Origin of the sequence: Streptomyces sp. NBC_01217 (assembly GCF_035994185.1) — a bacterium.
Taxonomy (GTDB): domain Bacteria; phylum Actinomycetota; class Actinomycetes; order Streptomycetales; family Streptomycetaceae; genus Streptomyces.
Genome location: NZ_CP108538.1, coordinates 1,780,824 through 1,838,494, shown reverse-complemented (window position 1 = coordinate 1,838,494; position 57,671 = coordinate 1,780,824). Strand labels below are relative to the sequence as shown.

The window sequence follows — 57,671 nt, the reverse complement described above, 5'->3', positions numbered from 1 at the left end:
TCGCCCAGGCGTATGTGCACGCCGGAATGGTCGCACTGGACGGCGAGAAGATGTCCAAGTCCAAGGGCAACCTGGTCTTCGTCTCGAAGCTGCGCCATGAAGGCGTGGACCCGGCGGCGATCCGCCTCGCCCTGCTGTCGCACCACTACCGGTCGGACTGGGAGTGGACCGACCAGGTGCTCGCCGATGCCGTGGAGCGGCTCGGGCGTTGGCGGTCCGCCGTCTCCCGGCCCGACGGACTGCCCGCCGAGGCCCTGATCGAGGAGGTCCGCGAGGCCCTCGCCGACGACCTGGACGCACCGGCAGCCCTGGCCGCCGTGGACCGCTGGGCCGAGCGTCAGAACGCCCGGGGCGGTACGGACGAGGGCGCACCCGGCCTCGTCTCGCGCACCGTCGACGCGCTGCTGGGCGTCGCGCTGTAACAACCTGTTCATTTCTGTCTGTTGACCGGCCTTGGACTTCTCCACGAAGTTCAGGGCCGGTCCTTTTTGTCCATGGTCAAATGCTCGTAGCTGCGCTAAAAGCGCTCTATGCAATCATCAACGCGCATCAGAGTGGCGGCAGTTGCAGCTCTGCTGGGACTGGTCGCCGTCTTCTCGGGGCCCGGCAGCGCACAGGCCGAGCCGACCGAGCCCGACTCCACCACGGTCGGCGACCTCACAGGATTCTCCGCCGACGGACCCGTCTACCACTTGAGGGCCCGCGCCGCCGAGGCCCGGGTCAGCTTCGTCTCCGCCGAGACCTTCCGTATCGAACTCGCCCCGGACGGTGCGTTTTCGGACCCCACCGGCGACGACATAGTCCTGCCGCAGGGCAGCGCCCCGCGCACCCGATGGAAGGAGCGGAGCGACCGCTACGAACTCTCCACCGGCAGTATCACGCTGCGCGCCTACAAGTCTCCGCTGCGCTTCGAGCTCCACCGGGCGGACGGCACCCGGGTCTGGTCCGAGGCCAAGGGGCTGAGCTGGAACGGCGAAAGGACCACCCAGACGCTGAGCCGCGGCGCGGACGAGCAGTTCTACGGCGCCGGAATGCAGAACGGCCGCGGCAACACCTCGCACCGCGACAAGACCGTCGAGGTTGGCGTCGACTACAACTGGGACGACGGCGGCCACCCCAACTCCGTGCCGTTCTACCTCTCCTCGGCCGGATACGGCGTCTACCGCAACACCTATGCGCCGAACACCTACGCCTTCACCGACCCGGTGACCACCAGCGCGGAAGAAGAGCGCTTCGACGCCTACTACTTCGCGGGCGACAGCGCCAAGGACGTCATCGGGCAGTACACGAAGCTCACCGGCAAGCCCTTCCTGCCGCCCGTGTACGGGATGGAGATCGGCGACGCCGACTGCTACCTCCACAACGCCAACCGCGGCGAGCGCCACACCCTGGACGCGCTGAAGATCGCCGACGGCTACGTCGAGCACGACATGCCGAACGGCTGGATGCTCGTCAACGACGGTTACGGCTGCGGCTACGAGGACCTCGCGGAGACCTCCAAGGGCCTCCAGGACCGCGGTATGCAGCTCGGCCTGTGGACCGAGGACGGCATCGACAAGATCGCCGACCAGGTCAAGGCCGGCCAGCGGGTCGCCAAGCTGGATGTGGCCTGGGTCGGCTCGGGCTACAAGTTCGCCCTGGACGGCTGCAAGGACGCGTACAAGGGCATCGAGGACAACAGCGACGCCCGCGGCTTCACCTACGCCCCCGAGAGCTGGTCGGGTGCGCAGCGCTGCGGCGTCCAGTGGTCCGGCGACCAGTACGGCACCTGGGAGTACATCCGCTGGCAGATCCCGACCTACGCCGGGGCCACGATGTCCGGTCTCGCCTACACCACCGGCGACGTCGACGGCATCTTCGGCGGCAGCGCCAAGACGTACACCCGTGACCTCCAGTGGAAGATGTTCCTGGGCACCACGATGACCATGGACGGCTGGGCGGCCAGCGACAAGCAGCCCTACCGTTACGGAGAGCCGTACACCTCCATCAACCGCGACTACCTCAAGCTCAAGGAGTCACTGCTGCCCTACCAGTACTCCTACGCGCACGAGGCCACGAAGACCGGCGTCGGCATGGTCCGGCCGCTGGTCCTCGAATACCCGGACGACCCGAAGGCGGCGACGGACGCGGCGAAGTACGAATTCATGTCCGGCGAGGACTTCCTCGTCGCACCCGTCTACGAGGACAGCACCGAGCGCAACGGCATCTACCTGCCCAAGGGCACCTGGACCGACTACTGGAGCGGCCGCACCTACGAGGGGCCGACCACCGTCGACCACTACAGCGCCCCGCTCGACACCCTGCCGTTGTTCGTCAAGGGCGGTGCCAGTGTGCCGATGTGGCCGGGCATCCGCTCGTACAAGGACCGCACCGCCGACTCCCCGCTCGCCTGGGACATCTATCCGCAGGGCCGGTCCTCCTTCACACTGTACGAGGACGACGGCGTCACCCGGCAGCACCGTGACGGCGAGTACGCCACCCAGACCGCCGACGTCGACGCGCCGGTCCGGGGCGCGGGCGACGTCACCGTGCGGATCGGTGCGAGCAAGGGGAAGTTCACGGGCAAGCAGCGCGTGCGCCCGTACGAGTTCAGCGTGCACACCGGCTCCGCGCCGAGCGCGGTCGAGCTCGACGGCAAGCTGCCCCGGCTGGGTTCCGCGGCCGCGTACCGCGCCGCCGAGCAGGGCTGGTGGTACGACCGGGACGACCGCGGCGGCGTCGTGAAGATCAAGACCGCGCCCCTGTCCACCGACAGGAAGTTCTCCGTGAAGCTGGAGAACACGAGCGCGGTCGGTGGACGGAACGCCGCCGCGACGGCCGCCGTCTCCGCGCCGGCCGGGCAGGAGATCGGCGCGGGTGTCGAAGGCACCGTCGCCGTCGATGTCACCGCGGGCAGCGCCGATGTGACGGACGCGTCGCTCACCCTGGACGTTCCCGAGGGCTGGCAGGTCGCAGCGGCCCCGGCCGTGGAGCGGATTGCGGCGGGCACCACCCGGCGGGTCGAGCTCTCGGTCACCCCGGCGAAGGACGCCGCGGCGGGGGAGGCGCGGATCACCGCACTCGCCCGCTACCGGGCGGCCGGTGAGGACCGCAGCACCGTCCAGCGGTTCGCCGCCGGTGTGATGCCGGCGCCGCCCACCGGCGAGGCCTGGGTGAGCGATCTGGTGTGGCTGAAGTCGGTCAACGGATACGGGCCGGCCGAACGGGACCGCAGCAACGGCGAGTCGGGCGCGGCCGACGGACACCCGCTGACCCTCGCGGGAAAGACGTACGACAAGGGGATCGGCAGCCATGCCGACTCCGACATCGAGGTCTATCTCGGCGGGCGCTGCGCCGCCTTCACCGCGGACGTCGGGATCGACGACGAGATCAACGGCTACGGCGAAGTGGCGTTCTCCGTCGAGGCGGACGGCAAGGTGCTGTGGACCTCGCCGAAGGTGACGGGGGCGTCGGCGACCGTGCCGGTCGATGTGAGGCTCGACGGTGCGCGCCATGTGCATCTGAAGGTCACGGACACCAATGGATCCAAGACCGGTGACCACGGGGACTGGGCCGCGGCGCGGTTCACCTGTTCCTGAACGGTCCGGACGGACAGGAGCGCCGGGCGGGTATGTCCCCGCCCGGCGCTCCTGTGCTGTTCAGTCCTCCGATGAATCCTGCTGGCCGTCGTCGTTGCCGTCGCCTGCGTCGCCCTCGTTCTCCGTGTCGGCCGGTGGCCGGCGATCGGGGCCCGTCTCGCCCCCGGTGTCCGGCCGGACCGGCTTCGGCGGGCGGGTGCGGCCGCTGGAGGTGTCGCGCAGATACGTGGCGTCCCCGCTCTCCGTCGCATGCCCGCCGGGCGCCTGGCCCGGACCGACGTCCCTGCGGCGCAGATAGCGCTCGAACTCCCGGGCGATGGCCTCGCCGCTCGCCTCGGGAAGCTCCGCGGTGTCCCTGGCCTCCTCAAGCGTCTGCACGTACTCCGCCACTTCGCTGTCCTCGGCGGCCAGTTGGTCGACACCGAGCTGCCAGGCGCGCGCGTCCTCGGGCAGTTCGCCCAGCGGGATGCGCAGACCGATGAGATCCTCCAGGCGGTTCAGCAGCGCGAGCGTGGCCTTCGGGTTGGGCGGCTGCGACACATAGTGCGGCACCGCCGCCCACAGGCTCACCGCGGGCACGCCCGCGTGCGTGCAGGCCTCCTGGAGGATGCCGACGATGCCCGTCGGACCCTCGTACCTGGTCTCCTCCAGATCCATGGTCCGCGCCAGATCCGGGTCGGAGGTGACTCCGCTGACCGGCACCGGGCGGGTGTGCGGGGTGTCGCCGAGCAGCGCGCCCAGGATCACCACCATCTCCACGCCCAGCTCATGGGCGAAACCCAGGATCTCGTTGCAGAACGAGCGCCAGCGCATGGATGGCTCGATTCCGCGGACCAGGACGAGATCGCGGGGTTTGTCCCCGCCGACGCGGACCACGGAGAGCCGGGTGGTCGGCCAGGTGATCTTGCGTACCCCGCCGTCCAGCCAGACCGTCGGCCGGTTGACCTGGAAGTCGTAGTAGTCCTCGGCGTCCAGCGCCGCGAACACTTCGCCCTTCCACTCCCGGTCCAGGTGCGCGACCGCCGTGGAGGCGGCGTCGCCTGCGTCGTTCCATCCCTCGAACGCGGCCACCATGACCGGGTCGATCAGCTCGGGAACCCCCTCGAGCTCGATCACCCAGGCCTCCTTCCGAAGTTCCCTTGCGTACACACCAACCTTACGGCTTCCGGCCACTCGCGCCGCAGTCCCCGAACACAGCCGGGTGAACCCGGCCCGCGAGGGTGCATCAGCGGTCGAATCAGGGCATCAGTCTCCGGATACATCCGAGCTGTGTCCGGTCAATTTCGCACCGACCCTGGACGTTGAGGCCTTCGTGACGCTATACATCGGATGACCAGAGCAGAGGTCCGATGTTATTCCCCTGGGGGCGCACATGAGTCAGACGGTCACGGATTTCGAGGTCCACGACATCCGTTTTCCGACCTCGGAACAACTGGACGGCTCGGACGCCATGAACCCCGACCCCGACTACTCGGCCGCCTACGTCGTCCTGCGTACCGCCCCCGCCGACGGCGCCGAGACGGAGGGGCACGGCTTCTGTTTCACCATCGGACGGGGCAACGAGGTGATGGCCGCCGCCATCGAAGCGCTGCGCCCGTACGTGGTGGGGCGACCGGCACCCCGCACCGCGGCCGACCTCGCCGCGCTGCACCGTGCGCTGACCCATGACTCCCAACTGCGCTGGCTCGGCCCGGAGAAGGGCGTGATGCACATGGCGGCCGGGGCGGTCGTCAACGCCGCCTGGGACCTGGCGGCGAAGCAGGCCGGGCGGCCCGTCTGGCAGTTCCTCGCCGAGATGACGCCCGAGGAACTCGTCTCCCTCGTCGACTTCCGCTACCTCACCGACGCCCTCACCCCCGAGGAGGCACTCGCGATCCTGCGGGCCGCCGAACCGGGCCGGGCCGAGCGCGCCGAACGGCTGCGCGCCGAGGGCTACCCGGCGTACACCACCTCGCCCGGCTGGCTGGGATACACCGACGACAAGCTGGTCAGGCTGGCGAAGGAGGCCGTCGCCGACGGCTTCACCCAGATCAAGCTGAAGGTCGGCGGCAGCATCGGCGACGACGTCCGCAGGCTCGCCCTGGCCCGCGAGGCCGTCGGTCCGGACGTCCGGATCGCCGTCGACGCCAACCAGCGCTGGGACGTCGCCGACGCGGTGGCGTGGATGACCGCGCTCGCGCCGTACGACCCGCACTGGATCGAGGAGCCGACCAGCCCCGACGACATCCTCGGCCACGCCGCCGTGCGCGCCGGGCAGCCGGTCAAGGTTGCCACCGGTGAACACGTCGCCAACCGGGTCGTGTTCAAGCAGCTGCTGCAGGCCGGAGCCGTCGACTTCGTCCAGATCGACGCGGCACGCGTCGCGGGCGTAAACGAGAACCTGGCGGTCCTGCTGCTCGCCGCCAAGTTCGGCGTACCGGTCTGTCCGCACGCGGGCGGAGTCGGACTCTGCGAGCTGGTGCAACACCTTTCGATGTTCGACTATGTGGCGGTCTCCGGCAGCTGGGAGAACCGCGTGATCGAGTACGTCGACCATCTCCACGAACACTTCGCCGACCCCACCGTGATCGAGTCCGGCCGCTACGCCGCCCCGACCTCCCCGGGCTTCTCCGCCCGGATGCTCCCCGAGTCGATCGCCGCACACCGCTATCCGGAGGGCCCCGTATGGCAGGCCCGCCGCACCACCGAGGAGGCTTCCCGATGACCGGCACAAGCGACTTCGAGGGGATGAACGCCCTGGTGACGGGCGGCGCCTCCGGCATCGGGGCCGCCGTCGCGGCCATACTGCTGACACGCGGCGCGCGCGTCGCCGTGCTCGACCGCGAGACCGCGGGCGCCCCCGACGGCACGCTCGCCCTCAAGGCCGATGTCACCGACGACGACGCGGTACGCGAGGCCGTCGACCGGGCCGCCGCCGAACTGGGCGGCCTGCACACGATCGTGTCCAACGCGGGCATCGGCTCCATCGGCACCGTCGAGGACAACGCCGACGACGAGTGGACCCGGGTCCTGGACATCAACGTCCTCGGCATGGTCCGCACCGCCCGGCACGCCCTGCCCCATCTGCGGCGGGCGGCCGCCGACCGCCCCGGCGCCGTCTCGATCACCCAGACCTGCTCCATCGCCGCGACCGCCGGACTGCCGCAGCGCGCCCTGTACAGCGCGAGCAAGGGCGCGGTCCTCGCGCTGACCCTCGCGATGGCCGCCGACCACGTCCGCGAGGGCATCCGGGTCAACTGCGTCAACCCGGGCACCGCGGACACCCCGTGGATCGGCCGGCTCCTGAGCCGGGCCGACGACCCGGCGGCCGAGCGGGCCGCACTGGACGCCCGCCAGCCGCTGGGACGACTGGTCTCGGCCGACGAGGTGGCCGCCGCGATCGTGTATCTGGCCAGTCCCGCCGCCGCCTCGGTCACCGGCACGGCACTGGCCGTGGACGGCGGAATGCAGGGCCTGCGCCTGCGCCCCGCCCAGAACTGATCAGGGTGCGCGGCCCTCGGACATGATCCGGGCCGCACCAACGGGCCGCACCCCCGCGCACCACGCACCGCCGCTTCGCCCACAGAGCTCCGAGCCGGTACTCCACAAAGGACGGGACACCAATGAGAGTGCGTACGACGAGTGCGGCAGCCTGCGCCGTACTGCTGGCCGTGACTGCCCTCGCGGGCTGCAACCGCGAGTCCACCGCCGACGGCGCGAGCGGCGGAAAGGTCGGGATCGACCTGCCGCGCAGCGACAGCGACTTCTGGAACTCCTACCAGAACTACGTGGAGAAGGGGGTCGAGGCGGGCGAGGTCGATGCGCTGCCGCTGACCAACTCGCAGAACGACATCGGCAAACTGGTCGCCAACGTCCAGACCTTCACCGACCAGGGCGCCAAGGCCGTCGTGATGGCACCCCAGGACACCGGGGCGATAGCCGAGTCGCTCAACACGCTGAACGAGAAGAAGATCCCGGTCGTCAGCGTCGACACCCGCCCCGACAAGGGCAACGTCTACATGGTGGTGCGCGCCGACAACAAGGCGTACGGCACCAACGCCTGCAAGTACCTCGGAGAGCAGCTGAAGGGCAAGGGCAAGGTCGTCGAATTCCAGGGCGACCTCGCCTCGATCAACGGCCGCGACCGGTCGGAGGCCTTCAAGTCCTGCATGGACAAGGAGTTCCCCGGCATCAAGGTCTTCGAGCTTGCCACCGACTGGAAGGGCGACGTCGCCTCCGCCAAGCTCCAGGCCACGCTGGCCGCCAACCCCGACATCAACGGGATCTACATGCAGGCCGGCGGTGTCTTCCTGCAGCCCACCCTCGCACTCCTGGAGCAGAAGAAGCTGCTCAAGCCCGCCGGCACGCCGGGTCACATCACGATCATCTCCAACGACGGCATCCCGGAGGAGTTCGACGCCATCAAGGCCGGGAAGATCGACGCGACGATCTCCCAGCCCGCCGACCTGTACGCCAAGTACGCGCTGTACTACGCCAAGGCGGCCTTGGACGGTAAGGCCTTCAAGGAAGGCCCCACCGACCATGACTCGAACATCATCAAGATCCCGAACGGTTTCGAGGATCAACTCCCCGCGCCCCTTGTGACAAAGGACAACGTGGATGACCCGAAACTGTGGGCCAATCAGCTAGAGAAGAAGAGCTAGCCGTGACTCCTCCCTCCCGTTGTCGAGAGGGCTTCCCTCTCGGCTCCGAGGAGCCGAGACGCGGCCAAGCCCTGACCGCTGCCCGGGGGCAGGACATCGACATTACTACAGCGCTTCGCTGAGAAGGGGTCTGATGGACCAGGCACCACCACCCGCCGTACAGGCGGAAGGCGTCGTCAAACGTTTCGGGCCCACCGTGGCGCTCGACGGGGTCCGGCTCACCGTGCGGCCCGGCGAGTCCCATGCCCTCGTCGGCCGCAACGGCGCGGGCAAGTCGACGCTGGTCGGCGTCCTGACCGGACTCCACAAGGCGGACGCGGGCACGGTCACGTTCGGCGGCCGGCCCGCGCCCGCCTTCGGGGACACCACGGCCTGGCAGTCGAAGGTCGCCTGTGTCTACCAGAAGTCCATGGTCGTCCCCGATCTGACCGTCGCCGAGAACCTCTTCCTCAACCGGTTCGACGAGAACGCCCGCTGGATCAGCTGGGGGAGGCTGCGCAGACGCGCCGAGCGGCTCCTCGCCGAGTACGGCGTCCAGGTCGACCCCGGCACCAGGGCGCGCGATCTCGCCGTCGAGCAGCGGCAGTTCGTCGAGATCGCGCGGGCGCTGTCCTTCGGCGCCCGGCTGATCATCCTGGACGAGCCGACCGCCCAGCTCGATGCCCGCGGCATCGGACGGCTCTTCGACAAACTCAGGGAGCTGCAGAGCCAGGGAGTGGCGTTCCTCTTCATCTCCCACCATCTGCAGGAGGTGTACGAGCTGTGCACGGCGGTCACCGTCTACCGCGACGCCCGCCATGTGCTCACCGCCCCGGTCGCCGACATCGCAAAGGCGGAACTGGTGGCGGCGATGACCGGAGAGCGGGCCGCGGGCGCCACCGCCTGGCACGCGGGCGGTGCCGGGACGGCGGTACGGGACGAGTCGGCGGCCCCCGTACTGCGTACCGAAGGGCTCACCCTGCAGGGCCAGTTCGAACCGCTGGACCTGGAGGTCCGCCCCGGTGAGGTGCTCGGCCTCGCCGGCTCCGCGGCCAGCGGCAACACGGCCCTGGGCGAGACCCTGGCCGGAATGAGAAAGGCGGGCGCCGGCACGGTCTGGGTACACGGCAGCACCGTGCGCGGCGGCAGCGTGCCGCACGCGCTGGACGCCGGGATCGGCTACATCCCCGAGGACCGGCACGACCAGGGCCTCGTCCTGGATCGCAGCGTCGCCGAGAACGCCACCCTCACGGTCACCGACCAGCTCGGCCCGTGGGGGACCGTACTGCCCTCCCGTACAAGGGAGTTCGCACGGTCGATGATCGCCTCGCTGGACATCAAGACACAGGGGCCCGAGCAGCCCGTCTCCGGGCTCTCCGGCGGCAATCAGCAGAAGGTGGTCGTCGCCCGCGCGCTGGCCCGCAAACCCAGTGTGCTGGTGGCGGTCCGGCCCACCGCGGGTGTGGACGTCAAGTCCAAGGACTCGCTGCTCGGGGTCGTGCGACGGGTCGCCGACGAGGGGAACGCCGCAGTGATCATCTCGGACGAACTGGACGATCTGCGGGTCTGCGACCGGGTGCTCGCCCTGTTCCACGGGCGCGTGGTCGCCACGTTCGCAAGCGGGTGGACCGACGGGGAACTCGTCGCCGCCATGGAAGGTGTGGGGGAAAGGGAATGACCGGCACGGTACGGCCTCCGGCGGCCGACGGCATCGACAGCGGGCTGAAGAGCGCACTGACGGGCGGGAGCCCGCTGGACCGGCTGAAGCTGATCCGATGGAGCGACTTCTCCCTGGTACCGGTGATCCTGGTGCTGATGGTGATCGGGTTCATCGTCTCGCCGGTGTTCCTGACCTCCGAGAACCTGATCAGCGTCGTCCAGCAGTCCTCCGAGCTGAGCCTGCTCGTCCTGGGCCAGGCACTGATCCTGATCTGCGGACGGATGGACCTGTCGCTGGAGTCGACGATCGGCATCGCGCCGGTCGTCGCGATGTGGCTGGTCCTGCCGACCGAGGGCGGCCGCTTCGCGGGCCTCGGCCTGCTGCCCACCTGGTCCGCGATCCCGCTCTGTCTGCTGGTGGGTCTCGTGATCGGCGCGGTCAACGGCTTCCTGATGCTGAAGCTGAGGGTCAACGGCTTCATCGCCACGCTCGGTATGCTCACCATGCTGCGCGGCCTCCACATCGGCATCACCGAGGGCAAGTCCATCACCGACGTCCCGGAGTCCTTCCGTTACCTCGGCAAGAGCGAGTGGCTCGGCGCACCGGCCGCGGTCTGGATCTGCCTGGCCCTGTTCGCCGTCGGCGGCGCGGCGCTGGCCTGGCTGCGCCACGGACGCTCGCTGTACGCCATCGGCGGCAACCCGGAGGCGGCGCGGGCCGCGGGCATCCGGGTGGACCGGGTCACCTGGATCGTGCTCGCCATCGGCGGTCTGCTGGCGGCCTTCGCGGGCATCCTCTACACCGGCCATTACGGATCGGTCGCGGCGACACAGGGCAACGGCTGGATCTTCCAGGTGTTCGCCGCCGCGGTCATCGGCGGGATCAGCCTCAAGGGCGGGCGCGGCACCCTGTTCGGTGCGCTGACCGGCGTACTGACGCTCCAGCTGGTGGTCAATGTGATGACCCTCGGCGGTGTCCCGGCGCTCTGGAACCAGTTCCTCAACGGCGCGATCATCATCGTCGCCCTGGTCATCTCCCGTTTCGCGAGCGGCGAGAAGCAGGACTGAGCGAGAAGCAGGACTGAGCAAGGGGCGGGTGGGGAAACGATCCCGCTTGCCCCTTCCCCGTAACCGCGCTAAAGCGTCGACCGCAGCCACTGCTCCACGCTCGCCACATGCACCGTCGCCCAGGCCCGCGCTGCCTCCGTGTCCCGGTCCCGCAGCGCCGACACGATCGCCCGGTGCTCATGGAGCGTGCGGCTGACCGCGTCCTCCTGCGTCAGACCGCGCCAGACCCGCGCCCGGGTCGTCGGCCCCGAAAGACCGTCGAGCAGCGAGCAGAGCACCGAATTCCCGGACGACTGCACGATCCCCCGGTGGAACTCCAGATCGCAGGCGACCAGCTCCTCCACTGAGGGATTCGCCCCCAGCGCGTCCAACTGCGAGCTCAGTACGTCCAGTTGGTCCTCGCTGATCCGGGTGGCCGCCATCGCCGTCGCGGCCGGTTCCAGAATGCGGCGCACCGCGAGGAATTCGAGCACCGTGTCGTCGCGGTGGAAGTCCACGACGAAGCTCAGCGCCTCCAGCAGCAGCTGTGGATCGAGGCTGGTCACATAGGTGCCGTCGCCCTGCCGCACATCGAGGATGCGGATCAGGGACAGGGCGCGCACCGCCTCCCGCAGGGAGTTGCGGGAGAGCCCCAGCTCCGCCGCGAGTTCGCTCTCCTTGGGGAGCCGGTCGCCGGGCCGTAGCGCACCCGAGACGATCATTCCCTTGATCTTCTCGATCGCCTCGTCGGTGACAGCCATGACGGTCCTCCTGGATCCGGACTGGAATCAGACATCCGATGTCTCTCCTCATTATGCGGGTCGGGAGAGGCGGATGAACCAGGTCTGCCGCAGGTCGTCCCGGGTGCGCGGCCCTCGCACGGCGCTCCGGTCAGTCCCAGAGCGCGGACGGTGCCTCACGCCGTACGACCGGAGCGATGTCCTGCGAGAACCGCTGCAGCGTCTCGGTCTGCTCGGCCCGGCTCAGCCCGAAACCGTCCACGCTGATCGACTGGAGGTCGTGCCCGTACACCTCGTGCCAGCCGAGGATCTTGTCGATGATCTGCTGCGGGCTGCCGATCAGCTGGGGCCCGTCCGTGATGGCCTCCTCGATCGTCCGGAACGGCGTGTTGTAGCCCGCCCGGCCCTCCAGGTGCGGCCGGAAGGACTGCCTCACCTTCGCCTCGTACAGCTCCTTGTAGCGCTCTACGGCCTGCTGCGAACTGTCGGCGATCAGCAGCCCGCCCGAACCCGCGGCCACATGCGCGCCGGCCGGATCGTGGCCGTACGCCTCGAAGCGCTCGCGGTAGTGGTCGATCAGCCGGGCGTACGCCGCACGGGGCTGGATGGCGTTGGCGGTGAACAGCGGATCGCCGTGGAGCGCCGCCAGTTCGGGGGAGTTGAGGCTGGTCGCCGAGCCGTGCCAGATGCGCGGGGCCCCGGCGTACGGGCGCGGCAGCGTCGTCGTGTTCTTCAGCGCGGGCCGGAACTCGCCCTCCCAGTCGACACACCGGTCAGTAGCCGGATCGTGGAGGTACGGGCCGCCAGCGCGCCGAGCACCACGCTCGGACTGGACGAGAGGAAGGGACCGGCGTGCCGCTCGCCGATCGCGTACGCGTCGAAGCCGAGCCGCTCCGCGACGACTCCGGTCTCGATCACCTCCTCGAACCGCTCGGCGGGGGAGGGGAGATGGCCGGTCAGCGGGTGCGGGGCGTGGCCGATGAGGGAGAGCACGGAAAACTTCATGACGTCAACTGGCCCCGCGTCATATTGCACGCGTATGGCGGCCGTATGGCGCGTCCACCGGGCCGCGGTCCCCGCGACATGAGGGCGGGGCGGATCCCCCCGTGGGAGCCGCCCCGCCCGGTCCGTCCGGCCTCGTCAGCCCCGGTCGCCGAGCATGGACTCGACGCCGGCCCGGATCTCGTCCGTCGCCAGACCGCGGATCGTCAGTGTCGTCCGGCGGCGCAGCACGTCGTCCGCCGTCTCGGCCCACTCGTGATCACGTGCGTAGACGACCTGCGCCCAGATCTCCGGCGCGTCCGGGTGGATGCGCTCGGCCAGCGCCGGGTTCTCGTTCGCCAGCCGCGCGATGTCGAAGGAGAGCGAGCCGTAGTGGGTGGCGAGGTGCCGAGCGGTGTCGGCGGCCATCCGCGGTCCGGGCGTGCCGCCGTCGACCAGCAGCCGGTGAGCCACCGCGTTCGGGTTGGCGATGCCGGGCAGCGGGAGCTTCTTCGGCAGACGGGCCATCGGCTCCATGTCCTCGGCCAGCGGGTGCCCGGGGAGCGCGGCAAGCTTGTTCATCACCGTACGGCCGATGTGGCGGAACGTCGTCCACTTGCCGCCCGCGACCGACAGCATCCCGCCGCGGCCCTCCGTCACGACTGTCTCGCGCTTGGCCTTGGACGTGTCACCGGGGCCGCCGGGAAGCACCCGCAGGCCCGCGAAGGAGTACGTGATCAGATCGCGTGACAGCTGCTGGTCCCTGATCGAGAACGCCGCCTCGTCCAGGATCTGCGCGGTGTCCTTCTCGTTGACCGCGACGTCCGCCGGATCGCCCTCGTACTCCTCGTCCGTCGTACCGAGCAGCAGCATGTCCTCCCAGGGCAGGGCGAACGTGATGCGGTACTTGTCGATCGGGGTGGCGAGCGCGGCCTTCCAGGGGCGGGTGCGCTTCAGTACGAGGTGCGCGCCCTTGGACAGACGTATCGAGGGCGCCGCGTTCGGGTCCTCCATTTTGCGCAGGTGATCGACCCACGGTCCGGTGGCGTTCAGCACGAGCCGGGCGTTGACACCGAACTCCGTGCCGTCCGTACGGTCCTCCAGGTCGGCGCCGGTCACCCGGCCCTTGGTGAACCGCAGTCCGGTCACCGCGGCGTGGTTGAGGACGACCGCGCCCGCGTCGACGGCCGCACGGACCGTCATCAGCGCCATGCGGGCATCGTTCATCTGGTCGTCGCCGTAGACCGCGACGGCCTTGAGATTGTCGGTACGCAGCTCCGGCACGTCGCGCTGAGCCTTCGCCGGGCTGATCACATGGCCGACGCCGTCACCGAACGCGGAGAGCGCGGAGTACGCGAACACGCCCGCGCCGAGCTTGGCCGCGCCGTGCGGCCCGCCCTTGTAGACCGGCAGGTAGAAGGTGAGCGGATTCGCCAGGTGCGGGGCGACCTGACGGGACACCGCGCGCCGCTCGAAGTGGTTCTCCGCGACCAGCTTCACGGCGCCGGTCTGCAGATAGCGCAGACCGCCGTGGAGCAGCTTGGAGGAGGCGGAGGAGGTGGCGCCGGCGAAGTCGCCGGCGTCCACCAGGGCCACCCGCAGCCCGGACTGCGCGGCGTGCCAGGCGGTGGAGATGCCCAGGATGCCGCCACCGATCACCAGGAGGTCGTACGTCGCCTTGGAGAGCTGCTCCCGAGTCTCGGCGCGGCTCGGAAGGGAGCCGGAGGCCGGGTGCGTCCCGAGTGACGGGACGCTCTGCAGGGTGGTCATTGTGATTACTCCTCGACTGTGCTGTCTTCGATCCAGCCCATGGTCCGTTCCACGGCCTTGAGCCAGCTCTTGTACTCGCGGTCGCGGGTGTCCGCGGCCATGCGGGGTGTCCACTCGGCGGCCCGGCGCCAGTTGGCACGCAGCGCGTCGGTGTCCGGCCAGAAGCCGACGGCGAGACCGGCGGCGTAGGCGGCGCCGAGGCAGGTGGTCTCGGCGACCATGGGCCGCACCACGGGTGCGTCCAGGAAGTCGGCGAGCGTCTGCATCAGCAAGTTGTTGGAGGTCATGCCGCCGTCGACCTTGAGGGCGGTCAGCTCGACGCCGGAGTCCTTGGTCATGGCGTCGGTGATCTCGCGGGTCTGCCAGGCGGTGGCCTCCAGGACGGCACGGGCGATGTGTGCCTTGGTGACGTACCTGGTCAGACCGGCGATGACGCCGCGGGCGTCGGAGCGCCAGTACGGGGCGAAGAGGCCGGAGAAGGCGGGCACGAAGTACGCGCCGCCGTTGTCCTCGACCGACGAGGCCAGGGTCTCGATCTCGGCCGCGGACTTGATCAGGCCCATCTGGTCGCGCATCCACTGCACCAGCGAACCCGTGACGGCGATGGAGCCCTCCAGGGCGTACACCGGCTTCTGCTCGCCGATCCGGTAACCGACCGTCGTCAGCAGTCCGTTGTACGAGTTGACGGGCGTCTCACCGGTGTTCATCAGCATGAAGGTGCCCGTGCCGTACGTGGACTTGGCCTCGCCCTTGGCGAAGCAGGTCTGGCCGAAGAGGGCCGCCTGCTGGTCACCGAGCGCGGAGGCGACCGGGACGCCGTCCAGGACGCCGCCCTTGGCGGTGCCGTACACCTCGGCGGAGGAGCGGATCTCGGGCAGCACGGCCGCCGGGATCTCCATGGAGGTGAGGATCTTGTCGTCCCACGCCAGGGTGTGCAGGTTCATCAGAAGGGTGCGCGAGGCGTTGGTGACGTCGGTGACGTGGACACCGCCCTCGGTGCCGCCGGTCAGGTTCCAGATGACCCAGGAGTCCATGGTGCCGAAGAGGATCTCGCCGCGCTCGGCGCGCTCACGCAGCCCCTCCACGTTGTCGAGCAGCCAGCGGACCTTGGGGCCGGCGAAGTACGAGGCGAGTGGCAGGCCGGTCTCGCGGCGGAAGCGGTCCTGACCGACGTTGCGGCCGAGCTCCTTGCAGAGCGCGTCGGTGCGGGTGTCCTGCCAGACAAGGGCGTTGTGGACGGGCTCGCCGGTGTTCCTGTCCCAGAGCAGTGTGGTCTCGCGCTGGTTGGTGATGCCGATGGCCTTCACATCGGCGGCCGTGATGCCCGCCTTGGCGATGGCCCCGGCGACGACCTCCTGGACGTTCTCCCAGATCTCGGTCGCGTTGTGCTCGACCCAGCCCGGCTTCGGGAAGATCTGTTCGTGCTCCTTCTGGTCTACGGAGACGATCCGGCCGTCCTTGTCGAAGACGATGCAGCGGCTGGAGGTGGTGCCCTGGTCGATGGCCGCGATGAACGGGCCGGTGGTGTGTGCGTCGGTCACGGTGTGCTCCCGGAAGTCTGTGTGGTCTTGAGGGTTACGGCTCTGCGGCGCCACGGCTCAGGCGAAGGCGACGTTGTAGAGCCCGCCCGCGATCGCGCCGCCGATGAGCGGTCCGACGACCGGGATCCACGCGTAGCCCCAGTCGGAACCGCCCTTGTTCGGCAGCGGCAGCAGCGCGTGCACGATACGCGGACCGAGGTCGCGAACCGGGTTGATTGCGTAACCCGTCGGCCCGCCGAGGGAGAGACCGATGCCGACGACGAGCAGAGCGGTGACGAGGGCGCCGAGCGTGCCGAGGCCGTTGCCGTCGTTGTTGAGGCCCTGGGTGAGGATCGCCAGGACGAGCACGACGGTGGCGATGATCTCGGTGACGAGGTTCTGCACCGCGTGCCGGATCTCGGGGCCGGTGGAGAAGATGCCCAGCACCGGGCCCGCCTTCGGGGCGGCGGCCTGGTCGACCATGGCCTCTTCACCCGGCTGGGCGCCCAGGATCTCCGGATCCGTGAGGTGCGCCCGGAACTGTCCGTAGTACGTCAGCCAGACCAGCACCGCGCCGATCATCGCGCCGAACAGCTGGGAGACGAGGTACAGCGGTACGTCGCTCCACTTGGTGCCGCCCTCGATCGCGAGACCGATCGTGACCGCCGGATTGAGATGCGCGCCGGAAACTCCACCGGCCAGATACGCGCCGGCCAGCACGGCGAAACCCCACCCGAAGGTGATGGCGAGCCAGCCGGCGTTCTGGGCCTTGGAGCGCTTGAGAGTGACGGCGGCACAGACACCACCGCCGAGCAGGATGAGTACGGCGGTACCTATGGTCTCGCCGATGAAGATGTCGGAGCTGGACACCCGCGACTCCTTTGTCCTTCGTCCAGGGAAGCCGAACCCCGGGTCCCTCCGGTGGTCCGCGCCCTCACGTGAGGGCGTTTTCCGGCCTTGGCGCTGTCACACCCTAACGCGTATTTCCGTTAGCTGTTCGGCAATGCCGACCGGTGAACGGCAATGTTTCCCCTGGGTGAATCAGGCGTCAAGAGTTGTGTGGCGCAAAACTCGATCGTTACCGACGGCCTGTCGGAGCGGGCCGTCGGCAGCAACCGGGCGCCGCGCAGGTCAGAAGGGCCGGGCGCCCAGATCCCTGGAGACCGCCCGGGCGCAGTCCCGCACCGCGGCGATCAGCTCGGGGCGCAGCTCCCCGTCCGCGCAGACCCGCTCGACCGCGCCTGTCACGGCCACCGCGCCGACCGGTACCCGCCGCCTGTCGTGGACCGGAGCGGCCACCGCGGCCACACCCTCCCAGGTCTCCTCCACGTCGGCCGCCCAGCCGCGGGCCCGGATCAGGTCGAGCATCGCCTCGAACTCCTCCCGGTCGGTGACGGTGTGGGGCGTGAAGGACTGCCGCTCGGCCTCCAGGGCCTCGGAGTGCGCCACCGGGTCGTACGCCGAGAGCACCTTGCCCAGGGCCGTGGAGTGCAGTGGCTGCATGGCCCCCACCTCCAGGACCTGCCGGCTGTCGTCGGGCCGGAAGACGTGGTGGACGATGAGGACACCCTGCTGGTGCAGGACCCCCAGATGGGCGCTCTCGCCGCTGGAGCGGGCCAGGTCGTCCGTCCAGACCAGCGCGCGGGCCCGCAGCTCGTGGACGTCCAGATAGCTGTTGCCCAGGCGCAGCAGCTCGGCCCCCAGCTGATAGCGGCCGGACGCCGCGTCCTGCTCGACGAAGCCCTCGTGCTGGAGTGTGCGCAGGATGCCGTGTGCGGTGCCCTTGGCCAGGCCCAGCGAAGAGGCGATGTCGGACAGCCCCAGCCGCCGCTCGCCGCCTGCCAGCAGGCGCAGCATCGCCGCCGCCCGCTCCAGCGACTGGATGTTCTTGGCCATCGCGCCGTACTCCTCCACCTCGGTTCGACAATGCTGAACACTATCGGTCGATGCCGACCTGCGCTCGATCGCGCAGGAAAACCGCGGTACCACTGCGATCCGGACATCCCCCCGCACAGCATGCCGTCCGTTCCGTGGGACGAAGTGACGGCCCCGGGCCCCGCCCGGCTAGGCTGGCGTGGTGCGCCTTCCGCCGAAGACGCAAAGCCGACAGCCGTCGCATCCCAGGGAGTACATCCATGGCCTCGTCGCCGACCCCTTCCGCCGACAGCCGGAACCGAGCCGAAGCCCTCCGCGAGGCCCTCGCCACCCGCGTGGTGGTGGCCGACGGTGCCATGGGCACCATGCTCCAGGCGCAGGATCCCACCCTTGAGGACTTCCAGGACCTCGAAGGCTGCAACGAGATCCTGAACGTCACCCGCCCCGACATCGTGCGCTCGGTGCACCAGGAGTACTTCGCGGTCGGCGTGGACTGCGTCGAGACGAACTCCTTCGGCGCCAACGCCTCGGCCCTGGGCGAGTACGACATCGCCGAGCGCATCCACGAACTCTCCGAGTCCGGCGCGCGCATCGCCCGCGAGGTCGCCGACGAGTTCACCGCCTCCACCGGGCAGCAGCGCTGGGTGCTCGGCTCCATGGGCCCCGGCACCAAGCTGCCGACGCTGGGCCACGCGCCGTACACCGCGCTCCGCGACGGTTTCCAGCAGAACGCCGAGGGCCTGATCGCCGGCGGCGCGGACGCGCTCATCATCGAGACGACACAGGACCTCCTGCAGACCAAGGCCGCGGTACTCGGTGCGCGCAAGGCGCTCGAGGCGCTGGGCAGCGACCTTCCGCTGCTGTGCTCGCTGGCGTTCGAGACGACCGGCACGATGCTGCTCGGCTCGGAGATCGGTGCCGCCCTGACCGCACTCGAACCGCTCGGCGTCGACATGATCGGCCTGAACTGCTCGACCGGCCCGGCGGAGATGAGCGAGCATCTGCGCTACCTCACGCGCCACTCGCGTATCCCGTTGCTCTGCATGCCCAACGCCGGACTGCCGGTCCTCACCAAGGACGGCGCGCACTTCCCGCTCGGCCCCGAAGGACTGGCCGACGCGCAGGAGACGTTCGTCCGGGAGTACGGCCTCTCGCTGGTCGGCGGCTGCTGCGGTACGACTCCGGAGCACCTGCGGCAGGTCGTCGAGCGCGTGCGCGGCGCGTCCCTCGTCCCTCGCGACCCGCGGCCCGAGCCCGGCGCCGCCTCGCTGTACCAGACGGTCCCGTTCCGTCAGGACACCTCGTACCTCGCCATCGGTGAGCGTACGAACGCCAACGGATCCAAGAAGTTCCGCGAGGCCATGCTGGAGGCCCGCTGGGACGACTGCGTGGAGATGGCGCGCGACCAGATCCGGGAGGGCGCGCACATGCTCGACCTCTGCGTCGACTACGTCGGCCGCGACGGTGTCGCGGACATGGAGGAACTGGCCGGACGCTTCGCCACCGCCTCCACGCTCCCGATCGTGCTCGACTCCACCGAGCTGCCGGTCCTGCGGGCCGGCCTGGAGAAGCTCGGCGGCCGGGCCGTTCTCAACTCCGTCAACTACGAGGACGGCGACGGGCCGGAGTCGCGCTTCGCCAAGGTCACCGCACTGGCTGTCGAACACGGCGCCGCGCTAATCGCCCTGACCATCGACGAGGAGGGCCAGGCCCGCACAGTCGAGCACAAGGTCGCCGTCGCCGAGCGGCTGATCGAGGACCTGACCGGAAACTGGGGCGTCCACGAGTCGGACATCCTCATCGACACGCTGACCTTCACCATCTGCACCGGTCAGGAGGAGTCCCGCAAGGACGGCATCGCCACCATCGGCGCCATCCGCGAGCTCAAGCGGCGCCATCCCGAGGTCCAGACCACGCTCGGCCTGTCGAACATCTCCTTCGGTCTCAATCCGGCCGCCCGAGTCGTCCTGAACTCCGTCTTCCTCGACGAGTGCGTCAAGGCCGGTCTCGACTCCGCCATCGTGCACGCGTCGAAGATCCTGCCGATCGCGCGCCTGGAGGAGGAGCAGGTGAAGGTCGCACTCGACCTCATCTACGACCGCCGCGCCGAAGGCTATGACCCGTTGCAGCGGCTCATGGAGCTCTTCGAGGGTGTCAACATGAAGTCGATGAAGGCCGGCAAGGCCGAGGAACTCCTCGCGCTGCCGCTCGACGAGCGCCTCCAGCGCCGCATCATCGACGGCGAGAAGAACGGCCTGGAGACCGACCTCGACGAGGCACTGCAGACCCGTCCGGCTCTCGACATCGTCAACGACACCCTGCTCGAGGGCATGAAGGTCGTCGGCGAACTGTTCGGTTCCGGCCAGATGCAGCTGCCGTTCGTGCTCCAGTCCGCCGAGGTCATGAAGTCCGCCGTGGCCTACCTGGAACCGCACATGGAGAAGTCCGACGCGGAGGGCAAGGGCACGATCGTCCTGGCCACCGTCCGCGGCGACGTCCACGACATCGGTAAGAACCTCGTCGACATCATCCTGTCCAACAACGGCTTCAACGTCGTCAACATCGGCATCAAGCAGCCGGTCTCCGCGATCCTGGAGGCCGCGCAGGAGCACCGCGCCGATGTCATCGGCATGTCCGGCCTCCTGGTGAAGTCCACCGTGATCATGAAGGAGAACCTGGAGGAGCTGAACCAGCGCAAGCTGGCCGCCGAGTATCCGGTGATCCTCGGCGGCGCGGCTCTCACCAGGGCCTATGTCGAGCAGGACCTCCACGAGATCTACGAGGGCGAGGTCCGCTACGCCCGCGACGCGTTCGAGGGCCTGCGCCTGATGGACGCCCTGATCGCGGTGAAGCGCGGGGTCCCCGGCGCCACTCTCCCGGAGCTCAAGCAGCGCCGGGTGCCCAAGCGGGAGACCGCCGTGCTGGAGGTCGACGAGCCGGAGGAGGGCGTCCGCTCAGACGTCGCCACCGACAACCCGGTCCCCGAGCCCCCGTTCTGGGGCACCCGCGTCGTCAAGGGCATCCAGCTCAAGGAGTACGCCTCCTGGCTCGACGAGGGTGCGCTCTTCAAGGGGCAGTGGGGCCTGAAGCAGGCCCGCGCCGGTGACGGACCGACGTACGAGGAGCTCGTGGAGACCGAGGGCCGGCCGCACCTGCGCGGCTGGCTCGACAAGCTGCACACCGAGAACCTGCTGGAAGCCGCCGTCGTCTACGGCTACTTCCCCTGCGTCTCCAAGGGCGACGACCTGATCCTGCTCCACGAGGACGGCTCGGAGCGCACCCGCTTCACCTTCCCGCGCCAGCGCCGCGGCCGCCGCCTCTGCCTCGCGGACTTCTTCCGCCCCGAGGAGTCCGGCGAGACGGACGTGATCGGCCTCCAGGTCGTCACCGTCGGCTCGAAGATCGGCGGGGAAACCGCCAAGCTCTTCGAAGCCAACTCCTACCGCGATTACCTGGAGCTGCACGGCCTGTCCGTCCAGCTGGCCGAGGCCCTCGCCGAGTACTGGCACGCCCGGGTCCGCTCCGAGCTCGGCTTCGGCGGCGAGGACCCCGCCGATGTCGAGGACATGTTCGCGCTGAAGTACCGCGGCGCGCGCTTCTCCCTCGGTTACGGCGCCTGCCCCGACCTGGAGGACCGGGCGAAGATCTCCGAGCTGCTCCAGCCCGAGCGGATCGGCGTGCATCTCTCGGAGGAGTTCCAGTTGCACCCGGAGCAGTCCACCGACGCGATCGTCATTCACCACCCCGAGGCGAAGTACTTCAACGCGCGGTAAGACGCCGTTCAACGCACGACAGCGGGACAAGTCGTACACTGGTCGGTCCAGTGCAGGCCGGTCGCCCTCCCCACGGGAAATGGCGGCCGGCCTTCTCGTCCCTTACGGAAGGTGTGCCGGATGACCAGCACGGTTCCCGCGTCCCTGACCCGCACGGCCGAAGGCGCCGCGCTGCAGGCCGTCCTGCTCGACATGGACGGCACCCTCGTCGACACCGAGGGCTTCTGGTGGGACGCCGAAGTGGAGGTATTCGCCGAACTCGGGCATCAGCTCGACGAGGCCTGGCGGGATGTGGTGGTCGGCGGGCCGATGACCCGCAGTGCCGGATACCTCGTGGATGTCACCGGCGCGGACATCACCCTCGACGAGCTCACCGTGCTGCTGAACGACCGCTTCGAGAGGCGCATCGGCCGCGGAGTGCCGCTGATGCCGGGCGCGGCACGGCTGCTGGCCGAACTGGCCAGGCACGAGATCCCCACCGCCCTGGTCTCCGCCTCGCACCGGCGGATCATCGACCGGGTGCTGGACTCGGTGGGTCACCACCACTTCTCCCTCACCGTCGCGGGCGACGAGGTCTCCCGTACGAAGCCGCACCCGGAGCCCTATCTCACGGCCGCGTCCGGCTTCAGGGCGGAGCCCGGGCGCTGTGCGGTCATCGAGGACACCGCGACCGGTGTCGCGGCGGCGGAGGCCGCGGGCTGCCGGGTGGTCGCCGTGCCGTCCGTCGCACCGATCTCCCCCGCATACGGCCGGGCGGTCGTACGTTCGCTCGAAGAAGTCGATCTCGCATTTCTCCGCGGCCTGGTCACGGGAATGCAGTGATCCGCATACCGAGAGTGTTTCTGTGAATGAATCGAAAAACTCTCGGCATCGGATGGTGCATTTTCTGTCGCACGTACGTGTGTGCGGAGTGGGTGTACGACAAAGGGCGGAAAATGATTTGGGCGTGAGCTTTATCACCTGAATGGCTTCCGGAGGCTTTTCAAGATCCACCGCGATGTCCGTTTTGAGGAGTCGAAGTGTCCGGATTGGTGACGCCCTGCACTAAACCTTCCCGGCCGGGGAAATCGGCTCGCCGTTAATTCCCGTCACCATCCGATTACGCACCGGGGTATCTCCGGTCCGGCATTGCCGATGGCGCCTACTAATGTCGCTTTCTCAAATGCGCGGATGAGGGAGAGCGTCCAAGATGAACCGCAAGACTCTGGTGCTGCCGGCCGTGGTCGGTCTGCTCGCACCCGTACTCGCCGCCTGCGGCGCGTCGGGCGACGGGGGCGATGGCAAGGGGGCCATCGTTGTCGGCACCACGGACCAGTTCGTCGCCTCCAAGGACAACCCCGCGCCGCTGGACCCCGCCATCGGCTACGAAGCGGGCGTCTGGAACGTGCTGCGGCAGACGGTGCAGACCCTGACGCATGTGCCGCGCGGCGGCGGCGAGCCGGTCCCCGAGGCCGCCGAGAGCTGTGCGTTCACGGACACGCAGAACGAGAGTTACCGCTGCAAGCTACGCAGCGGCCTGAAGTTCGCCGACGGCAAGGCCGTCACCGCCGACGACGTGAAGTACTCCATCGACCGGGTCGTCCGCATCGAAGCCGCCAACGGGCCCGTCGCCCTGCTCGACGGCATCGACACGATCGAGACGCAGGGCGACCGCGAGGTCATCTTCCATCTCCGCACGCCGGACGCCACGTTCCCGTACAAGCTCGCCACCCCGGCCGCCGGGATCGTGCAGCGGAGCAAGTACGCGGCGAATTCCCCGCGGGCCGGATTCCAGGTGGACGGCTCGGGTCCGTACACCATGAAGCCGGTAGTCGAGCACAACCAGGTCGTCAAGGTCCTTTTCACCAGGAACCCCCTCTACAAGGGGGACCTGAAGGTGCTCAACGAGAAGGTCGAGCTGGATCTCTTCCCGGACGCGAAGGCGATGGGGAAGGCCCTCGACGACCGGAAGATCGACATGATGACCCGCACCATGACTCCCGAGCAGTCGCAGCAGCTGCTCGAAAACCCCAAGAACGGCATCAAGCTCACCGAGATGCCGGGCCTGTCCATCAGCTATCTCGGCTTCGACACCAGCGACCCGGCCGTGAGCAAGGCCGTCCGCCAGGCCATGGCCCAGGTCATCGACCGCGGTGAGATCGCGAGCAAGGTGTACGGCACCACCGCCGAGCCGCTGTACTCGCTGATCCCGTCCAGCATCACCGCGCACACCAACTCGTTCTACAACAAGTACGGCGAGCCCAGCATCAAGAAGGCCGAGGCGACCCTGCGCGCGGCGGGCATCGACACCCCGGTGAAGCTGACCCTGCACTACACGACCGACCACTACGGCGAAGCCACCGCCACCGAGTTCGAGAACCTGAAGAAGCAGCTCAACGACACCGGGCTGTTCGACATCACCGTCAAGGGCACCCCCTGGGCGAAGTACCGCCCCGCACAGGTACGCGGCGACTACGCCGTCTACGGAATGGGCTGGTTCCCCGACTTCCCGGACCCCGACAACTACACCGCGCCGTTCCTCGACAAGAACAACTTCCTCAACTCGCCCTACGAGTCGGCCGTGGCCCAGAAGACGCTCATCCCGCAGTCCCGCCGCGAGACCGACCGCAGCGCCGCGGCCAAGACCTTCCAGCAACTCCAGGACATCGTCGCCAACGACGTCCCCGTACTGCCGATCTGGCAGGGCAAGCAGTACGTCGCATCCCGCGAGGAACTCACCGGCGTCGAATGGGCGGTCAACTCCTCCGCCGACCTCCAGCTCTGGGAGCTGGGCAAGCGAACCGTCTGAGCACGGGCGGCGCCCCGCCCGCACCGGGCCGGGGCGCCGCCGCCTCAAGGACCGCTCACCGGCAGCCCCGGCTCACTGGGCGCCGGGGCGCACCAGGCCGCTCTCGTACGCGTACACCGCCGCCTGTACCCGGTCGCGCAGACCGAGCTTGGTCAGCACATGGCCGACATGCGTCTTGACCGTCGTCTCACTGACGAACAGATCCGCGGCGATCTCCGCATTCGACAGACCGCGCGCCACCAGCTTCAGCACCTCGACCTCGCGGTCCGTCAGCGTGTGCAGGGTGTCGGGCACCGTCTCCTCGCCGGAGGGCAGATGGTCCGCGTACTTGTCGAGCAGCCTACGGGTGACGCTCGGGGCGAGCATCGCCTCGCCCGCCGCGACCACGCGGATGGCCTGCACCAGCTCATTGGCCGGAGCGTCCTTCAACAGGAAGCCGCTGGCACCGGCGCGCAGCGCCTCCACCACGTACTCGTCGAGATCGAACGTGGTCAGCACCAGCACCTTGGCCGGACCGTCGCGACCGGGACCGGTGATCTGGCGCGTGGCCTCGACGCCGTCCATCCGCGGCATGCGGATGTCCATCAGCACCACATCGGGCTGCAGCGCCCGCACCTGGTCGAGAGCCTGGAGGCCGTCCCCGGCCTCGCCCACCACCGCGAGATCCCCCTCCGCCTCCAGAATCATCCGGAAGCCGGTGCGCAGCAGCGGTTGGTCATCGACCAGCAGGACGCGGATAGCCACAAGGTCTCCTCAAGATGCTTCGGGGGCCACAGGCCGGCCGGCCTCAGCGCGGACCGGATCCATTCTGCCCTGGACATCCTGCTCCGGCTCCGCCGGGCGGACCGACAACGGATATACCGGGGGAGTGCCGCCGAATTCCGGGCAGACCGACTGGTGGTCGCACCAGCCGCAGAGCTTCGTCGGCCGGGGCCGCCACTCACCTGTCTCCGTCGCCAGCCGGATCGCGTCCCAGAGCGCCAGCAGCTTCCGCTCGACCCGCTCCAGATCCGCCACCACCGGGTCGTACGTCATGATGTCGCCGCTGCCGAGATAGACCAGCTGGAGCCGGCGCGGCACCACACCCTTCAGCCGCCAGATCACCAGGGCGTAGAACTTCATCTGGAAGAGCGCGCCCTCCGCGTACTCCGGGCGCGGGGCCTTCCCCGTCTTGTAGTCGACGATCCGGACCTCGCCCGTCGGCGCCACATCGATCCGGTCGATCACCCCGCGCAGCCGCAGCCCCGACTCCAGCTCCGTCTCGACGAACAGCTCCCGCTCGGCGGGCTCCAGGCGCGTCGGATCCTCCAGCGAGAACCACCGCTCCACCAGGCTCTCCGCCTCCGAGAGCCACCGCGCCAGCCGCTCGCCCCCGGCTTCCCCCGGGAACAGCTCCGACAGCTCCGGCTTCGACTCCAGCAGCCGGTCCCACTGCGCGGGGATCAGCGCCGTGGCCCGGCCCGCCGTACGCTCCGCCGCCGGGTTGTCGAAGAGCCGCTCAAGCACCGCATGCACCAGCGTGCCCCGCGTCGCCGCCTCGCTGGGCTTCTCCGGCAGTTTGTCGATGACCCGGAAGCGGTACAGCAAAGGGCACTGCATGAAATCACTCGCCCGCGACGGCGACAGGGACGAAGGCGGCCGGGGAGGCCGCGGCAGGGAGGTCATGTCGAAGACCCTACGGCCCGCCACTGACAGTCGGCGGCATACCATCGACCACACACCCTCGAACACTGCATGATCGTGCCGTACGGCACCGACCGAAGGGACCCCGTGGACGAGAGCGGCGACAGCGGGCGGCCGCAGCCCGGCGCAGGGGGATCGGTTCCCGGCGCCGGCCCCGACAAGGGCGAGCCGCGGCGCCCCGAAGAGCCCGGCGGCGGCCTGCTCATGGGCCGTCCCTTCGGTGTGCCCGTGTACGTCGCGCCCAGCTGGTTCCTCGTGGCCGCCCTGATCACGTGGGTCTTCGGCGGCCAGCTCGACCGGGTGCTGCCCGAGCTCGGCGCGGCGCGCTATCTGGTCTCCCTCTTCTTCGCGATCGCCTTCTACGCCTCCGTACTCGTCCACGAGCTCGCCCACACGGTCGTCGCGCTGCGCTACAAACTGCCGGTGCGCCGTATCCAGCTCCAGTTCTTCGGCGGCGTCTCCGAGATCGAGAAGGAGTCCGAGACCCCGGGCCGCGAATTCGTACTCGCCTTCGTGGGCCCCCTGCTCTCCCTGGTGCTCGCGGGTGTCTTCTACGCCGGGATGGCGTTCGTCGAGCCCGGCACCGTGCCCGGTGTCCTCCTCGCCGGACTGATGATCTCCAACCTCCTGGTGGCCGCCTTCAACCTGCTGCCCGGCCTCCCGCTCGACGGCGGACGCATGCTCCGCGCCGTCGTATGGAAGATCACCGGCCGGCCGATGAGCGGCACCGTCGCCGCCGCCTGGGTCGGCCGCGCGCTCGCCGTCATCACCCTCTTCGGCCTCCCGCTGCTCACCCACACCGGCGCCTTCGGGAACAACCCCCAGGACCTCAGCGGCTTCGACACCGTCACCGACGCGCTGCTCGCCGCCGTCCTCGCCGCCATCATCTGGACCGGGGCGGGCAACAGCCTGCGCATGGCGCGCCTGCGCGAACACCTCCCCGAACTGCGCGCCCGCACCCTCACCCGGCGCGCGGTCCCGGTGGAGGCCGCCACCCCGCTCTCCGAGGCCCTGCGCCGCGCCAACGAAGCCGGCGCCCGCGCCCTCGTCGTCGTCGACGGGCTCGGCGAACCCCGCAGCGTCGTCCGGGAGACGGCCATCGTCTCCGTCCCCGAACACCGCCGCCCCTGGGTCGCCGTCAGCAGCCTCGCCCAGGACCTCACCGAGGGCATGAAGATCTCCGCCGAACTGGCCGGCGAGGAGCTCCTGGACAGGCTCAAGGCCAGTCCCGCCACCGAATACCTCGTCCTTGAGGAGACCGGCGAGATCTACGGCGTGCTGTCCACATCCGACGTCGAACGGGCATTCGTCGCCGCCCTGGCGAGGCCCGCCGCCTGACCGCAAGGACCCGGCCCCGGCTCGCGGTCGGAGCCCCGGGAAACACCGGTACGCTGGTCACATGTCTGAACCGACCGGTGCCGCCCGCCGACGCGGGCCCTTCAAGGTCGGGGACCAGGTCCAGCTCACCGATCCCAAGGGACGCCACTACACCTTCACGCTCGAAGCCGGAAAGAATTTCCACACCCACAAGGGTTCTTTCCCGCACGACGAGCTGATCGGTGCCCCCGAGGGCAGTGTGGTCCGAACCACGGGAAACGTCGCCTACCTCGCGCTGCGTCCCCTGCTCCCCGACTACGTCCTGTCCATGCCCCGCGGCGCCGCCGTGGTCTACCCCAAGGACGCGGGGCAGATCCTGGCCTTCGCCGACATCTTCCCCGGCGCCCGCGTCGTGGAGGCCGGGGTCGGCTCCGGCTCGCTCTCCACCTTCCTGCTGCGCGCCATCGGCGACCAGGGCATGCTGCACTCCTACGAGCGCCGCGAGGACTTCGCCGAGATCGCCCAGCAGAACGTGGAACGCTACTTCGGCGAACCGCACCCTGCCTGGCAGCTCACTGTCGGCGACCTCCAGGACAACCTCTCGGACACCGACGTCGACCGTGTCGTCCTGGACATGCTGGCCCCCTGGGAGTGCCTGGAGGCCGTCTCCAAGGCGCTCGTGCCCGGTGGCATCCTCTGCGCGTACGTCGCGACCACCACCCAGCTCGCGCGGACCGTCGAGTCCATCCGCGAGATCGGCTGCTTCGCCGAACCGCAGCCCTGGGAATCGATGATCCGCAACTGGCACGTCGAGGGCCTGGCCGTTCGCCCGGACCACCGCATGATCGGCCACACCGGCTTCCTCGTCACCGCCCGCCGCCTGGCCGACGGTGTGGAGGCCCCGCTGCGCCGCCGCCGTCCCGCGAAGGGCGCCTACGGCGAGGACTACGACGGTCCCGGCAGCCAGAGCGGCTCCTCCCGCGGCTGAGCCGCACAACATACCGGCGCCGCCGCCGAGTTCCCGGACCGACCCGGGAACTCGGCGGCGGCGCCTTTTCGTTGCTCCTGCACGGGAGCATCCGTGCCGACCCCACCGTTCCCCTGTCCTGTGAGGTGTGGCACGATGCTGGCCACCCCCACGCCGCCGCGGACGCACCACCGGCGGCGCCGCCCACCCGGGCGCACTCGAACCACAGGAACCACAGGAGACATCCCGCGTGCAGACCTCCGAGCTCCCGGACCTCGCGCACACCGACACCAAGCTGCTGCACTGGCTCGCCACGGCGACGGCCATGGCCGCCGTCATCGCAGCTGCCGGCACGCTCCAGCCGGACCCCACGGCCACGGCCTCCGCGTCGACCCCGCACGGCACCACCGCGCAGCACGGCACCGCGCCCGTCGCCGCACCCGACCCGGAACGGGCGGTCTTCCCCCTGGACTGCGGGGGGCTGGAGAACACCGTGGCCAGGCAGGCGCCCGGTGACCTCGACGGCGACGGCCGCCCCGAGACCGTCGCCGTGGTCCACTGCGCGGCCGGCTCCGGCACCCCGCCCAGCGGCGTCTACGTCCTGACACAGGGAAGCGGGGCCGCACCCCGGGTCGTGGCGACCCTGGTGGACCCCGCCCAGAAGATGAGCGTCGGCGAATTCGCGGTGCGTGACGGAATCATCTCCGCCACCCTGCTCGGCTACTCCTCGGCCGCGGTGCCGCGCTGCTGTCCCGACCAGCAGGAGAAGGCCAGCTGGCAGTGGCGGGGCGGCGCCTTCGTCCGCAGCACGGAGACCGCCCCGAGCAACGCCTGAACGGTCACTGAAAGTGACCGCTCGCCCGGAATCGCCCGCCCGGAGCCGCCCGATCAGGCGGCCTCGGGACCGTACACCTCGACGCTGTCCGAAACACGACGTACGTGGATGCAGTCGCCCGGGCACTCCTTGGCCGAATCGACCACGTCCTGCAGGAGCGGCAGCGGTACGGGCGTCGTCGCGCCCTTGTCCTGCAGCAGCTCGTCGTCGCCGCTCTTCACATACGCCAGACCGTCGATGTCCAGCTCGAACACCTCAGGTGCGTACTGCACGCAGATACCGTCTCCCGTACAGAGGTCCTGGTCGATCCAGACCTCCAGGTCCTGAGTGTCGCCGCCGGTGGGAGCGTCCTGCTGCACGGTCATTTCTCCTGCCGTTTTCTGCAAATCCGGACCAAAAGTAGCCAGCCCTGACGGGTGTTGAACGGTTCGACGATACAACCGGCCGCTTTCCGATGTTGAAGGGTGGGTATTGCCCTGACACGAGGGGGAACGCAAGGGTGAAGATCGGACACGCCCCGCAGTCTTTGTGATCTAGGGGTTTCAATCATCACCCACCCAGGTAGGGTCAGGAAGCGTCCAGCTCCCCTTGGAGGAGGTGAGGACCGTGGCAGCCCACGACGACGACATCAACCGCGGCATCCGGCCCGGGCGGGGGTCCGAAGACCCAGCCGGCCAGGTCGCCTATCTCGAGCAGGAAATCGCCGTCCTGCGACGTAAGCTCGCCGACTCTCCGCGCCATACGAGGATTCTCGAAGAGCGGATCGTCGAGTTGCAGACCAACCTGGCAGGCGTGTCCGCGCAGAACGAGCGGCTCGCCAATACGCTCCGCGAGGCCCGCGACCAGATCGTGGCCCTCAAGGAAGAAGTCGACCGGCTCGCACAGCCGCCGGCCGGTTTCGGCGTGTTCTTGCAGGGCAATGAGGACGGCACCTGCGACATCTTCACCGGGGGCCGCAAGCTCCGGGTGAATGTCAGCCCCAGCGTCGAGCTCGACGACCTCCGGCGCGGCCAGGAAGTCATGCTCAACGAAGCGCTCAATGTGGTCGACGCCATGGAATTCGAGCGGGCCGGGGACATCGTCACCCTCAAGGAGATCCTTGAGGACGGCGAGCGCGCCCTGGTCATCGGGCACACCGACGAGGAACGGGTGGTGCGGCTCGCCGAGCCGCTGCTGGACATCACCATCCGCCCCGGCGACGCCCTGCTGCTCGAACCCAGGTCCGGCTACGTCTACGAAGTGGTCCCCAAGAGCGAGGTCGAAGAGCTCGTCCTCGAAGAGGTACCGGACATCGACTACGACAAGATCGGCGGCCTGGGCGACCAGATCGAGCTGATCCGGGACGCGGTCGAGCTCCCCTACCTCCACCCCGACCTCTTCAAGGAACACGAACTGCGGCCGCCGAAGGGCATCCTGCTCTACGGCCCGCCCGGCTGCGGCAAGACACTCATCGCCAAGGCAGTGGCCAACTCCCTTGCCAAGAAGGTCGCCGAAGTCACCGGGCAGCCCGCGGGCAAGAGCTACTTCCTCAACATCAAGGGCCCGGAACTCCTGAACAAGTACGTCGGCGAGACCGAGCGACACATCCGCCTGGTCTTCCAGCGTGCCCGTGAGAAGGCGAGCGAGGGCACCCCCGTCATCGTCTTCTTCGACGAGATGGAGTCCCTGTTCCGCACCCGGGGATCCGGCGTCAGCTCGGACGTGGAGAACACCATCGTCCCCCAGCTGCTCGCCGAGATCGACGGCGTCGAGGGCCTGGAGAACGTCATCGTCATCGGCGCCTCCAACCGCGAGGACATGATCGACCCCGCGATCCTGCGACCCGGTCGCCTCGATGTGAAGATCAAGATCGAGCGTCCGGACGCGGAGGCCGCGAAGGACATCTTCGCGAAGTACCTCACGCCTTCGCTGCCGCTGCACGCGGACGACCTCTCGGAGCACACCGGCTCCAAGGAAGCCGCCACGCACGCCATGATCCAGTCGGTCGTCGAGCGGATGTACACCGAGTCCGAGGAGAACCGCTTCCTCGAGGTCACGTACGCCAACGGCGACAAGGAAGTCCTCTACTTCAAGGACTTCAATTCCGGCGCGATGATCCAGAACATCGTCGACCGGGCCAAGAAGATGGCCATCAAGGCCTTCCTCGACCAGGGCCAGAAGGGCCTTCGCGTCTCCCATCTCCTCCAGGCATGCGTGGATGAGTTCAAGGAGAACGAGGACCTGCCGAACACCACCAACCCGGACGACTGGGCCAGGATCTCCGGCAAGAAGGGCGAGCGGATCGTCTTCATCCGTACGCTCGTCACCGGAAAGCAGGGCGCAGACACCGGTCGGTCCATCGACACGGTGGCGAATACCGGGCAGTACCTGTAGAACGCAGACCGGCTGCGGATGCCCGGCCGGGCATCCGCAGCCGGTTGCTTTCCGGACAGCCGACGCGACACCGCAGCAATGACGTAATTGATCTCCCCGTCGGCGCGGAGTCGCTCTAGGCTCGTGCGTACCGCCCGGTCGCGCAGTGCGGGGACGGGCACCGCACACGCACCGGACAAGCAGCGGTACTTGAGCGCCGCCCCCTCAAGGGAGCGCCGCCGGGCAAGGAGGGCCGCATGACCGTACGGCGAGTAATGGGCATCGAGACGGAGTACGGGATCTCCGTCCCCGGCCACCCCAACGCCAATGCCATGCTCACCTCATCCCAGATCGTCAACGCCTACGCAGCGGCGATGCACCGGGCGCGCCGCGCCCGCTGGGACTTCGAGGAGGAGAACCCGCTGCGGGACGCGCGAGGTTTCGATCTCGCCCGCGAGACCGCGGACTCCAGCCAGCTCACCGACGAGGACATCGGCCTCGCCAATGTCATCCTCACCAACGGGGCCCGCCTCTACGTGGACCACGCACACCCCGAATACAGCTCCCCCGAGGTCACCAATCCGCGGGACGCGGTCCTCTGGGACAAGGCCGGCGAACGCGTCATGGCCGAAGCGGCCGAACGCGCGGCCCAGCTTCCCGGCGCCCAGCCGATCCACCTCTACAAGAACAACACCGACAACAAGGGCGCCTCGTACGGCACGCACGAGAACTATCTGATGAAGCGGGAGACCCCCTTCTCCGACATCGTGCGCCATCTGACCCCGTTCTTCGTCTCCCGCCAGGTGGTCACCGGTGCGGGACGCGTGGGACTCGGCCAGGACGGCCACGAACACGGCTTCCAGATCAGTCAGCGCGCCGACTACTTCGAGGTCGAGGTCGGCCTGGAGACCACCCTCAAGCGCCCCATCATCAACACCCGCGACGAGCCCCACTCCGACGCCGAGAAGTACCGCCGGCTCCATGTGATCATCGGCGACGCGAACCTCTCGGAGATCTCCACCTACCTCAAGCTCGGCACCACCGCCCTGGTCCTCTCGATGATCGAGGACGGCTTCATCAACGTGGATCTCGCGGTCGACCAGCCGGTGCGCACCCTGCACCATGTCTCCCACGACCCGTCGCTGAAGCATCTGATCACGCTGCGCAGCGGCCGTACCCTCACCGCGGTACAGCTCCAGATGGAGTACTTCGAGCTGGGCCGCAAGTACGTCGAGGAGCGGTACGGGGTGGACGCCGACGAGCAGACCAAGGACGTCCTGATTCGGTGGGAGGACACCCTCAACCGGCTGGAGAACGATCCGATGAGCCTGTCCGGCGAGCTCGACTGGATCGCCAAGCGGGAGCTCATGGAGGGCTACCGCCGCCGGGACGACCTGGACTGGGACGCGGCGCGGCTGCACCTGGTGGATCTCCAGTACGCCGACGTGAGGGCCGAGAAGGGCCTGTACAACCGTCTGGCGGCCCGCGGGAAGATGAAGCGCCTGCTGGACGAGGGTGAGGTCGAGAAGGCCCGTACGAAGCCTCCGGAGGACACCAGGGCCTATTTCCGCGGCCGCTGCCTGGAGCAGTACGCGGACGACGTGGCCGCGGCCTCGTGGGACTCGGTGATCTTCGATCTGCCCGGTCATGACTCACTGCAGCGGGTACCCACCCTGGAACCGCTCCGCGGCACCCGTAATCACGTCAAGGAGCTGCTGGACCGCTGCCGCACGGCGGAGGAGCTGGTCCAGGTGCTGTCGGGCGGCTGAAACGGCCGCGATCGGGGAAACATCGTGATGACCCCCGGACGTTGAGACAACTACCGGGCCAATGTCGGACCCCGTGGGTAGGGTCTGATCAAGTGCTTCGAACCGAGTGCTTCGAACCGAGCGGGGTGAGCTAAATGGCGACCAAGGACACCGGCGGCGGACAGCAGAAGGCGACGCGCTCCACCGAGGAGGTCGAGGAGCAGGCGCAGGACGCGCAGGCGTCCGAGGACCTCAAGGAGCGCCAGGAGAAGCTGAGCGACGATGTCGACTCGGTTCTGGACGAGATCGATGACGTCCTGGAAGAGAATGCCGAGGATTTCGTGAGGTCATTTGTCCAGAAGGGCGGGGAATAGGACTTAATGTCCGAAATTTCCGCAGGGAGGAAGTGTCCTCGCTGCCGAAAGACCCTGCCGAGGGAGTCCTTCGCTAGCAACAAGGCCATGCGAGATGGCCTCCAGGCGCATTGCCGGAAGTGCTCGGCCGAGTACTACCAGCAACGTCAGGAGGCCAAGGGTAAGGCTGTTCGGGTGAAGGTGCCGGTGCCGCGGGGACACAAGCGTTGCCCGCGGTACGGCGAGGTCAAATCGCACGATCAGTGGGAACGCGACAAATCGTCTTCTGACGGCCGGTCGAGCTACTGTCGCGCATGCCGGGCGGAGCGAAATCGGATCAGTTGCTTCCAGCGTAAGTATGGCCTCACTCCGGCCGAGTTGGACGCATTGATCGCCGCTCAGCAGGGTGTGCGCTGTATCTGTCTCACTGCTCCGGCCGAGCATGTGGATCACTGTCATGAGACGGGTAGGGTCCGTGGCGTACTGTGCTTCAGCTGCAACGCAGCCCTGGGGCAGCTCAAGGATCGGCCGGATGCCATAAGGCGTGCAGCCGCATACGTGGAGGGAAACGCGTGGAAGCCAACACTCGTAGCACCGGGCGTCTACCAGCTGCCTTCCTGACGCCGGGATCGTCCTCGTTCATGGACTTCCTGTCCGACCAGGCTCCGGCGATGCTCCCGGGCAACCGGAACCTGCCGCCCCTGCAGGGCGCCATCGAGGCGCCGCACGGCACGACCATCGTCGCGGCGACGTTCCCGGGCGGTGTGGTGCTGGCCGGCGACCGGCGGGCGACCATGGGCAACATGATCGCGCAGCGCGACATCGAGAAGGTCTTCCCGGCCGACGAGTATTCGGCGGTGGGCATCGCCGGCACGGCTGGTCTCGCGGTGGAGATGGTCAAGCTCTTCCAGCTGGAACTGGAGCACTTCGAGAAGGTCGAGGGCGCCCAGCTCTCCCTGGAGGGCAAGGCGAACCGGCTCTCCACGATGATCCGCAGCAATCTGGCGATGGCCATGCAGGGACTTGCCGTCGTGCCGCTCTTCGCGGGCTTCGACGTCGACCGCGAGAGGGGCCGGATCTTCTCGTACGACGTCACCGGCGGCCGTTCCGAGGAGCTGGGCTACGCGGCCACCGGCTCCGGGTCGATCTTCGCCCGTGGCTCGATGAAGAAGCTCTACCGCGAGGATCTGTCGGAGCAGGAGGCGCTCACCCTGGTCGTCCAGGCGCTGTACGACGCCGCGGACGACGACTCGGCGACCGGCGGTCCAGATGTGGCCCGGCGGATCTACCCGATCGTCACCGTCATCACCGACGAGGGCTTCCGGAAGCTGGCCGATGCGGAATCCTCCGAGATCGCCCGCTCGATCCTGGAACGCCGGATGGAACAGCCGGACGGCCCGCGCGCCGCGCTGCTCTGACCCCCGTTCCGCTGCTTCTTCGATGCTCTTGTCACTGACAGAAAGGGACGGATAACCGGTGTCGACGCCGTTCTATGTCTCACCTCAGCAGGCCATGGCCGACCGGGCGGAATACGCCCGGAAGGGCATCGCCCGTGGTCGCAGCCTGGTTGTGCTGCAGTACGCCGACGGCATTGTGTTCGTCGGCGAGAACCCGTCCCGTGCGCTGCACAAGTTCAGCGAGATCTACGACCGGATCGGTTTCGCCGCCGCCGGCAAGTACAACGAGTACGAGAACCTCCGCATCGGTGGTGTGCGCTACGCCGATCTGCGCGGATACACCTACGACCGTGACGATGTGACGGCCCGTGGGCTGGCCAACGTCTATGCGCAGACGCTGGGCACCATCTTCTCCAGCGCGGCCGAGAAGCCGTACGAGGTGGAACTGGTGGTCGCCGAGGTCGGCGCCGAGCCGGAGGGCGACCAGATCTACCGGCTGCCGCACGACGGCTCGATCGTCGACGAGCACGGCTCGGTCGCGGTCGGCGGCAACGCCGAGCAGATCAGCAGCTTCCTGGACCAGCGGCACCGGGACGGGATGACGCTCGCCGAGGCGCTCAAGCTGGCGGTGCAGGCCCTGTCCCGCGATCCCAACGGCAGCGAGCGGGAGATCCCCGCGGAGCGGCTGGAGGTGGCGGTCCTGGACCGTACGAGGCCGCAGCAGCGGAAGTTCAAGCGGATCGTCGGCCGGCAGCTGGCGCGGCTCCTGGAGGCCGACGGCGGCTCCGCGCCGACGGACGCCCCGTCCGACATCGAGGACGGCGAGGGGGCCGAGTCCTCCGGGACGCAGTCCTCCGCGAGCACGACGGACACCACCAAGTCCGCCAAGCCCACCGACACCACCGACTCGGGCGGGGACGTGGAGTAGTCCGCCGCTGTGTCTGTGCCCCGGTCCGCCCTTCCCGGCGGGCCGGGGCGCCGTCATGAGCGCGGGCCGTCCGCGGGCGGCGGCGCCGAGGAGCCGCGGGTCACCAGATGCACCGGCAGACTGCCGGGCTCGGCGGGGCGGCCGTCCAGGACCGCCAGCAGGGCCGCCATGCCGCGCTCGCCGACCTGCTCGGCGGGCAGCTGCACGGTGGTGAGTTCCGGTTCCACCGCCGTGGCCAGGGCCAGATCGTCGAAACCGGTGACGGAGAGGTCGTCGGGGACGCGGAGCCCGAGTCTGCGGGCGGCCTTGCAGGCGCCCGCCGCGAGGATGTCGTCGTCACAGACGATGGCGGTGGGCCGGGAACCCGGGGCGGCGAGCGCCCGCTCCGCCCCTTCGCGCCCCGCCTGCACGTCGAGCGTCGCCGTGACGGTCCGTACGGAGGTGCCGGGCACCGCACCCACGGCGTCGTGGAGCGCCCGGGCACGGACCGCGAAGGTCCAGGAGTCGACGGCCGACGCGAGGTGGACGAAGCGGCGGTGGCCGAGCGCCAGCAGATGGTCCGCCACCTGCCGCATCCCGTCGGCGATGTCGAGGTTGACCCGGGCCGCGACCCCGGTGTCCTCGGGGTCGCTGTCGAGCATGACCAGCGGCAGGCCGGCGCCGCGCAGCGCGTCGAGCGCCCCGGCGGCCATGGAGGAGGCGATCACCCCGTCCAGCGAGGCGCGCGCCGAGGCGAAGGGGTCCTTGGCCGGACCGGTGCCCTCCGGGGACGGGTAGAGGACGACCCCGAAGCCGTGTTCGGCTGCGACCGCGGCGGCGCCGGTGTAGACCCGCGCGAAGAATTCGCTGGTGAGCGCGGGGACGACCAGCAGTGCGGTCCTGGTGTGGCCGAGCCGGAGACTGCGGGCGGCGAGATTGGGCTGGTAGCCGAGTTCGGCCGCGGTGTGCCGCACGCGCTCGGCGGTGGCCCCGGAGACCCTGCCGCGCCATTTGCCGCCGAGCACGAGGGAGACGGTGGCCTGCGATACGCCTGCGGCCCGCGCGACGTCGCGGCTGGTGGGCCGGGTCGGGGCGGGCTGTGGTGCGCTGGTCACTCGGGCCTCCGGGCCGCTCGGGGCAGGCGCCGTGAGGTGGACCTGCGGACTGGGCACATGGTACGTATGAACCTCGAAGTTATACGTAAAACCTCAGGGTGCCGGAAGAGTGCCCGAAGGAGAGGGACGGGACATGGCCGCGGGCTATCTGGACATCCTCCGGGCGCGGCACGCCGCCCGGCTGCTGGCGGGGACCCTGGTGGGACGGCTGCCGAACGGCACCGCCCACATCGCGATCGTGCTGTTCACCCGGGCCGAGGGCGGCAGTTACACCCTCGCCGGTGCGCTCGCGGCCGTGTACGGGCTCTCCACCGCGGTCGGGCAGCCGCTGCTGGGCCGCGCCGTGGACCTGTACGGCCAGCCACGCGTCCAGCTCCCGGCATCCGTGGTGTCGGCGTTCGGCATGGCCCTGCTGGCCCTGGTGGGTCTGGGATCGCTGCCGTTGGCCTACGGGGCGGTGATCGTGGCCGGAGTCTTCACCCCGCCGCTGGAGGGCGGTCTGCGGGCCCTGTGGCCGACCGTCCTGGGCGGCGAGGACCGGGTGCACCGGGCGTACGCGATGGACGCCGTCGCCCAGGAGGTCATGTTCACGGTGGGCCCGCTGCTGGTGACGCTGCTGGTCTCCCTCTGGTCGCCCGCCGCCGCCCTGCTCGTCATCAACGTGATCGGGGTCCTCGGGGCGCTCTCCGTCGTCCTCTCCGAGCCCTCCCGGACCTGGCGTTCGGCACCCCGCGAGGCGCACTGGCTGGGCGCGCTGCGCTCGCCGGGGCTGCTGGCGCTGCTCGGCTCGTTCTTCTTCGTCGGGCTCGCGCTCGGCTCGATCACGGTGGCCGGGGTGGCGTACGCCGACGACCACGGCCGCGAGTCGGTGTACGGCTGGCTGATGGCCGCGCTCGGGCTGGGTGCGCTGGTCGGCGGGACGGTGTACGGGGCGCGGCAGTGGGCCGGGGCGCCGGAGCGACGGCTGAGGGTCATCGTCGCGCTGCTGGCACTGGGCTATCTGCCGCTGATGCTGACCCCGGGAGTGGTCGCCATGACCGCTCTGGCGGCAGTGGCCGGAGTCTTTCTGGCGCCCGCCATCGCGTGCTCGTTCATCGTGGTCGACCGGCACGCTCCGCGGGGCACGGTGACCGAGGCGTTCTCCTGGCTGGTGACGACGTTCGGGGTCGGCGCGGCGGCCGGAACGGCAGTGGCGGGCCCGGCCGTCGAACTGGGCGGCACGACGTGGAGCTTCGCCGTCGCGGGGGCCGGTGGGGTGGCCGCGCTGCTGGTCCTGCTGGCCACGGGAAGGGTCCTCGCAGTTCCCGGGCGTACGGCCGTTGCCGTACAAGGATCGGAAAATGATCGAAACGGTGCTGTCGAACCCGGTTTCAGCTCAGGCCATCAGGCGTAATGTTCAGTCATGGACCGCCGCATTTTCGGGCTGGAGAACGAGTACGGCGTCACGTGCACGTTCAGGGGACAGCGCCGACTGTCTCCTGATGAAGTGGCGCGCTACCTCTTCCGCCGTGTTGTGTCATGGGGCCGCAGCAGCAATGTCTTTCTGCGGAACGGCGCCCGCCTCTACCTCGACGTGGGATCGCATCCGGAATATGCAACCCCCGAATGCGACAACCTGACCGAGCTGGTCACCCACGACAAGGCCGGCGAGCGCATTCTCGAAGGTCTGCTCGTCGACGCCGAACGCCGCCTGCACGAGGAGGGAATCGCGGGCGACGTCTATCTCTTCAAGAACAACACCGACTCGGCGGGAAACTCCTACGGGTGCCACGAGAACTATCTCGTTGCGCGGCACGGAGAATTCTCCCGGCTCGCGGACATCCTCATTCCCTTCCTCGTCACGAGGCAACTGATCTGCGGCGCGGGCAAGGTGCTGCAGACACCGAGGGGCGCCGTCTACTGCGTCAGCCAGCGTGCCGAGCACATCTGGGAGGGCGTCAGCTCCGCTACGACGCGCTCCCGCCCGATCATCAACACGCGTGACGAACCGCACGCGGACGCGGAGCGGTACCGCCGCCTCCATGTCATCGTCGGTGACTCCAACATGTCCGAGACGACCATGCTGCTCAAGGTCGGCGCGACCGATCTGGTGCTCCGCATGATCGAGGCGGGCACGGTGATGCGGGACCTGACGCTGGAGAACCCGATCCGGGCGATCCGTGAGGTCAGTCACGACACCACGGGGCAGCGCAAGGTGCGCCTGGCCAGCGGCCGCGAGGCATCCGCCATCGAGGTGCAGCGCGAGTACTACGAGAAGGCCGTCGACTTCGTCGACCGCCGGGGCATCCGCACCGGCACGGTCGCCCAGGTGCTGGAGCTCTGGGGCCGTACGCTCGACGCGATCGAGGCCGAGGATCTCGGCCGGATCGAGACCGAGATCGACTGGGTGATGAAGTACCAGCTCATCGAGCGGTACCGGGCCAAGCACAACATGACGATGTCGCATCCGCGGGTCGCCCAGATAGACCTCGCGTACCACGACATCCACCGCCGTCGCGGCCTGTACTACCTGCTGGAGCGCAAGGGACAGGCCGCCCGTGTCTGCAACGACCTGAAGATCTTCGAGGGCAAGTCCGTGCCCCCGCAGACGACCAGGGCGCGGCTGCGCGGTGACTTCATCCGCAGGGCCCAGGAGCAGCGGCGGGACTTCACCGTCGACTGGGTCCATCTCAAGCTCAACGACCAGGCGCAGCGCACGGTGTTGTGCAAGGACCCGTTCCGTTCGGTGGACGACCGGGTGGAGAAGCTGATCGCGGGTATGTGAGCCGGCAACAGGACAGCCTCGGCTCCCGACGCGGCACGGGCCCCGTACGTTCCTCGTGCGGGGCCCTGCGTACGCCCTAGAGTGTCGAGGACTCAACCAACTGTGCCGTCTGAGATCTGAGGAACCAGTGCGCCGACTTGCCGGCCTTCTCGTCGTCCCCCTGCTGCTGCTGACCGCGGCCTGCGGTGACGAAAAGGGCTCCGATTCCGTTTCCGCTTCCGCCGAGTCCAAGGACGGGTTCCCCGCGATCACCGCGGGCGCGAAGTTCGGCGAGAAGCCCACCCTGTCCAAGGGCGAGGGGAACCCGCCCAAGGAGCTGAAGACCAGGGTCGTCAGCCAGGGCGACGGCGCCGCGCTCAAGAACGGCGACGCGATCCAGGTCAACTACCTCGGCCAGTCCTGGGACTCCGACAAGCCGTTCGACAACAGCTTCGACCGCAAGCAGCCCTTCGATCTGACGCTGGGCGCCGGCATGGTCATCCAGGGCTGGGACAAGGGCCTCGTCGGCCAGAAGGTCGGCAGCCGGGTCCAGCTGGTCATCCCGCCGGACCTCGGTTACGGAGCGCAGGGCCAGGGCGACATCAAGCCGAACGCCACGCTCGTCTTCGTCGTGGACGTCCTGAAGGCGACGCAGATCCCGGCGTCCGCCAAGGGCACCGAGGTCGCCCAGGACAACATCGACCTGCCGAAGGTCGGCACCAACACGGACGGCAAGGCCCCCAAGGTCACCGTCCCCACCAAGACCGACCCGCCGACGAAGCTCGTCTCCAACTACATCCTGGAGTCCAAGGGCGACGTCGTGAAGGACACCGACAGCGTCATCGTGAACTACGTGGGCCTGCTGTGGAAGGACGGCAAGACGTTCGACAGCACCTACACGGCGGGCAAGACGCAGACCTTCCCGCTGGCCCAGGTCACCCTGAAGGGGCTCAAGAACGGCCTGGTCGGCAAGAAGATCGGCAGCCGCGTGCTTCTGGTCATCCCGCCGGACCAGGGCTTCGGCGACAAGGCGCAGCAGACCATCCCCGCCAAGTCCACGCTGGTGTTCGCCGTGGACCTGCTGGCAAAGATGTAAGACTGTTCCGGTTGCCCAGTTCATCAGTAAGAGGAGCAATTCAGTGAGCATCGAGAAGCCCGAGATCGACTTCCCGGGTGGCGAACCGCCGGCCGACCTGGAGATCAAGGACATCTGGGAGGGCGACGGTGCGGTCGCCAAGGCCGGCGACATGGTCAAGGTCCACTACGTGGGCGTGGCCTTCTCCACCGGCGAGGAGTTCGACGCTTCCTGGAACCGCGGCACCCCGCTGCAGTTCCAGCTCGGTGTCGGTCAGGTCATCTCCGGCTGGGACCAGGGCGTGCAGGGCATGAAGGTCGGCGGCCGTCGCCAGCTGACCATCCCCGCGCACCTCGCCTACGGTGACCGCGGCGCCGGCGGCCGGATCGCCCCGGGCGAGACGCTGATCTTCGTCTGCGACCTGGTCGCCGTCTGATCCGCAGCCGTGCGATGAGAGGGCCCGTGCCTGGAGGCACGGGCCCTCGCTTTTGTCCGGACACCGCCTAGCGGTACGGTCGACGGTCGTAGAGCAAAACAGAAAGGGCGTCGATGGCGATTGCCAAGGCCGAGCGGCTGATGAACCTGGCTCTGTGTCTGCTGGGGACCCGGCGCCCGCTGAGCAAGCGCGAGCTGCGCGGTTCCATCGAGGCCTACCTGGAAGCCGGCTCCGACGACGCCTTCAACCGGATGTTCGAGCGCGACAAGGATGATCTGCGCGAGCTCGGTCTGGTCATCGAGACCGTGGAGAACCTGGACGGCGACGCGGGATACCTCGCCCGCCGCGACAGCAACCGGCTGCCCCCGATCACGCTGGACGCCGAGGAGGCCGCCGCGCTGGGCCTGGCCGCCAAGGTCTGGCAGCAGGCGCGGCTGGCCGGTGCCGCCAGCGGTGCGCTGCAGAAGCTGCGGGCCGCGGGCATGCCGGAGGCCGAGGACGACTACGAGGTGCACAGCGCCCTCGAACCCCGTATCCCCGTGCATGAGGCCGCGTTCGAACCGCTGATGCTGGCCTGCCGGGACCGCCGCGCGGTGACTTTCGACTACCGCAAGGCCAACGCCGCGCGGCCCGAGCAGCGGCATGTCGAGCCCTGGACGCTGGAGTGCTGGCGCGGCCACTGGTATCTGGCCGGCTGGGACCGGGACCGCGGCGCCGAGCGGGTGTTCCGGCTCTCCCGGATCACCGGCCGGGTCCGCTCCCGGGCCGGGGCCTTCACCGTCGAGGTGCCCGACGTCGTGACCGTCCGTGAGACCGTCGAGAGCTGGGCGGGGGAGACGGCGACCCGGACCGCGCGGATCAGGCTGCGGGCCGGTGCCGGATACCCGCTGCGCTCGCGCGCCATATCGGTGCGTGAACTCGGGAACGGGTGGGAGGAATTGGAGATTCCGTACGGGCACGGTCTGGACGCCTGGCTCGTCGAGTTCGGTCCGGACGTCGTCGTACAGGAACCCGCCGATCTGCGGGCCGATGTGGTGGACCGGCTGCGCGCCGTGGCCAAGGACTGAGGGGAACCGTATTCATGGCCACGAACGCGATCGACCAGACCCGCCGGATGCTCTCCCTGGTGACGTATCTGCGTGAGCGCCCCGGCGCCCATGTCCAGGACGTCGCCCGCGCTTTCGGGATCACCGAGGACGAACTGATCTCGGACCTCGACGTACTGCCCATGTGCGGTACGAGCTTCCGCGGCGGCGATCTGCTGGACATCGACACCGACGGCGACCGGATCTGGTGGCACAACCCGGACGACGTCGCCGAGCCGCTGCGGCTCGCGGCCGACGAGGCGACGGCGCTCCTGGTCGCCGCCCGCGCCGTGGCCACGCTGCCGGGGCTGCGCGAGAGCGACCGGCAGGCGCTGCTGCGGGCCACCGCGAAGCTGGAGACCGCGGCCGGTGAGGTGGGAGCGGCGAGCTCGCGGCTCTCGGTCATCTTCGAGTCCGAGGGCGGTGTCTTCGCCGATGTCGACCGGGCGATCTCCGAGCGGCGCCGGCTCTGGCTGCGCTACTACTCGCCCGCGCGCGATGAACTCACCGAGCGTGAGGTGGACCCGATCCGGCTGTTCGCCGTGGGACACACCTACATGGAGGCCTGGTGCAGGTCCTCCGAGGACCGGCGTACGTTCCGGCTCGACCGGGTCGCCGAGATCCGGCTGCTGGACGCGCCGGCCGCGCCGCCCGAGCTGGAGCTTCGGGACCTCTCCGAGGGGCTCGTCCAGCCGGCGGCCGAGGACCCGGAGGTCGTGGTCGAGGTGGGCCCCGGGGGCCGGTGGGTCGCCGAGTACTACCCGCACGACAGCGCCGATGAGCTGTCCGACGGCGGGCTGCGGATCACTCTGCGCACGCCCGATCCGGCCTCGCTGCGCAGGCTGGCGCTGCGGCTCGGAGGGGAAGGGCGCATCGTCTCCCCGCCGGATCTGGCGCAGAGCGCACAGCGGGCTGCCCGCGCGGCGCTCGCTGCCTACGACGAGTCGGCCTGAGCGGATACCCGAGGGAGATATGAGTCATATGTCTGTGGTATCCGGTGTGTCCACCGTGGTGGTGCCCGAGTCCGTACGGTTCAAGGCCGCCTGCCCGGACTGCCGCGAACGGTTCGAGCTGGCGGCGAGTGCCATCCGTCTCGCTGTGGGCGCCAGCCGCCGGACGACGTTCTACTCCTTCACCTGCCCGGAATGCGGCTCGGCCGTCCGTAAGCCCGCCGGGGAACGGATAATCGAGCTGCTCACCGGTGGCGGGGTGCGGACCCTGCGCCTGCACACCGGCCTCTAGACCTTCGGACACCTAGACACATCGAGGCTCTGCGCATGTTCTGGCCCATGCTCGCCATCGCCCTGGGGTTTCTCGGGATCGCCGTCCTCGGTGTGCTGGCCGTCAAGGTCTTCGTCGAGGCCCAGCGTCTGGGGCGTCAGGTGGAGCGGACCACCCAGCGCATCAACCGGGCCGCACAGGACCTGGAGCGGGCCGCGACCGACCTTGCCGCCACCGGTGAGGCACTGCGCTAGGTGTACCGCCCACGCGATCCTGTGGGCCCGTGAGCAGGGGGGATCGATCGGGGAGGGCGCGGCCTCCTGTTTCCCGGGTTCGAGGGGTACGCTGCTGAACGCGGCCCTGAGAGCGAGGCGTGGGCCGTAATCGCAAGGATGCATGGGTATTGCCCTGCGTTTACTCCTGCGGGATACGATCGCTGACAGTACGAAGATCGGACGTCCGTCCGACGTTCGGTCCGCCCCACCCCTGCTGCCTCGGTGAGAAGGTACACGCATATGTTCGGAAGGCTCGGCGCTCCCGAGATCATCCTGATCCTCGTCGTCATTGTTCTGCTGTTCGGCGCGAAGAAGCTTCCTGACATGGCTCGCTCGCTCGGCAAGTCGGCCCGCATCCTCAAGAGCGAGGCCAAGGCCATGAAGTCCGAGGGCAGCCCGTCGGCCACCCCGGCCGAGCCGGCGAACGACGCCGCCCAGGACCAGGTCGCCCCGCGCACCATCCAGGCCGCGCCCGGTGACGTGACCAGCTCGCGTCCGGTCGCAGAGCCGACCGACTCGACCAAGCGCTGACAACCGGGCCGACGCAGGCGCCGTGATCGGTGACGCCCTGCTGCACGAGATGAGGACGTGGGTTGCTCAAGTCTGCCCGCAAACAGGAGACGGATCCAGAGGGCCGCATGCCCCTGGTGGAGCACCTGCGTGAGCTGCGGAACCGGCTGGCGAAGGCCTTGCTCGGGATCGTCGTCGTCACGATCGTGGCTGCCTTCTTCTACAAGGGGATCATCGAGTTCTTCACCGATCCGGTGCTGAAGTCGGTCGGTTGCGAGTCCAGCTTCGCCGAGCTCGCCAAGAAGCAGGACGGTACGTGCGCGCGTATCGTCCTCAACGGTCTGCTCACCCCGTTCACCCTCGCCCTCAAGGTGTCCTTGATGGCAGGTGTCGTACTCTCCTCGCCGATCTGGCTCTACCAGCTGTGGGCCTTCGTCGCCCCGGGGCTGCACAAGCACGAGAAGAAGTACTCCCTCGCCTTCGTGGGCGCGGGATTCCCGCTCTTCCTCGCCGGTGGCTTCTTCGCGTACAAGACGCTGCCCACGATGGCCCGGGTACTCCTGGAATTCTCGCCCGCCGGGCTGGACAACCAGCTGCCGCTGGACGATCTGCTGGATCTGATCACGCGCATGGTGGTGGTCTTCGGGCTCTCCTTCGAGCTGCCCCTGCTGCTCGTCATGCTGAACTTCGGCGGGATCATCACCGGCAAGCGGATGCTCGGCTGGTGGCGGGGCATGATCATGGGCATCACGGTCTTCGCCGCGCTGGCCACCCCCAGTACCGACCCGCTGACGATGCTGGCGCTCGCCGGACCGATCTGGGTGCTGTACTTCGTGGCCACGGCGATCTCGCTCCTCAACGACCGCCGCAAGGCACAGATCGCGGCGGCGGGGCCCGCCGACGACGAGGCGTCGGAGCTGGACCTCACCCCGGAGGACATCGGCGAGATCGAGCCGGTCGCGTCCAGCCGCTCGCTGCCCGCCCAGGCGAGCCCGGACCGTGACCGGGTCAACGGTTACGACGACATCACCTGACCTTGTAAGGTCCCCCGGGTGACCAGCGAGATCACTCTTTTCGTCAATCCCACCGCAGGACGCGGCCGGGGCGCGCACGCCGCGCAGCCGGCCGCTTCCGCGTTGCGGGACGCCGGATTCTCCGTACGTACGGTTCTCGGCGTGGACGCCGACGACGCCCTGCGACGGGCCCGTGAGGCCGTCGTGGGCGGGACCGGTGCGCTGATAGCCGTGGGCGGGGACGGGATGATGTCCCTCGCCCTGCAGGCCGTTGCCGGAACGAGGACCCCGCTCGGGGTCGTCGCCGTGGGCACCGGGAACGACTTCGCCCGCGCGCTCGGGATGCCGATACGGGATCCGGCCGCTGCCGGACGGCTGGCCGCCGAGGCGCTCAAGGGCGGCAGCGTCCGCGAGATCGACCTCGGACGGGTCGGTGAGCGGTGGTTCGGGTCCGTGCTCGCCTCCGGCTTCGACTCCCGGGTCAACGACCGCGGCAACCGGATGCGCTGGGTCGGCGGACGGTTCAAGTACGACCTCGCGATCCTCGCCGAACTCGCCGCGATCAAACCCATCCCGTACCGCATCAGGCTGGACGGCGGACCGGTCCGGGAGATCGAGGCGACGCTCATCGCGGTGGGCAACGGATCGACGTACGGCGGAGGCATGCGGATCTGCGCGGACGCCGTCATGGACGACGGGCTCTTCGACGTCACCGTCGTCGGGGACTGCAGCCGCACCACCCTGCTCAAGGTCTTCCCCCGCGTCTACAAGGGAACACACCTCGACCACCCCAAGGTCACTGTGTACCGGGTCTCCTCGATCGAGCTGGCCGCAGCGGGTGTGACCGCGTACGCGGACGGTGAACAGCTCGGGGCACTGCCGCTCACCGCGACCTGCGTACCGGGCGCGGTGAGCGTGCTCGCGCCGGGTTCTCCCCGGGCAATTTAAAGATCGCGTCACTGTCGGAGGTGGCGGGTAGGCTCGTAAGCAAGATGACAGAGGACCTCTCACCAGCTGAGCGATACCAGGCTTCTCGGATCCGTGCCGCCGAGCTGGCCACCGCCCTCGCGCCCTTCCGCGAGATGTACGAGTTCGATCTGGACCCCTACCAGATCGAGGCCTGTGAGGCACTGGAGGCCGGCAAGGGGGTGCTCGTCGCTGCCCCGACGGGCTCGGGCAAGACGATCGTCGGCGAGTTCGCCGTGCACCTCGCCCTCGAACAGGGCCGCAAGTGCTTCTACACCACGCCCATCAAGGCCCTGTCCAACCAGAAGTTCACCGACCTGGTCAAGCGCTACGGACCGGAAAAGGTGGGCCTGCTCACCGGCGACAACAGTGTCAACGGCGATGCCCCGGTGGTCGTCATGACCACCGAAGTGCTGCGGAACATGTTGTACGCGGGCTCGCAGGCGCTGCGCGGCCTCGGCTATGTCGTGATGGACGAGGTGCACTACCTCTCCGACCGCTTCCGGGGCGCCGTCTGGGAGGAAGTGATCATCCACCTCCCGGAATCCGTGACGCTGGTGTCACTGTCGGCGACCGTGTCCAACGCCGAGGAGTTCGGAGACTGGCTGGACACCGTCCGCGGTGACACCCAGGTCATCGTCTCCGAGAGCCGCCCCGTGCCGCTCTGGCAGCACGTGCTGGCGGGCCGTCGGATGTACGACCTCTTCGAGGAGGAGACCGACCACGGCGGCCGCGGCGCCGGACGCCGTGAGGTCAACCCCGATCTCCTCCGGCTCGCCCGGATGGAGAACCAGCGGACGTACAACCCGCGTGACCGCCGCCGCGGCAAGATGGTGCGCGAGGCGGACCGTGAGCGCGAGCGGCGCCAGCGCAGCAGGATCTGGACCCCGTCCAGGCCCGAGGTCATCGACCGGCTGGACGCCGAAGGGCTGCTCCCCGCCATCACGTTCATCTTCAGCCGGGCCGGCTGTGAGGCCGCCGTACAGCAGTGTCTGCACGCCGGCCTGCGCCTCAACGACGAGGACAAGCGCCGCCTGGTCCGCGAGATCGTCGAGGAGCGGACCTCGTCCATCCCCGGCGAGGACCTCCATGTCCTCGGCTACTACGAGTGGCTCGAAGGACTGGAGCGAGGCATTGCCGCGCACCACGCCGGCATGCTGCCCACGTTCAAGGAAGTCGTCGAGGAACTCTTCGTACGGGGGCTCGTCAAGGCCGTCTTCGCGACGGAGACCCTCGCCCTCGGCATCAACATGCCCGCACGCTCGGTCGTGTTGGAGAAGCTCGTCAAGTGGAACGGCGAACAGCACGCCGACATCACCCCCGGCGAGTACACCCAGCTCACCGGGCGGGCCGGACGGCGCGGGATCGACATCGAAGGCCATGCGGTGGTGCTGTGGCAGCGCGGCATGGACCCGGCGGCGCTGGCCGGACTCGCGGGTACGCGTACGTATCCGCTGCGCTCCAGCTTCCGGCCTTCGTACAACATGGCCGTCAATCTTGTGCACCAGTTCGGGCGGCACCGCTCGCGCGAACTGCTGGAGACCTCCTTCGCACAGTTCCAGGCCGACCGTTCGGTGGTCGGGATCTCCCGGCAGGTCCAGCGGAACGAAGAGGGACTGGAGGGCTACCGGGAGGGCATGACCTGCCACCTCGGTGACTTCGAGGAGTACGCGCGGCTTCGCCGCGAGCTCAAGGACCGGGAGACCGAGCTGGCCAAGCAGGGCGCGTCGCAGCGGCGGGCCGAGGCGGCGGCGTCCCTGGAGAAGCTCAAGCCCGGCGATGTCATCCATGTGCCCACCGGCAAGTTCGCCGGACTGGCACTGGTCCTCGACCCCGGGCTGCCCGCCGGGCGGACCAATGGGCACGGGCACCGCGGGCTCGAATACCACGACGGGCCGCGGCCGTTGGTGCTGACCGCCGAGCGGCAGGTCAAGAGGCTCGCCTCGATCGACTTCCCGGTTCCGGTGGCGGCGCTGGAGCGGATGCGGGTGCCGAAGTCGTTCAATCCGCGCTCGCCGCAGTCCCGCCGCGATCTGGCCTCCGCGCTGCGGACCAAGGCGGGGCACATAGTGCCCGAGCGGCACCGCAAGGGGCGGGCCGCGGCGGCCGACGACCGGGAGATCGCCCGCTACCGGGCGGAGTTGCGTGCGCACCCCTGTCACGGGTGCTCCGAGCGTGAGGACCATGCGCGCTGGGCCGAGCGGTATCACCGGCTGCAGCGTGACACGAAGCAGTTGGAGCGGCGGATCGAAGGGCGGACGAACACGATCGCCCGCACCTTCGACCAGATCGTCGCACTGCTCACCGAGCTCGACTACCTGCGGGGCAACGAGGTCACTGCGCACGGGCGGCGGCTGGCGCGGCTCTACGGCGAGCTGGATCTGCTGGCGAGCGAATGCCTGCGGGCCGGGGTGTGGGAGGGCCTGAACCCTGCCGAACTCGCGGCGTGCGTCTCGGCGTTGGTGTACGAGGCGCGACAGTCCGATGACGCGGTGGCGCCGAAGCTGCCCTCGGGTCCCGCGAAGGCAGCGATGGGCGAGATGGTCCGGATCTGGGGCCGGCTCGATGCCCTGGAGGAGGACTTCAAGATCAACCAGGCGGAGGGGGTCGGGCAGCGCGAACCCGATCTGGGGTTCGCCTGGGCGGTCTACATGTGGGCGTCGGGGCGGACGCTGGACGAGGTGCTGCGCGAGGTGGAGATGCCGGCGGGGGACTTCGTGCGGTGGTGCAAGCAGGTGATCGATGTGCTGGGGCAGATTGCGGCTGCGGCGCCGGGGGAGGGGAGTTCTGTGGGGCGGAGTGCGCGTAAGGCGGTGGACGGGGTGTTGCGGGGGGTTGTGGCTTACAGCTCTGTGGGGTGAGGGGTTGTGGGGCGGGGCGGTGTTGGGGCGGTGTTGGGGGTGCGCCTGCGGCGGGCTTGTCCCCTACCCATCCCCAAGCTCTCAACTTCGTTCGAGCAGGGGAGACCCCACTCTTCCCGAAACCGGGGCTCTGCCCCGGACCCCGGTCCTCAAGCGCCGGACGGGCTGGGGGGTAGCGGGGCTCTGCCCCGGGTCCCGGTCCTGAAGCGCCGGACGGGCTGGGTGGTAGCGGGGTGCTCTGCCCCGGGCCTCGGTCCTCAAGCGCCGGACGGGCTGAAATTGACCGGCGGGGTGGGATTGCGGGCTGCGTCTCGTTTGGCTACTTCTTCTCGGACTATCGGGATGACGTGCCTTCCGAAGTCGATCGCGTCGTCCAGGAGGTCGTAGCCGCGGGCGGAGAGGATTTCCACGCCCAGGTCGTAGTAGTCCAGCAGTGCCTGTGCCACCGTTTCCGGTGTTCCCACCAGGGCCGTCGAGTTGCCGGCGCCGCCCGTTTCCGCCGCGGTGGGTGTCCACAGTGCGCGGTCGTGGCGATCGCCCTCGGCGGCCACGGCGAGGAGGCGTTGGGAGCCTGCGTTCTCCGGGTTGTTCAGGGGGTGGCGGCTCAGTGGTGTGCCGGACTTACGGGCCTTGATGCGGGCCAGCGTTCGGTGGGCCTTTTCCCAGGCCAGTTCCTCGGTCGGGGCGATGATCGGCCGGAAGGCCACTTGGATCCTGGGGACGTCCGTACGGCCGGCTGCCTTCGCCGCGGCCCGCACCGACTCGATCTGCTCCGCGGTCCGGGCCAGCGGCTCGCCCCACAGGCAGTAGATGTCGGCCTCGGCGCCCCCGGCCGCGTACGCCGCCGGGGAGGAACCCCCGAACGAGACCCGCGGATGCGGCTGCTGCACGGGGAAGGTGTCGCTCACGAAGTCGTTGAAGCGGTAGTGCGTGCCCTCATGGTCGAAGGGCTCGTGCGACGTCCACGCCTTCTTGATGATCTGGATGGCCTCACGGGTGCGCGCGTACCGCTCGTCCTTGGTGAGGAAATCGCCCTCGCGCTGCTGCTCGTGGTCATTGCCGCCGGTGATGAAGTGGACGGCGAGGCGGCCGTCGCTGATCCGGTCCAGCGTGGCGAAGGTCTTGGCCGCGAACGTCGGGTACGAGACGTTGGGGCGGTGGGCGACCAGGATCTGGAGCGTCTCGGTGCGGGCCGCGATGTAGGCGGCGGCCGGGGACGGGTCGGGGGAGCCGGAGCCGTAGGCGAACAGCACCCGGTCCCAGCCGTTGTCCTCGTGTGCGCGGGCGAGTTCGAGCGTGTACGCCTTGTCGAAGGACGCCCCGGAGCGGGGTGTCACTTCGGAACCTTCATTGGTCGCTGCGATGCCGAGAAACTCGACGGGCATGGCAAAGCCTCATCTCGTGCTGCGGGGTAACCGGGCGTGTGAAGCGCTGACGTCGGAGCAGTCAGGGACGACACGAGGCGGACCACACTCGACCGAAGTCGATGTGGTCGCGGGTGACCAGCCGCAGCTGAGGGCGCATCTGTCCAGTGGAACAGGCGTGTTGGCGCCGAGTCAACTGTTTCCGGGATCAATGCCGAGGTATGCGCGCCAGCCGCCGTGCGAGGTGATGTCGGCGGCGCCGTCGAGCGCGTAGGGCTCGCAGAGGAATCCGGGGACCGCGGTTCCGTCGGCGAGTTCCACCCGGCCCAGCGCCATCGGCGCCGGGAGAGCGGCGATGAGCCGGCCGAGCCCTTCTGCGGGCAGCTCCCACAGTTCCGCCTCGATCGCGGCCCCACCCTCCCCGATCCGTTCCAGGCCCGGCTTGGGCGGGTCTGTGCGCAGGGCGTGCAGGCGGTAGACAGGGGCGGTGGCCGTGGTGCGGATCGGACGGGCGCCCAGGGAGAGGAGCTGGGGGTTCAGGGGCTGGCCGGTCAGGTGGGCGCCCACCACCGCGATACGGGAGGGCGGGGTCAGCAGCGTGGCGATCCGGGCCAGGCGTTCATCGGTGTGCGCCGGGCCGATCAGCATCACGCCGAACGGCAGCCCGTCCACCTCGCCCGCGGGGGCCGCCACAGCGCACAGGTCGAACAGATTGGTGGAGTTGGTGAACCGGCCGAGGCGGGCATTGGCGCCCAGCGGGTCGGCGGCGACCGCGGCGAGCGTGGGGTGGCCTGGTGCGGTCGGCAGCAGGAGTGCGTCCGCGTCGCCGAGCGCGGCCGTCGCGGCGGTGCGCAGGGCGGCCAGCCTTGCCTGGTCGGCGAAGAGGCGGTGTGCCGGGATGTCGCGGGCAGCGGTGATGATCCCGGCGACCGTGGGGTCGAGTCCGGGCGCGTCGGGTGCGCCGTCGATGAATGCTCCGACCGCGGTGTAGCGCTCGGCGACGAACGCACCCTCGTACAGCATCGCGGCGGCCTCGGTGAACGGGGTCAGGTCGATGTCCTGGAGCACCGCGCCCGCCGCGCGGAGGCGGGCGGCCGCCGATTCGTATGCCTGCGCCCAACCGGGGTCGAGCTCGCCGAGCTGTCGGGTGGGCGGGACCGCGATCCGCCAGGGGCCCGGAATGCGGGAGCGGTCCGGCTGCGGGGCGGGGGTGGCCATCAGGGCCATCGCCTGCTCGGCCTCGGGGAGCGTACGGGCGAAGACGGTGACGCAGTCCAGGCTCGCGCAGGCGGGGACCACACCTTCGGCCGGGACGAGGCCGCGGGTCGGTTTCAGGCCGACAATGCCGTTGAACGCGGCCGGGACCCGGCCGGAGCCCGCGGTGTCCGTGCCCAGCGCGAGGTCCGCGATGCCGAGGGCGACGGCGACCGCGGAACCCGAGCTGGAGCCTCCGCTGACGCGGGACGGGTCATGGGCGCTGCGTACCGCGCCGTACGGGGAACGGGTGCCGACCAGACCCGTGGCGAACTGGTCCAGATTGGTCGTGCCGATCACCAGCGCTCCGGCGGCGCGGAGGCGGGCCACCACCGGGGCGTCGGCGCTCGGCTCGTACGCGTACGAGGGACAGCCCGCGGTGGTGGGGAGGCCGGCCACATCGATGTTGCCCTTGACGGCCAGCAGACGGCCCGCGAGGGGGAGGTGCTCGCCCGCGGCCAGACGGGCGTCGAGACCTCGGGCCTCGGCCTCCAGGTCGGTCCTGGGGCGCAGGCCGATCCAGAGTTCGGGGCGGTCGACCGCTTCGATGCGGGCGTACGCGGCCCGGACGCGGGCGACGAGGGGGGAGAGCGTCGGCATGGGTGTTCCTCAGTTCTCGTGGAGCGGGGCCAGGATCAGCAGTGCCGTACCCGGTTCCACCTGGGCGCCCGGCCGGGTGAGTACCTCCGTGACGATGCCGGCCGCGGGGGCGTGGACACGGGACTCCATCTTCATCGCCTCCAGCGCCAGCAGGGGCTGACCTGCCGTCACCGTGTCGCCTGCGGCGACATTCAGCTGCCAGACGGATGCGGCGAACTCCGCCTCCACCAGATGGCCGCCCGGTGGCACCGTCACCTCGGCGGCCGGGGGCGCGGGTGCAGCCGCCGCGTCCGCGCGGGCGAACTCGCCCGCCGCCTCCCAGGCATCCCGTTCGGCCGCGAAAGCGCTGCCCTGGCGGGTGCGGAACCCCGCGATCGATTCGGCGTTGCGCGCGAGGAACTCCTCGTACCGCGCCAGGGAGAACTCGCCCTCCTCGATGCGCGGCACGAACCGTCCCGATGTGATGTCCGCACGCAGTTCGAGGAGTTCGTCCGCCTCCACGGGGTACCACTTGATGCGGTCGAAGAACCGCAGCAGCCACGGCGATCCGGGCTCGAAGGCGCCGCGCTGCTGCCAGCCCGACCAGACCTGCGTGGTGCGGCCCACGAACTGGTAGCCGCCCGGCCCCTCCATCCCATAGATGCAGAGATAGGCGCCGCCGATGCCGACCGAGTTCTCCGCGGTCCAGGTGCGGGCCGGGTTGTACTTGGTGGTGACCAGGCGGTGGCGCGGGTCCAGCGGCGTGGCGACCGGGGCGCCCAGATACACATCGCCCAGGCCCATCACCAGATACTCGGCGTCGAACACCGTGTGGTACACGTCGTCGACCGAGTCCAGACCGTTGACCCGGCGGATGAACTCGATGTTCCACGGGCACCACGGGGCGTCGTCCCGTACCCCCGCCATGTAGCGGGCGATGGCCTCGCGGGTCGCCGGATCGTCCCAGGACAGCGGGAGATGCACGGTGCGGGACGGCACGGTCAGGGCGTGCGTGGGCGGGAGCGCGGCCTCGGTGGCGTGGAGGAGGTCCAGGAGCCGGTCCTGGGACAGGACGCTCGGGTCCAGCTGGATCTGGAGCGAGCGGATGCCGGGTGTGAGACCGGTGATGCCGGGTACGGCCGCGGCGGTCAGGGCCTCCATCAGCGCGTGCACCCGCATGCGCAGGGCCAGATCCAGCTGCATCGGGCCGTACTCGACCAGCACGTTGTCGTCGCCGCTGCGGCGGTAGGTGACGTCGTCGCTCCGGTACAGGATGCCGCCGTCGACGATGTCCGGGCGCGGCTCGCCGGTGATCGTGACCGGTGTGAAGCGGACCGTGTCGCCGGGGCGCAACTGGCCCAGCTTCCAGCGTTCACCCGTCAGCACCGTCGCCGGGCAGACGAAGCCGCCCAGGGACGGGCCGTCCGGGCCGAGCAGTACGGGCATGTCGCCCGTGTAGTCGACCGCTCCCACGGAATACGGCGTGTCATGGATGTTCGAGGGGTGGAGTCCGGCCTCGCCGCCGTCCGTGCGGGCCCAGCGCGGTTTGGGGCCGACCAACCGGACGCCCGTGCGGGCCGAGTTGAAGTGGACCTTCCAGTCGGCGGCGTAGAAGTCGTGGATGTCCTGTTCGGTGAAGAACTCCGGTGCGGCGTGCGGGCCTTCGGCTGCGCCGATGTGCCAGATGCCGTCGATGCGCGGACGGTCGGCGTCCGGTACGGGGGTGCCCGACGCCCGCGCTGCGCCGCCGTGCAGGACATCGCCCGTGCGCAGGGCCCGGCCGCCGTGTCCGCCGAAGCCGCCGAGGGTGAAGGTGGCCGCGCTGCCGAGGAAGCCGGGTACGTCCAGGCCGCCTCCGGCGAACAGGACGTACGTACGCAGTCCGTGTTCTGCCGGTGTGCCGATGGCGAGGGTGGCGCCCGCCGGGACCGTCAACGGCTCCCACTGCGACACGGGCCGGCCGTCCAGCGTGACGGGGGCGGGTGCGCCGGTCACGCACACGGTCGTCGGGTGCGTGAAGCGCAGCGTCGGTCCCTGGAGCGTGCATTCGAGGCCCGGTGCGCCCGCGTCGTTGCCGACGGCCGTGTTGCCGAGCCGGAACGACAGATCGTCCATCGGGCCCGACGGCGGGACGCCGACCTGCCAGTGGCCCGTGCGGCCGGGCCAGTCCTGCACCGTGGTGAGGGTGCCGCCGGAGACCACCTCGATGCGCGGGGTCGGGTCGGTGACCGTGGCGAGGGTGGCCGTGGAGTGCGTGGCGCCGCGCACCCGGTCGTCGGCCAGGGCGGCCCGTACCAGGCCGAGGTTGGTCTCGATGCCGTCGATCCGGGTGGCGGCGAGTGCCGCGTCGAGCCGTGCGAGGGCCTCGGCGCGGTCCGCGCCGTACGCGATGACCTTGGCCAGCATCGGGTCGTACGCCGTCGTCACCTCCGTACCCGTCTCGATCCAGGTGTCCACGCGCAGCCCGTCGCCCTCGGGGAAGGCGACCCGGGTCAGCAGGCCCGCGCCGGGACGGTGGTCGCGAGTCGGGTCCTCGGCGTACACGCGCGCCTCGACGGCATGGCCGCGCGGTGCGCCGGGTTCGCGTACGACAGCGGTGTCGCCCTGCGCGAGCCGCAGCATCCACTCGACGAGGTCCACGCCGTGGATCTCCTCGGTGACCGGATGTTCGACCTGCAGGCGGGTGTTGACCTCCAGGAAGTACGCCTCGGCGCGCGCGGCGTCGTACACGAACTCCACGGTGCCCGCGGAGCGGTAGCCGACCGCCGCGCACAACTCGCGTGCGGACAGCGCCAGTTGCGCGCGTACGTGGTCGGGAAGGGCGGGTGCGGGGGCCTCCTCCAGGACCTTCTGGTTACGGCGCTGGAGGGAGCAGTCCCGGTCGCCGAAGGTCACCACGCGGCCGTGCCCGTCGCCGAAGACCTGGACCTCGACATGGCGGGCGTCCTCGACGAGACGTTCCAGGAAGACACCGGCCGAGGAGAAGGAGGCGGCGGCGACCCGCTGCACCCGCTCCCAGGCGTCGGTGAGTTCGTCGGTGGATCGACATGCCGACATGCCGATGCCGCCGCCACCGCCGGTGGCCTTGAGCATCACGGGATAGCCGATGCGCTCGGCCGCCGCCAGAGCCGACGGCAGATCGGGCAGCAGCCCGGTGCCGGGGGCGAGCGGCACGCCCGCCGCCTCGGCCGCCGCGCGTGCGGTGTGCTTGGCGCCGAACAGTTCCAGCTGATCGGCGGTCGGGCCGACGAAGACGATCCCGGCGTCCTCGCAGCGCCGCGCGAACCCGGCGTCCTCGGAGAGGAATCCGTAGCCGGGGTGGATGGCGCCCGCCCCGGTGTCCTTGGCCGCCCTCAGGATCAGGTCGGCGTCGAGGTACGACTCCTTGGCGGGCGCGGGGCCGAGCCGTACCGCCTCGTCGGCGAGACGGACGTGGGGCGAGGAGCGGTCGGGGTCGGAGAAGACCGCGACGGTACGAATGCCGAGACGGCGGGCGGTGCGGATGATGCGTACGGCTATCTCGCCCCGGTTGGCCACCAGCAGCGTGTCGAAGTCGCTCATGCGGTGGCTCCGCTGACGGCGGCCTCGGTGATGGTGGCTTCTACGGCTGTCGGGTCGAAGCCGTTGCAGGGGTTGTTGATCTGGGGGCAGTTGGAGATCAGGACCAGGACATCCGTCTCGGCGCGCAGCGTCACCCGCAGACCCGGGGCCGAGATGCCGTCGACGATGCCGAGCGTGCCGTCCTTCTCGACCGGGACGTTCATGTACCAGTTGATGTTGGAGACCAGATCGCGCTTGCCGAGCCCGTGCCGCGCGCCCTCGGCGAGGAAGTTGTCGACGCAGGCGTGCTGCGACCAGGTGTGGTGTCCGTAGCGAAGCGTGTTGGACTCCTTGGAGCAGGCGCCACCGACCGTGTCGTGGCGGCCGCAGGTGTCCTCGGTGACCGTCATCAGCGGGGTGTGCTCGTTCGACATCAGCACGCTGCCCGTGGTGAGGAAGATGCCGCCCTGCGCGTGGACGGTGTCCGGGGCGCTGTAGCGGACGGACGTGTCGTGGGCGTCGTACGCCAGGAAGTCCACGGCCTGGTTGCCGTGCAGGTCGGTCAGCGTGAGCTGTTCCCCCGCGCGGACGACGGCGGACCAGGCGGCCCGCGCGGGGATCAGGTCCGAGCGGCGGATGCTGTCGGTGTCGGTGACAGCGGTGGCGACGGTCATGCGAGCCCCCTGGCGGTGAGGAAGTCGAGCGTGTTGAGGAAGGCCCGGTGACCCTCCGGGGCGGCATCCCAGAACGGGTCCCCGGGCGCCGTCGGCCCGGCGCGCCAGGCCAGTACCTCCAGCGGGGTGCAGACGTACTCCGGACGTGGGTCCAGTGGATGCGGGACGTTCGCGATCAGTGCGGTCAGATCCTGCTCGGCGCGCAGCGTCACCGCGGCGCCCGCTCCGGCCGGGCCGGTGAAGTCCAGGGTGCCGTCCTCCCGTACCTCCACCCCCTGGAAGAAGGAGACCGAGGGCGGCAGGTCGCGCGGGCCGAGACCGTTCTTGGCCGCGGCCAGCTTCAGCAGCTCCCGGCCGGCGGGGGAGGCCGACTGCGGGGTGCCGTCGCCGTACCGCGCGGTGTTCCGTACGAGGGTCGAGGTGCCGCAGAGCGCGTCGTGGCGGCCGGAGGAGTCGGCGATCACCGAGGCGAGGACCCGGCCCTGGTCGGAGAGGAGCAGCCGGCCGGCGCCGAGGTAGGCGTTCCACTGGACCTTCACCGTGTCGGCGGTGTTGAGCCGCTCCCACGGCCGCCCGTCGACGTACAGCAGCAGATGGGCGCAGGCGTCGCCCGCGAGGTCCGTGAGCCGCAGTTCGGTGCCGCGGGCCAGGACGCGGTGCGTGTAGCTGCCGCCCGCGACGGTCTCGGCCCAGACCGGCGGGCCGGGAAGAGGATCGGGCCAGTCGCTCGCGGGCACCACCGGCATGGACTCGGTACGGGTGCCGTGCTGGGCGCGGGCATGGTCCCGGGCTCCGTGTGTCGTCGCTGTCGCCATGGCTGGACCTCCGGCTCGACGGGGGCTGACGTGCTGATGCGGCCTGACTGCGGCCGATTTCTGTCGCACGACAGAAATTAGGACGCCGGGAAGTCGTGGCCATTGCCCGTCCGTTGCGCGGGAGTTACCGAGTGCTCACCAAGATCGCGTCGTCGGCGGATGTGCGACGATCGGCCCATGTCCAGCACCGGAAGAAAGGTCGGCCGCCCGCGGGCCCAGCAGCGGCCGGACAG

The 57,671-nt window shown here is 69.5% G+C and carries 47 protein-coding genes and 1 pseudogene (2 of these 48 cut by a window edge); 32 read left to right on the top strand and 16 right to left on the bottom strand.

Annotation, left to right across the window (positions count from 1 at the left end; genetic code table 11):
- Positions 1-422 carry the 3' end of a cysteine--1-D-myo-inosityl 2-amino-2-deoxy-alpha-D-glucopyranoside ligase gene (mshC, locus tag OG507_RS07960; RefSeq protein WP_327366436.1) on the top strand. It extends 808 nt beyond the left edge of the window, so only the last 422 of its 1,230 coding nucleotides appear in the window; the start codon falls outside the window, past its left edge; the stop codon is at positions 420-422.
- Between the two features lie 108 nt (positions 423-530).
- Positions 531-3,578, top strand: a complete 3,048-nt coding sequence (locus OG507_RS07955) for an NPCBM/NEW2 domain-containing protein (protein WP_327366435.1) — start codon at positions 531-533, stop codon at positions 3,576-3,578.
- Between the two features lie 60 nt (positions 3,579-3,638).
- On the opposite strand, the gene OG507_RS07950 is transcribed toward OG507_RS07955, so the two are convergent.
- A complete protein-coding gene (locus OG507_RS07950) occupies positions 3,639-4,694 on the bottom strand; it encodes a PAC2 family protein (protein ID WP_327366434.1) in 1,056 nt (351 codons plus the stop codon).
- A gap of 256 nt (positions 4,695-4,950) precedes the next feature.
- On the opposite strand from OG507_RS07950, the gene OG507_RS07945 reads away from it, so the two are divergent.
- The 5 genes from OG507_RS07945 to OG507_RS07925 all read left to right on the top strand — a co-directional run bounded on the left by OG507_RS07945 (position 4,951) and on the right by OG507_RS07925 (position 10,927).
- Entirely contained in the window at positions 4,951-6,282 is a 1,332-nt protein-coding gene (locus OG507_RS07945; protein ID WP_327366433.1) for an L-fuconate dehydratase, read from the top strand.
- Positions 6,279-7,058 (top strand): SDR family NAD(P)-dependent oxidoreductase, encoded by a 780-nt coding sequence (locus OG507_RS07940; RefSeq protein ID WP_327366432.1) that lies wholly within the window; start codon positions 6,279-6,281, stop codon positions 7,056-7,058. Before OG507_RS07945 ends, OG507_RS07940 begins: the two co-directional genes overlap by 4 nt.
- A 122-nt stretch (positions 7,059-7,180) precedes the next feature.
- A complete protein-coding gene (locus OG507_RS07935; protein WP_327366431.1) occupies positions 7,181-8,221 on the top strand; it encodes a sugar ABC transporter substrate-binding protein in 1,041 nt (346 codons plus the stop codon).
- Between the two features lie 133 nt (positions 8,222-8,354).
- The gene (locus OG507_RS07930; protein WP_327366430.1) at positions 8,355-9,878 is read left to right on the top strand and encodes a sugar ABC transporter ATP-binding protein; all 1,524 of its coding nucleotides are present in this window, start codon (positions 8,355-8,357) and stop codon (positions 9,876-9,878) included.
- Positions 9,875-10,927: an ABC transporter permease gene (locus tag OG507_RS07925; RefSeq protein WP_327366429.1), complete on the top strand. Its 1,053-nt coding sequence runs from the start codon at positions 9,875-9,877 to the stop codon at positions 10,925-10,927. Before OG507_RS07930 ends, OG507_RS07925 begins: the two co-directional genes overlap by 4 nt.
- A gap of 68 nt (positions 10,928-10,995) precedes the next feature.
- Here the strand turns inward: OG507_RS07925 and OG507_RS07920 are convergent, their stop codons facing one another.
- The 6 genes and pseudogenes from OG507_RS07920 to OG507_RS07895 form a co-directional block, all read right to left on the bottom strand.
- Positions 10,996-11,667, bottom strand: coding sequence for a FadR/GntR family transcriptional regulator (locus tag OG507_RS07920; RefSeq protein WP_327366428.1), 672 nt, complete (start codon positions 11,665-11,667; stop codon positions 10,996-10,998).
- A gap of 130 nt (positions 11,668-11,797) precedes the next feature.
- Positions 11,798-12,651: pseudogene (locus OG507_RS07915) on the bottom strand (LLM class flavin-dependent oxidoreductase).
- A 135-nt stretch (positions 12,652-12,786) separates the two neighbouring features.
- Positions 12,787-14,397 carry a glycerol-3-phosphate dehydrogenase/oxidase gene (locus tag OG507_RS07910; RefSeq protein ID WP_327366427.1) on the bottom strand — a complete coding sequence of 537 codons (1,611 nt, stop codon included), beginning with the start codon at positions 14,395-14,397 and terminating at the stop codon, positions 12,787-12,789.
- A 5-nt stretch (positions 14,398-14,402) separates the two neighbouring features.
- Positions 14,403-15,938 (bottom strand): glycerol kinase GlpK, encoded by a 1,536-nt coding sequence (gene glpK / locus OG507_RS07905; protein ID WP_327366426.1) that lies wholly within the window; start codon positions 15,936-15,938, stop codon positions 14,403-14,405.
- 57 nt (positions 15,939-15,995) lie between these two features.
- Positions 15,996-16,787, bottom strand: a complete 792-nt coding sequence (locus OG507_RS07900) for an MIP/aquaporin family protein (protein WP_327366425.1) — start codon at positions 16,785-16,787, stop codon at positions 15,996-15,998.
- Positions 16,788-17,048: 261 nt separating this feature from the next.
- Positions 17,049-17,813 carry an IclR family transcriptional regulator gene (locus OG507_RS07895; protein ID WP_327366424.1) on the bottom strand — a complete coding sequence of 255 codons (765 nt, stop codon included), beginning with the start codon at positions 17,811-17,813 and terminating at the stop codon, positions 17,049-17,051.
- Between the two features lie 239 nt (positions 17,814-18,052).
- Here OG507_RS07895 and metH point away from each other — a divergent pair, with 239 nt between their 5' ends.
- The 3 genes from metH (at position 18,053) to OG507_RS07880 (ending at position 24,353) form a co-directional block, all read left to right on the top strand.
- A complete protein-coding gene (gene metH, locus OG507_RS07890) occupies positions 18,053-21,565 on the top strand; it encodes a methionine synthase (RefSeq protein ID WP_327366423.1) in 3,513 nt (1,170 codons plus the stop codon).
- 120 nt (positions 21,566-21,685) lie between these two features.
- Positions 21,686-22,387 (top strand): HAD family hydrolase, encoded by a 702-nt coding sequence (locus OG507_RS07885; RefSeq protein ID WP_327366422.1) that lies wholly within the window; start codon positions 21,686-21,688, stop codon positions 22,385-22,387.
- A 367-nt stretch (positions 22,388-22,754) separates the two neighbouring features.
- Positions 22,755-24,353, top strand: coding sequence for an ABC transporter substrate-binding protein (locus tag OG507_RS07880; RefSeq protein ID WP_327366421.1), 1,599 nt, complete (start codon positions 22,755-22,757; stop codon positions 24,351-24,353).
- Positions 24,354-24,425: 72 nt separating this feature from the next.
- On the opposite strand, the gene OG507_RS07875 is transcribed toward OG507_RS07880, so the two are convergent.
- A complete protein-coding gene (locus OG507_RS07875) occupies positions 24,426-25,097 on the bottom strand; it encodes a response regulator transcription factor (protein ID WP_327366420.1) in 672 nt (223 codons plus the stop codon).
- A 9-nt stretch (positions 25,098-25,106) separates the two neighbouring features.
- Entirely contained in the window at positions 25,107-25,952 is an 846-nt protein-coding gene (locus OG507_RS07870; RefSeq protein ID WP_327371897.1) for a RecB family exonuclease, read from the bottom strand.
- Between the two features lie 171 nt (positions 25,953-26,123).
- Between OG507_RS07870 and OG507_RS07865 the strand changes: the two genes are divergently transcribed.
- From OG507_RS07865 to OG507_RS07855, 3 genes are all read left to right on the top strand, one after another.
- Positions 26,124-27,374 carry a site-2 protease family protein gene (locus tag OG507_RS07865; RefSeq protein WP_327371896.1) on the top strand — a complete coding sequence of 417 codons (1,251 nt, stop codon included), beginning with the start codon at positions 26,124-26,126 and terminating at the stop codon, positions 27,372-27,374.
- 61 nt (positions 27,375-27,435) lie between these two features.
- On the top strand, positions 27,436-28,341 hold the full coding sequence (locus OG507_RS07860; protein WP_124718703.1) for a tRNA (adenine-N1)-methyltransferase: 906 nt from the start codon (positions 27,436-27,438) through the stop codon (positions 28,339-28,341).
- A gap of 229 nt (positions 28,342-28,570) precedes the next feature.
- Positions 28,571-29,155 carry a hypothetical protein gene (locus tag OG507_RS07855; RefSeq protein ID WP_327366419.1) on the top strand — a complete coding sequence of 195 codons (585 nt, stop codon included), beginning with the start codon at positions 28,571-28,573 and terminating at the stop codon, positions 29,153-29,155.
- Between the two features lie 53 nt (positions 29,156-29,208).
- Here the strand turns inward: OG507_RS07855 and OG507_RS07850 are convergent, their stop codons facing one another.
- The gene (locus OG507_RS07850; RefSeq protein WP_327366418.1) at positions 29,209-29,520 is read right to left on the bottom strand and encodes a ferredoxin; all 312 of its coding nucleotides are present in this window, start codon (positions 29,518-29,520) and stop codon (positions 29,209-29,211) included.
- A 241-nt stretch (positions 29,521-29,761) separates the two neighbouring features.
- Here OG507_RS07850 and arc point away from each other — a divergent pair, with 241 nt between their 5' ends.
- The 6 genes from arc (at position 29,762) to prcA (ending at position 35,933) form a co-directional block, all read left to right on the top strand.
- On the top strand, positions 29,762-31,528 hold the full coding sequence (arc, locus tag OG507_RS07845) for a proteasome ATPase (RefSeq protein WP_327366416.1): 1,767 nt from the start codon (positions 29,762-29,764) through the stop codon (positions 31,526-31,528).
- Between the two features lie 236 nt (positions 31,529-31,764).
- Positions 31,765-33,276 carry a depupylase/deamidase Dop gene (dop, locus tag OG507_RS07840; RefSeq protein ID WP_442810955.1) on the top strand — a complete coding sequence of 504 codons (1,512 nt, stop codon included), beginning with the start codon at positions 31,765-31,767 and terminating at the stop codon, positions 33,274-33,276.
- A gap of 134 nt (positions 33,277-33,410) precedes the next feature.
- Positions 33,411-33,629, top strand: a complete 219-nt coding sequence (locus tag OG507_RS07835) for a ubiquitin-like protein Pup (protein WP_011027899.1) — start codon at positions 33,411-33,413, stop codon at positions 33,627-33,629.
- A gap of 6 nt (positions 33,630-33,635) precedes the next feature.
- Positions 33,636-34,229, top strand: a complete 594-nt coding sequence (locus OG507_RS07830) for an endonuclease VII domain-containing protein (RefSeq protein ID WP_327366414.1) — start codon at positions 33,636-33,638, stop codon at positions 34,227-34,229.
- Positions 34,181-35,026, top strand: coding sequence for a proteasome subunit beta (gene prcB, locus OG507_RS07825; protein WP_327366413.1), 846 nt, complete (start codon positions 34,181-34,183; stop codon positions 35,024-35,026). The genes OG507_RS07830 and prcB overlap by 49 nt, the downstream gene beginning before the upstream one ends.
- A 58-nt stretch (positions 35,027-35,084) precedes the next feature.
- Positions 35,085-35,933, top strand: coding sequence for a proteasome subunit alpha (gene prcA / locus OG507_RS07820; RefSeq protein WP_327366411.1), 849 nt, complete (start codon positions 35,085-35,087; stop codon positions 35,931-35,933).
- 53 nt (positions 35,934-35,986) lie between these two features.
- On the opposite strand, the gene OG507_RS07815 is transcribed toward prcA, so the two are convergent.
- On the bottom strand, positions 35,987-37,027 hold the full coding sequence (locus OG507_RS07815) for a LacI family DNA-binding transcriptional regulator (protein ID WP_327366410.1): 1,041 nt from the start codon (positions 37,025-37,027) through the stop codon (positions 35,987-35,989).
- A 133-nt stretch (positions 37,028-37,160) separates the two neighbouring features.
- On the opposite strand from OG507_RS07815, the gene OG507_RS07810 reads away from it, so the two are divergent.
- From OG507_RS07810 to OG507_RS07755, 12 genes are all read left to right on the top strand, one after another.
- Entirely contained in the window at positions 37,161-38,420 is a 1,260-nt protein-coding gene (locus OG507_RS07810) for an MFS transporter (protein ID WP_327366409.1), read from the top strand.
- 9 nt (positions 38,421-38,429) lie between these two features.
- Positions 38,430-39,791 carry a Pup--protein ligase gene (pafA, locus tag OG507_RS07805; RefSeq protein WP_327366408.1) on the top strand — a complete coding sequence of 454 codons (1,362 nt, stop codon included), beginning with the start codon at positions 38,430-38,432 and terminating at the stop codon, positions 39,789-39,791.
- 127 nt (positions 39,792-39,918) lie between these two features.
- The gene (locus tag OG507_RS07800; RefSeq protein ID WP_327366407.1) at positions 39,919-40,866 is read left to right on the top strand and encodes an FKBP-type peptidyl-prolyl cis-trans isomerase; all 948 of its coding nucleotides are present in this window, start codon (positions 39,919-39,921) and stop codon (positions 40,864-40,866) included.
- A gap of 43 nt (positions 40,867-40,909) precedes the next feature.
- Positions 40,910-41,281 (top strand): FKBP-type peptidyl-prolyl cis-trans isomerase, encoded by a 372-nt coding sequence (locus tag OG507_RS07795; protein WP_266987638.1) that lies wholly within the window; start codon positions 40,910-40,912, stop codon positions 41,279-41,281.
- Positions 41,282-41,394: 113 nt separating this feature from the next.
- Positions 41,395-42,348 carry a helix-turn-helix transcriptional regulator gene (locus tag OG507_RS07790; RefSeq protein WP_327366406.1) on the top strand — a complete coding sequence of 318 codons (954 nt, stop codon included), beginning with the start codon at positions 41,395-41,397 and terminating at the stop codon, positions 42,346-42,348.
- 14 nt (positions 42,349-42,362) lie between these two features.
- Positions 42,363-43,319 (top strand): helix-turn-helix transcriptional regulator, encoded by a 957-nt coding sequence (locus OG507_RS07785; protein WP_327366405.1) that lies wholly within the window; start codon positions 42,363-42,365, stop codon positions 43,317-43,319.
- A 19-nt stretch (positions 43,320-43,338) separates the two neighbouring features.
- On the top strand, positions 43,339-43,608 hold the full coding sequence (locus OG507_RS07780) for a hypothetical protein (RefSeq protein WP_327366404.1): 270 nt from the start codon (positions 43,339-43,341) through the stop codon (positions 43,606-43,608).
- 35 nt (positions 43,609-43,643) lie between these two features.
- Entirely contained in the window at positions 43,644-43,841 is a 198-nt protein-coding gene (locus OG507_RS07775) for a hypothetical protein (protein ID WP_327366403.1), read from the top strand.
- Positions 43,842-44,102: 261 nt separating this feature from the next.
- Entirely contained in the window at positions 44,103-44,393 is a 291-nt protein-coding gene (gene tatA / locus OG507_RS07770) for a Sec-independent protein translocase subunit TatA (protein WP_327366402.1), read from the top strand.
- Positions 44,394-44,455: 62 nt separating this feature from the next.
- The gene (gene tatC / locus OG507_RS07765; protein ID WP_327366401.1) at positions 44,456-45,406 is read left to right on the top strand and encodes a twin-arginine translocase subunit TatC; all 951 of its coding nucleotides are present in this window, start codon (positions 44,456-44,458) and stop codon (positions 45,404-45,406) included.
- A gap of 18 nt (positions 45,407-45,424) precedes the next feature.
- Positions 45,425-46,333 (top strand): diacylglycerol kinase, encoded by a 909-nt coding sequence (locus tag OG507_RS07760; protein ID WP_327366400.1) that lies wholly within the window; start codon positions 45,425-45,427, stop codon positions 46,331-46,333.
- Positions 46,334-46,377: 44 nt separating this feature from the next.
- The gene (locus OG507_RS07755) at positions 46,378-49,212 is read left to right on the top strand and encodes a DEAD/DEAH box helicase (protein ID WP_327366399.1); all 2,835 of its coding nucleotides are present in this window, start codon (positions 46,378-46,380) and stop codon (positions 49,210-49,212) included.
- Between the two features lie 257 nt (positions 49,213-49,469).
- Here OG507_RS07755 and OG507_RS07750 read toward each other — a convergent pair whose 3' ends face one another.
- The 5 genes from OG507_RS07750 to OG507_RS07730 form a co-directional block, all read right to left on the bottom strand.
- Positions 49,470-50,597 (bottom strand): LLM class flavin-dependent oxidoreductase, encoded by a 1,128-nt coding sequence (locus OG507_RS07750; protein WP_327366398.1) that lies wholly within the window; start codon positions 50,595-50,597, stop codon positions 49,470-49,472.
- A 171-nt stretch (positions 50,598-50,768) separates the two neighbouring features.
- On the bottom strand, positions 50,769-52,430 hold the full coding sequence (atzF, locus tag OG507_RS07745) for an allophanate hydrolase (protein ID WP_327366397.1): 1,662 nt from the start codon (positions 52,428-52,430) through the stop codon (positions 50,769-50,771).
- Positions 52,431-52,439: 9 nt separating this feature from the next.
- The gene (locus OG507_RS07740; protein ID WP_327366396.1) at positions 52,440-55,970 is read right to left on the bottom strand and encodes a 5-oxoprolinase/urea amidolyase family protein; all 3,531 of its coding nucleotides are present in this window, start codon (positions 55,968-55,970) and stop codon (positions 52,440-52,442) included.
- Positions 55,967-56,623, bottom strand: coding sequence for an urea amidolyase associated protein UAAP2 (locus OG507_RS07735; protein WP_327366395.1), 657 nt, complete (start codon positions 56,621-56,623; stop codon positions 55,967-55,969). Before OG507_RS07735 ends, OG507_RS07740 begins: the two co-directional genes overlap by 4 nt.
- Positions 56,620-57,438 (bottom strand): urea amidolyase associated protein UAAP1, encoded by an 819-nt coding sequence (locus tag OG507_RS07730; protein ID WP_327366394.1) that lies wholly within the window; start codon positions 57,436-57,438, stop codon positions 56,620-56,622. The genes OG507_RS07735 and OG507_RS07730 overlap by 4 nt, the downstream gene beginning before the upstream one ends.
- 177 nt (positions 57,439-57,615) lie before the next feature.
- Between OG507_RS07730 and OG507_RS07725 the strand changes: the two genes are divergently transcribed.
- A protein-coding gene (locus OG507_RS07725) for a TetR/AcrR family transcriptional regulator (protein WP_327366393.1) crosses the window boundary here: on the top strand, positions 57,616-57,671 show its 5' portion. The gene runs 577 nt beyond the window's last position; only the first 56 of its 633 coding nucleotides appear in the window; it begins with the start codon at positions 57,616-57,618; the stop codon falls past the right edge of the window.

Excerpts from the sequence above, each read along its gene's own strand:
- OG507_RS07735 (WP_327366395.1), bottom strand. The coding sequence starts at position 56,623 with ATGACCGTCGCCACCGCTGTCACCGACACCGACAGCATCCGCCGCTCG.
- OG507_RS07860 (WP_124718703.1), top strand. The coding sequence starts at position 27,436 with ATGTCTGAACCGACCGGTGCCGCCCGCCGACGCGGGCCCTTCAAGGTC.
- OG507_RS07730 (WP_327366394.1), bottom strand. The coding sequence starts at position 57,438 with ATGGCGACAGCGACGACACACGGAGCCCGGGACCATGCCCGCGCCCAG.
- OG507_RS07830 (WP_327366414.1), top strand. The coding sequence starts at position 33,636 with ATGTCCGAAATTTCCGCAGGGAGGAAGTGTCCTCGCTGCCGAAAGACC.
- OG507_RS07930 (WP_327366430.1), top strand. The coding sequence starts at position 8,355 with ATGGACCAGGCACCACCACCCGCCGTACAGGCGGAAGGCGTCGTCAAA.
- pafA (WP_327366408.1), top strand. The coding sequence starts at position 38,430 with ATGGACCGCCGCATTTTCGGGCTGGAGAACGAGTACGGCGTCACGTGC.
- OG507_RS07750 (WP_327366398.1), bottom strand. The coding sequence starts at position 50,597 with ATGCCCGTCGAGTTTCTCGGCATCGCAGCGACCAATGAAGGTTCCGAA.
- OG507_RS07740 (WP_327366396.1), bottom strand. The coding sequence starts at position 55,970 with ATGAGCGACTTCGACACGCTGCTGGTGGCCAACCGGGGCGAGATAGCC.
- OG507_RS07850 (WP_327366418.1), bottom strand. The coding sequence starts at position 29,520 with ATGACCGTGCAGCAGGACGCTCCCACCGGCGGCGACACTCAGGACCTG.
- OG507_RS07775 (WP_327366403.1), top strand. The coding sequence starts at position 43,644 with ATGTTCTGGCCCATGCTCGCCATCGCCCTGGGGTTTCTCGGGATCGCC.
- OG507_RS07910 (WP_327366427.1), bottom strand. The coding sequence starts at position 14,397 with ATGACCACCCTGCAGAGCGTCCCGTCACTCGGGACGCACCCGGCCTCC.
- OG507_RS07785 (WP_327366405.1), top strand. The coding sequence starts at position 42,363 with ATGGCCACGAACGCGATCGACCAGACCCGCCGGATGCTCTCCCTGGTG.
- OG507_RS07755 (WP_327366399.1), top strand. The coding sequence starts at position 46,378 with ATGACAGAGGACCTCTCACCAGCTGAGCGATACCAGGCTTCTCGGATC.
- OG507_RS07780 (WP_327366404.1), top strand. The coding sequence starts at position 43,339 with ATGAGTCATATGTCTGTGGTATCCGGTGTGTCCACCGTGGTGGTGCCC.
- OG507_RS07955 (WP_327366435.1), top strand. The coding sequence starts at position 531 with ATGCAATCATCAACGCGCATCAGAGTGGCGGCAGTTGCAGCTCTGCTG.
- tatA (WP_327366402.1), top strand. The coding sequence starts at position 44,103 with ATGTTCGGAAGGCTCGGCGCTCCCGAGATCATCCTGATCCTCGTCGTC.
- OG507_RS07880 (WP_327366421.1), top strand. The coding sequence starts at position 22,755 with ATGAACCGCAAGACTCTGGTGCTGCCGGCCGTGGTCGGTCTGCTCGCA.
- OG507_RS07790 (WP_327366406.1), top strand. The coding sequence starts at position 41,395 with ATGGCGATTGCCAAGGCCGAGCGGCTGATGAACCTGGCTCTGTGTCTG.
- OG507_RS07920 (WP_327366428.1), bottom strand. The coding sequence starts at position 11,667 with ATGGCTGTCACCGACGAGGCGATCGAGAAGATCAAGGGAATGATCGTC.
- OG507_RS07925 (WP_327366429.1), top strand. The coding sequence starts at position 9,875 with ATGACCGGCACGGTACGGCCTCCGGCGGCCGACGGCATCGACAGCGGG.
- OG507_RS07835 (WP_011027899.1), top strand. The coding sequence starts at position 33,411 with ATGGCGACCAAGGACACCGGCGGCGGACAGCAGAAGGCGACGCGCTCC.
- OG507_RS07810 (WP_327366409.1), top strand. The coding sequence starts at position 37,161 with ATGGCCGCGGGCTATCTGGACATCCTCCGGGCGCGGCACGCCGCCCGG.
- metH (WP_327366423.1), top strand. The coding sequence starts at position 18,053 with ATGGCCTCGTCGCCGACCCCTTCCGCCGACAGCCGGAACCGAGCCGAA.
- atzF (WP_327366397.1), bottom strand. The coding sequence starts at position 52,430 with ATGCCGACGCTCTCCCCCCTCGTCGCCCGCGTCCGGGCCGCGTACGCC.
- OG507_RS07870 (WP_327371897.1), bottom strand. The coding sequence starts at position 25,952 with ATGCAGTGCCCTTTGCTGTACCGCTTCCGGGTCATCGACAAACTGCCG.
- OG507_RS07885 (WP_327366422.1), top strand. The coding sequence starts at position 21,686 with ATGACCAGCACGGTTCCCGCGTCCCTGACCCGCACGGCCGAAGGCGCC.
- OG507_RS07935 (WP_327366431.1), top strand. The coding sequence starts at position 7,181 with ATGAGAGTGCGTACGACGAGTGCGGCAGCCTGCGCCGTACTGCTGGCC.
- dop (WP_442810955.1), top strand. The coding sequence starts at position 31,765 with ATGACCGTACGGCGAGTAATGGGCATCGAGACGGAGTACGGGATCTCC.
- OG507_RS07895 (WP_327366424.1), bottom strand. The coding sequence starts at position 17,813 with ATGGCCAAGAACATCCAGTCGCTGGAGCGGGCGGCGGCGATGCTGCGC.
- OG507_RS07940 (WP_327366432.1), top strand. The coding sequence starts at position 6,279 with ATGACCGGCACAAGCGACTTCGAGGGGATGAACGCCCTGGTGACGGGC.
- OG507_RS07945 (WP_327366433.1), top strand. The coding sequence starts at position 4,951 with ATGAGTCAGACGGTCACGGATTTCGAGGTCCACGACATCCGTTTTCCG.